At 57.4% G+C, this 42,964-nt stretch carries 42 protein-coding genes and 2 pseudogenes (1 of these 44 cut by a window edge); 8 read left to right on the top strand and 36 right to left on the bottom strand.

All coding sequences use genetic code 11. From position 1 onward, the window contains the following. Window positions 1-485, bottom strand: a pseudogene (locus tag RAE07_RS01820) (helix-turn-helix domain-containing protein); the annotation flags it as partial. Between the two features lie 19 nt (window positions 486-504). Further along, window positions 505-714: pseudogene (locus RAE07_RS01815) on the bottom strand (helix-turn-helix domain-containing protein); the annotation flags it as partial. 296 nt (window positions 715-1,010) lie between these two features. Here RAE07_RS01815 and RAE07_RS01810 point away from each other — a divergent pair. After that, window positions 1,011-1,358, top strand: coding sequence for a hypothetical protein (locus tag RAE07_RS01810; protein WP_317001205.1), 348 nt, complete (start codon window positions 1,011-1,013; stop codon window positions 1,356-1,358). Between the two features lie 48 nt (window positions 1,359-1,406). Continuing rightward, a complete protein-coding gene (locus tag RAE07_RS01805; RefSeq protein WP_317001204.1) occupies window positions 1,407-1,805 on the top strand; it encodes a hypothetical protein in 399 nt (132 codons plus the stop codon). A 188-nt stretch (window positions 1,806-1,993) separates the two neighbouring features. On the opposite strand, the gene map is transcribed toward RAE07_RS01805, so the two are convergent. The 5 genes from map to dxr form a co-directional block, all read right to left on the bottom strand. Beyond that, on the bottom strand, window positions 1,994-2,863 hold the full coding sequence (map, locus tag RAE07_RS01800) for a type I methionyl aminopeptidase (RefSeq protein WP_238799681.1): 870 nt from the start codon (window positions 2,861-2,863) through the stop codon (window positions 1,994-1,996). Between the two features lie 79 nt (window positions 2,864-2,942). Then, window positions 2,943-4,796: a penicillin-binding transpeptidase domain-containing protein gene (locus RAE07_RS01795; RefSeq protein ID WP_317001203.1), complete on the bottom strand. Its 1,854-nt coding sequence runs from the start codon at window positions 4,794-4,796 to the stop codon at window positions 2,943-2,945. 81 nt (window positions 4,797-4,877) lie between these two features. After that, entirely contained in the window at window positions 4,878-6,041 is a 1,164-nt protein-coding gene (ispG, locus tag RAE07_RS01790; protein ID WP_023021310.1) for a flavodoxin-dependent (E)-4-hydroxy-3-methylbut-2-enyl-diphosphate synthase, read from the bottom strand. A gap of 106 nt (window positions 6,042-6,147) precedes the next feature. Further along, window positions 6,148-7,356, bottom strand: a complete 1,209-nt coding sequence (locus RAE07_RS01785; protein ID WP_200288928.1) for a M50 family metallopeptidase — start codon at window positions 7,354-7,356, stop codon at window positions 6,148-6,150. Window positions 7,357-7,371: 15 nt separating this feature from the next. Further along, on the bottom strand, window positions 7,372-8,532 hold the full coding sequence (gene dxr, locus RAE07_RS01780) for a 1-deoxy-D-xylulose-5-phosphate reductoisomerase (RefSeq protein WP_200288927.1): 1,161 nt from the start codon (window positions 8,530-8,532) through the stop codon (window positions 7,372-7,374). A 177-nt stretch (window positions 8,533-8,709) separates the two neighbouring features. Here dxr and RAE07_RS01775 point away from each other — a divergent pair, with 177 nt between their 5' ends. After that, on the top strand, window positions 8,710-9,171 hold the full coding sequence (locus tag RAE07_RS01775; protein WP_023021307.1) for a DUF2631 domain-containing protein: 462 nt from the start codon (window positions 8,710-8,712) through the stop codon (window positions 9,169-9,171). A 180-nt stretch (window positions 9,172-9,351) separates the two neighbouring features. Here the strand turns inward: RAE07_RS01775 and RAE07_RS01770 are convergent, their stop codons facing one another. The 3 genes from RAE07_RS01770 to rlmN are packed head-to-tail and all read right to left on the bottom strand — an operon-like array spanning window position 9,352 to window position 12,911. Next, window positions 9,352-10,944 carry a hypothetical protein gene (locus RAE07_RS01770; RefSeq protein ID WP_200288926.1) on the bottom strand — a complete coding sequence of 531 codons (1,593 nt, stop codon included), beginning with the start codon at window positions 10,942-10,944 and terminating at the stop codon, window positions 9,352-9,354. 5 nt (window positions 10,945-10,949) lie between these two features. Next, window positions 10,950-11,780, bottom strand: a complete 831-nt coding sequence (locus tag RAE07_RS01765) for an ABC transporter ATP-binding protein (RefSeq protein ID WP_023021305.1) — start codon at window positions 11,778-11,780, stop codon at window positions 10,950-10,952. A gap of 18 nt (window positions 11,781-11,798) precedes the next feature. Further along, complete coding sequence (rlmN, locus tag RAE07_RS01760) at window positions 11,799-12,911, bottom strand: dual-specificity RNA methyltransferase RlmN (protein ID WP_023021304.1); 1,113 nt, start codon at window positions 12,909-12,911, stop codon at window positions 11,799-11,801. Between the two features lie 94 nt (window positions 12,912-13,005). Between rlmN and RAE07_RS01755 the strand changes: the two genes are divergently transcribed. Then, a complete protein-coding gene (locus RAE07_RS01755; RefSeq protein WP_200288924.1) occupies window positions 13,006-13,413 on the top strand; it encodes a LapA family protein in 408 nt (135 codons plus the stop codon). Between the two features lie 87 nt (window positions 13,414-13,500). Here RAE07_RS01755 and RAE07_RS01750 read toward each other — a convergent pair whose 3' ends face one another. From RAE07_RS01750 to rpsB, 5 genes are all read right to left on the bottom strand, one after another. Further along, window positions 13,501-14,379, bottom strand: coding sequence for a phosphatidate cytidylyltransferase (locus RAE07_RS01750; RefSeq protein WP_200288923.1), 879 nt, complete (start codon window positions 14,377-14,379; stop codon window positions 13,501-13,503). A 151-nt stretch (window positions 14,380-14,530) separates the two neighbouring features. After that, window positions 14,531-15,088, bottom strand: a complete 558-nt coding sequence (gene frr / locus RAE07_RS01745) for a ribosome recycling factor (RefSeq protein WP_023021301.1) — start codon at window positions 15,086-15,088, stop codon at window positions 14,531-14,533. 71 nt (window positions 15,089-15,159) lie between these two features. Next, window positions 15,160-15,846 (bottom strand): UMP kinase, encoded by a 687-nt coding sequence (gene pyrH, locus RAE07_RS01740; protein ID WP_023027755.1) that lies wholly within the window; start codon window positions 15,844-15,846, stop codon window positions 15,160-15,162. 268 nt (window positions 15,847-16,114) lie between these two features. After that, a complete protein-coding gene (gene tsf, locus RAE07_RS01735; RefSeq protein WP_023021300.1) occupies window positions 16,115-16,927 on the bottom strand; it encodes a translation elongation factor Ts in 813 nt (270 codons plus the stop codon). A 300-nt stretch (window positions 16,928-17,227) separates the two neighbouring features. Further along, on the bottom strand, window positions 17,228-18,061 hold the full coding sequence (rpsB, locus tag RAE07_RS01730) for a 30S ribosomal protein S2 (RefSeq protein WP_005325233.1): 834 nt from the start codon (window positions 18,059-18,061) through the stop codon (window positions 17,228-17,230). Between the two features lie 393 nt (window positions 18,062-18,454). On the opposite strand from rpsB, the gene RAE07_RS01725 reads away from it, so the two are divergent. Continuing rightward, window positions 18,455-18,961: a M23 family metallopeptidase gene (locus tag RAE07_RS01725; RefSeq protein WP_259824673.1), complete on the top strand. Its 507-nt coding sequence runs from the start codon at window positions 18,455-18,457 to the stop codon at window positions 18,959-18,961. Here RAE07_RS01725 and RAE07_RS01720 read toward each other — a convergent pair. The 13 genes from RAE07_RS01720 to rimM all read right to left on the bottom strand — a co-directional run bounded on the left by RAE07_RS01720 (window position 18,958) and on the right by rimM (window position 31,586). Beyond that, window positions 18,958-19,875: a tyrosine recombinase XerC gene (locus RAE07_RS01720; protein WP_248098796.1), complete on the bottom strand. Its 918-nt coding sequence runs from the start codon at window positions 19,873-19,875 to the stop codon at window positions 18,958-18,960. The two genes, RAE07_RS01725 and RAE07_RS01720, sit on opposite strands and share 4 nt — an antisense overlap. Before the next feature lie 35 nt (window positions 19,876-19,910). Further along, window positions 19,911-21,092, bottom strand: coding sequence for a DNA-processing protein DprA (gene dprA, locus RAE07_RS01715; protein ID WP_317001198.1), 1,182 nt, complete (start codon window positions 21,090-21,092; stop codon window positions 19,911-19,913). After that, the gene (locus RAE07_RS01710; RefSeq protein WP_317001196.1) at window positions 21,089-22,651 is read right to left on the bottom strand and encodes a YifB family Mg chelatase-like AAA ATPase; all 1,563 of its coding nucleotides are present in this window, start codon (window positions 22,649-22,651) and stop codon (window positions 21,089-21,091) included. The genes dprA and RAE07_RS01710 overlap by 4 nt, the downstream gene beginning before the upstream one ends. Then, the gene (locus tag RAE07_RS01705) at window positions 22,638-23,036 is read right to left on the bottom strand and encodes a YraN family protein (protein ID WP_200288920.1); all 399 of its coding nucleotides are present in this window, start codon (window positions 23,034-23,036) and stop codon (window positions 22,638-22,640) included. The genes RAE07_RS01710 and RAE07_RS01705 overlap by 14 nt, the downstream gene beginning before the upstream one ends. A 172-nt stretch (window positions 23,037-23,208) precedes the next feature. Further along, window positions 23,209-23,514, bottom strand: coding sequence for a DUF2469 domain-containing protein (locus RAE07_RS01700; protein WP_005325239.1), 306 nt, complete (start codon window positions 23,512-23,514; stop codon window positions 23,209-23,211). Window positions 23,515-23,576: 62 nt separating this feature from the next. Continuing rightward, window positions 23,577-24,218, bottom strand: a complete 642-nt coding sequence (locus tag RAE07_RS01695) for a ribonuclease HII (protein ID WP_317001194.1) — start codon at window positions 24,216-24,218, stop codon at window positions 23,577-23,579. Next, window positions 24,205-24,942 (bottom strand): signal peptidase I, encoded by a 738-nt coding sequence (gene lepB / locus RAE07_RS01690; RefSeq protein ID WP_200288918.1) that lies wholly within the window; start codon window positions 24,940-24,942, stop codon window positions 24,205-24,207. The genes RAE07_RS01695 and lepB (RAE07_RS01690) overlap by 14 nt, the downstream gene beginning before the upstream one ends. Next, window positions 24,920-25,723 (bottom strand): signal peptidase I, encoded by an 804-nt coding sequence (gene lepB / locus RAE07_RS01685; RefSeq protein WP_023021292.1) that lies wholly within the window; start codon window positions 25,721-25,723, stop codon window positions 24,920-24,922. Before lepB (RAE07_RS01685) ends, lepB (RAE07_RS01690) begins: the two co-directional genes overlap by 23 nt. A gap of 185 nt (window positions 25,724-25,908) precedes the next feature. After that, window positions 25,909-26,253, bottom strand: coding sequence for a 50S ribosomal protein L19 (gene rplS / locus RAE07_RS01680; RefSeq protein ID WP_005325245.1), 345 nt, complete (start codon window positions 26,251-26,253; stop codon window positions 25,909-25,911). Window positions 26,254-26,616: 363 nt separating this feature from the next. After that, window positions 26,617-28,950 carry a Tex family protein gene (locus RAE07_RS01675; RefSeq protein ID WP_317001191.1) on the bottom strand — a complete coding sequence of 778 codons (2,334 nt, stop codon included), beginning with the start codon at window positions 28,948-28,950 and terminating at the stop codon, window positions 26,617-26,619. A 144-nt stretch (window positions 28,951-29,094) separates the two neighbouring features. After that, the gene (locus RAE07_RS01670; protein WP_023021289.1) at window positions 29,095-29,724 is read right to left on the bottom strand and encodes a hypothetical protein; all 630 of its coding nucleotides are present in this window, start codon (window positions 29,722-29,724) and stop codon (window positions 29,095-29,097) included. Between the two features lie 495 nt (window positions 29,725-30,219). Further along, a complete protein-coding gene (gene trmD / locus RAE07_RS01665; protein ID WP_239207563.1) occupies window positions 30,220-31,092 on the bottom strand; it encodes a tRNA (guanosine(37)-N1)-methyltransferase TrmD in 873 nt (290 codons plus the stop codon). Then, complete coding sequence (gene rimM / locus RAE07_RS01660; protein WP_034655408.1) at window positions 31,089-31,586, bottom strand: ribosome maturation factor RimM; 498 nt, start codon at window positions 31,584-31,586, stop codon at window positions 31,089-31,091. Before rimM ends, trmD begins: the two co-directional genes overlap by 4 nt. Window positions 31,587-31,690: 104 nt before the next feature. On the opposite strand from rimM, the gene RAE07_RS01655 reads away from it, so the two are divergent. Both RAE07_RS01655 and RAE07_RS01650 read left to right on the top strand, forming a co-directional pair. Then, the gene (locus RAE07_RS01655) at window positions 31,691-32,095 is read left to right on the top strand and encodes a cupin domain-containing protein (protein ID WP_317001188.1); all 405 of its coding nucleotides are present in this window, start codon (window positions 31,691-31,693) and stop codon (window positions 32,093-32,095) included. Between the two features lie 38 nt (window positions 32,096-32,133). Continuing rightward, entirely contained in the window at window positions 32,134-32,820 is a 687-nt protein-coding gene (locus RAE07_RS01650) for a TetR/AcrR family transcriptional regulator (protein ID WP_232212596.1), read from the top strand. A gap of 226 nt (window positions 32,821-33,046) precedes the next feature. Here RAE07_RS01650 and rpsP read toward each other — a convergent pair whose 3' ends face one another. Beyond that, window positions 33,047-33,562 (bottom strand): 30S ribosomal protein S16, encoded by a 516-nt coding sequence (rpsP, locus tag RAE07_RS01645; protein WP_005325261.1) that lies wholly within the window; start codon window positions 33,560-33,562, stop codon window positions 33,047-33,049. 353 nt (window positions 33,563-33,915) lie between these two features. On the opposite strand from rpsP, the gene RAE07_RS01640 reads away from it, so the two are divergent. Next, window positions 33,916-36,183, top strand: coding sequence for an acyltransferase family protein (locus tag RAE07_RS01640; RefSeq protein WP_317001187.1), 2,268 nt, complete (start codon window positions 33,916-33,918; stop codon window positions 36,181-36,183). 137 nt (window positions 36,184-36,320) lie between these two features. On the opposite strand, the gene ffh is transcribed toward RAE07_RS01640, so the two are convergent. The 7 genes from ffh to RAE07_RS01605 form a co-directional block, all read right to left on the bottom strand. After that, window positions 36,321-37,964, bottom strand: coding sequence for a signal recognition particle protein (gene ffh, locus RAE07_RS01635; RefSeq protein ID WP_317001185.1), 1,644 nt, complete (start codon window positions 37,962-37,964; stop codon window positions 36,321-36,323). Between the two features lie 51 nt (window positions 37,965-38,015). Further along, window positions 38,016-40,139 carry a [protein-PII] uridylyltransferase gene (locus tag RAE07_RS01630; protein WP_317001184.1) on the bottom strand — a complete coding sequence of 708 codons (2,124 nt, stop codon included), beginning with the start codon at window positions 40,137-40,139 and terminating at the stop codon, window positions 38,016-38,018. Between the two features lie 7 nt (window positions 40,140-40,146). Further along, the gene (locus RAE07_RS01625; RefSeq protein ID WP_086587453.1) at window positions 40,147-40,485 is read right to left on the bottom strand and encodes a P-II family nitrogen regulator; all 339 of its coding nucleotides are present in this window, start codon (window positions 40,483-40,485) and stop codon (window positions 40,147-40,149) included. A 222-nt stretch (window positions 40,486-40,707) separates the two neighbouring features. Further along, entirely contained in the window at window positions 40,708-41,076 is a 369-nt protein-coding gene (locus tag RAE07_RS01620) for a Na+/H+ antiporter subunit G (protein WP_049361135.1), read from the bottom strand. 1 nt (window position 41,077) lies between these two features. Continuing rightward, a complete protein-coding gene (locus RAE07_RS01615) occupies window positions 41,078-41,368 on the bottom strand; it encodes a hypothetical protein (RefSeq protein WP_023021278.1) in 291 nt (96 codons plus the stop codon). Beyond that, window positions 41,365-41,898, bottom strand: coding sequence for a monovalent cation/H+ antiporter subunit E (locus RAE07_RS01610; protein WP_023021277.1), 534 nt, complete (start codon window positions 41,896-41,898; stop codon window positions 41,365-41,367). Before RAE07_RS01610 ends, RAE07_RS01615 begins: the two co-directional genes overlap by 4 nt. Further along, window positions 41,899-42,964: the 3' portion of a monovalent cation/H+ antiporter subunit D family protein gene (locus RAE07_RS01605; protein WP_023021276.1), read on the bottom strand. 476 nt of this gene lie beyond the right edge of the window; only the last 1,066 of its 1,542 coding nucleotides appear in the window; its start codon lies off the right edge, out of view — the gene reads right to left on this strand; the stop codon is at window positions 41,899-41,901.

The raw sequence follows: 42,964 nt of genomic DNA, 5'->3' as shown, positions 1-42,964 counted from the left end.
CCCAGTAATGCGCCCAGGTGACCACCTGCGGGCAAGGCAATCGACTACTACACCCCGAAGCGTTGGGCTTTCATCGAGCTTGCGTAGTTTTGGCCGCACCATCCGACCAGCAGTAGAAACAGCAGCGTTGTGGGCGTTATACCGCAGCTGCTCTGTGCCGTCCTCATCGACGATCTTCCAACCATTACGGGTGATTTCACGAGCGACGACACTGTGGTGCCTATTTATTTTCTGCGCGATGGCTCGTGCCGAATCACCGACACGACATCCCGCTTCAATAGCAACACGGTCTTCAACAGTAAGCCTGCGACCACGCCCTACTAAGGCGTGTTTGTCGAATACGCCGCTAGGAAATCCATCAACGGCTTGAGTTTTCATCGGTGCTGGCATAACAGAATCTTTACCCAGCTTCTTGCCTGTATCTGGCAAAGACACCACCGCCTCATCAGGCGTTCGACGATGTCGCTGCCGGCGTAACTTCGCATACCGCTGCTTCCTTATCCACCCATACACGGTAGAAGGATGCACACCGATAGCATCAGCCACTGTCTGACAGCTCTCACCAGCAAGCACTCGCTCCACGGCCTGGGCACGTTTATCAGGTGACAAGTGGGCGCGTCTAGGCCGCACTTCGATTACACCAGCTTTCTTTAACCTGCTGTGAAGCAAGCCAGTCGATATTCCAACAGTCTGTGCTGCTTGACTGATCGACATACCTGCACGCACCAACCCAACAGCCTCACGGACAAACGGATCACGCAAACGACTCGCACGCCTGCCTGGAGGTTCGACACCTCTTACCCTCAACCAACCGTAAACCGATTCGGGGCCTACACCCACATCACGCGCGACCAGGCTAACTGCCTCGCCTGCCACCACGCGCTCAACAGCAGCATCCTTAACATCCTTCGGAGTCCAACGCGTCACAACTACCTCCCGGTCGAAGTGGCGCATTCACCCCTTGACAGCACGTGGAAGCCTTGCAAGTACGACCTTTAAGGAATTTTGATATGCGTATCCGCAATGCAGCTATCGCTGGCGCAACCGCTCTCGCCGTTGCTTTCGCCGGCACCACCGTTGCCGTAGCAGCAGAGGGCCCCTCCTCCGCTGAGGCTACCCAGACCACCACCGCTAACGAGGGCCAGAGCTTCCCTAACAAGGTTGACCAGGACCTCCAGCTTGAAGGCGAGAAGCCAGCTGACGGCACCAAGCTCTTCGGCTCTTCCAAGGACTTCTCCGAGCAGCCGGTATGGGCTAAGGTTCTGTACTCCCTGACCATCCTGGGTGGCATCGGTGCAGTTCTGGGCGGCGTCATCGGACCAGTCGTCAACTTCATCAACCACGGCCCTTCCTTCTAAGCAACAGCCCTACGGCTTCATCAAAACTTCCGAAAGGTAAATTTCACAATGCGTAACTTCCGCACTGCAGCCGTTGCTGCTGCTACCGCTGCTACCGTCGCTTTCGGCGGCGTCGCTGTCGCTTCCGCTGAGGACACCACCAACGATCGTGCTTCCTTGGGCGAGAACCTGTCCTCCGTCATCAAGGACACCAAGGATGACAACGGCGAGTACGAGACATTGTCCTCCAAGATCGGTGCTAACGCTGACAAGGATCAGCAGGTAACCGGCCACGATCTTCTGGGCGAGAAGAAGGGCGACAACAACCCTCGCTGGGGCGAGATCTGGCGCGACGGCACCGTTGCTCTGGGCATCACCTCCGCAATCGGCGCCCTGATCGGTGCTTACAACTACGCCGTTTACAACGGCTACATCCCTCACGTTCTGGACCCAATCTTCCGCCGCTAATTATTAGCCACAGATTGGCTCTAGATAGCTAGGGCTTGCACGGGCCCCGTTCTTGGAACGGGGCCCGTTTGCTATGTGCAGCTACGTACTGGGGGCTGATGTCTTGCACGGGACGTCGGCAAGCAATACAAAAGGCCGCCACCACTTCCCTTCCTTGGGCTGTGGAGGCGGCCTTGGCTTTTTAGTCTCTAGTCTTCGTCTGGGATGGTAAGGATTTCGTTGCCGTCCTCGGTAATGACGAGGGTGTGCTCAAACTGGGCGGTGAACTTGCCGTCCGTGTTTTGGACGGTCCAGTCATCATCCCAGATCTCGTAATCCAGCGAGCCAAGATTAATCATCGGCTCGACGGTGAGCGTCATACCCGGCTCGAGGATATCGCGGTAGACGGTCGAGTCATGGTGCAAGACAACTAGGCCGTTGTGGAAAGTCGGGCCGACGCCGTGGCCGGTAAAGTCGCGCACGACGTTATAACCAAATCGCTTGGCATAAGACTCGATAACTCGACCGATGACGTTAATCTCACGGCCAGGCTTTGCAGCCTTAATGCCGCGCATCGTGGCCTCTTTCGTGCGCTCTACCAGCAGGCGGTGCTCCTCGGAGACATCGCCGGCAAGGAAGGTAGCGTTATTATCGCCGTGCACCCCGTTCTTATACGCGGTGATATCGATATTGACGATGTCACCATCTTCAATCACGGTGGTGTCTGGGATGCCGTGGCAGACAATCTCATTAAGGGATACGCAGCTGGACTTAGGGAAGCCACGGTACCCCAGCGTAGAAGGGTAAGCGCCGTGGTCACACATGTATTCGTGTGCCACGCGGTCTACATAATCAGTAGTTACACCCGGCTTAACGGCCTTTCCAGCCTCCTTGAGGGCGTTGGCCGCAATCTTGCAGGCCTCGCGCATCTTCTCAATGACCTCTGGGGACTGGACATAGGGCTCGCCAATGCCCTCTTGTACCTCATCCTTCCACACGTACTCTGGGCGCTCAATGCTTTCCGGAACGGTGAGGATCGGAGTGGGCTTGCCTGGCTTTAGCTTTCCTCGATTGCTCATGGTTTCCCATGGTAGTCCTCTCCACCGCAAAGGCGAGAGCCGGGGTCGGGAGCGCGACTATAGGGGTAGCGTGGCCGCGCTACCCCTCGGCCGGCGGCGCTGCACCTTCGTGCGGACCGGAGCGGTAGGCATCGACCTTCTGCAAGAAATTGCTGGTGATATTGACCGAGGCATCGGAGCCGCCACCCAAAACCACGAGGGTGGCAAAGGCAATATCATCTTCTTCCCGGTAGCCGGTAAACCAGGCGTGCGAGCCTTCATTGATTTCCGCCTCACCGGTCTTGCCATAAATGGTGCCGCCAGCAGCCATGCTGCGCGCGGTACCGCTGGTGACCACTTGGCGCATCATGGCACGGACATTGTCCAGCACGGGCTTGGGAATCTGCTGCGGTTTATCGGATGCTTTGGTCTTGTGCCCCTCGATAAGCGTCGGTGTAGGCGTCTTGCCGTTGGCAACCGTGGCAGAAACAAGGGCCATGCCAAAAGGACTTGCCAAGTCGTAGCCCTGACCATATCCGGATTCAGTGCGTTCCAATGGCTCCTTTCCGTCTGGAATAGAGCCAGTGATGGTCGTCAACCCGGGGATGTCGTACTCAACGCCGAAGCCGAATTTCTTGCCCATGTCCTTCAACTCACCAGGCTTGAGCTTGGTGGAGATATCCGCAAAGGTGGTGTTACAGGACTGCGCGAAGGCTTGGCTAAGCGGAACACTGCCCAAAGAAAAGGAATTGTAGTTGGTCACTACGCGGCCATAGATATCCATAGTGCCCGGGCACGGAACGATGGTATCGGTATTTAGGCCCTGTTTGTCCACGCCAGCCGCGGCGGTGAGAATTTTGAAAACAGAACCGGGTGGGTACTGGCCTTGGAGGGCGACGTCGCCGTCCTCATCAGCCTTCTCGGTTTGCGCTACGGCCAAAATATCGCCATTGGAAGGTCGGATGGCTACGAGCATTGCCTGCGAATCGGCACGCTCGTTTACCGCTTCTTGCGCGGCGCGCTGCACATCGTAATCGAGACCAACCTTGATCGATGGCGCAGCATTGGGATCATGCTTTTCGACGTCCGAGAGTGCCGCACCATTTTCATTGACCACGGAAATGGACCAGCCAGTTTGACCATCGACCTCGTCTTGGACCGCAGAACGCACGCGCGACATGAGATCGGGCGCAAGACCGCGGTCGCGGGTAACCAAGGCTGGCTCCTCGTTGAGGCGCACACCGTCCATGCCTTCCACCTTGGGACGCACAGCCTTGGCTTGGTCTTCTGTGAACATAGTTACGGAGAAAGAACCATCCGCATCCTCCAATTTCTTGGCCAAATCCTTGGCATCAATCTCTGCAATTGAATCATCCTGGCGATGGGCAGCTGCCAACGCACCGCTAATCTTTGCTGCGGTAGGGCGCACATCCTCCAAGGAACTGGTATCTACCACCAGCCGGTAGTTCAGCCCTGGGCTCATCAATTCCACTCCATTGGAAGAGACCACGCTGGCACGCTTTGCCTCCAATGCGCGCAGTTCCAAGTGCTGGTTTGCGCCCAAGTCTGGGTGGATAAGGCTCGGCTTCCAGCGCACCGTCCACTCATCCTCGGTCTTAGTAAGCGTCATCTGCGCGTCATAGCTCAAGGTGCGATCCTTGGGCAGATCCCAGGTGACCTTGTAGTTCGCCGTAGCGAGGTTCTCGTCTTGGTCGACACCTTCTAGCTCAATGTCGAGCCCCTCGGCCTGCAGGCCGGAGTAGGTGGCGTCCAGGGCAGCGGTGGCGTCAGAGGGGGAATCGGTAAGCGCGGCCAAACCGTCGTTATTGCGAGATTCCATCCCTTCGAGGAATTCCTCCGCCACCGGTTCTGCAGATACCGGCTTCGGGGTACAAGCAACCACGCTGGTGGAAGCGAGCGTGATAGTTGCAACCAGCGCGACCAACTTCTTCATGTCTTGGCACTCTAGCAGCGCAAGAGCTTAAAAAGACTGCCCCACACCGAAGTGCGGGGCAGTCTACTTAATGTGGGTGGATTACTGGGTTACGCGAACCTCAGCCTTAGCGCCTTCCACGGCCTCCATGCCCTGCTCATCGGCAATGCGCATGGCTTCTTCAATGAGGGTTTCCACAATCTTGTCTTCCGGCACGGTGCGAACGACCTCACCCTTGACAAAGATCTGACCCTTACCATTGCCGGAAGCAACGCCGAGGTCAGCATCGCGTGCCTCGCCCGGACCGTTGACAACGCAACCCATAACGGCAACGCGCAGCGGGAACTCCATGCCCTCCAACCCAGCGGTAACTTCCTCTGCCAGCTTGTAGACGTCCACCTGAGCGCGGCCGCAGGAAGGGCAGGACACGATCTCCAACTTGCGCGGGCGCAAATTGAGCGACTGCAAGATCTGGTCGCCTACCTTGATCTCCTCTACTGGCGGCGCGGACAAGGACACGCGAATGGTATCGCCAATGCCCTCTGCCAGTAGCGCGCCGAAGGCAACCGAGGACTTGATGGTTCCCATGAACTTCGGGCCTGCCTCGGTCACACCCAAGTGCAACGGATAGTCAGTCTTTTCCGCCAGCTGGCGGTACGCCTCCACCATCAGGACAGGGTCGGAGTGCTTGACGGAAATAGCGATATCGCCGTAGCCGTGCTCCTCAAACAGGCCAGCTTCCCAAATGGCGGACTCGACGAGTGCCTCCGGGGTGGCTTTGCCGTACTTTTCCAGCAGGCGCTTATCCAAAGAACCACCATTAACGCCGATGCGGATAGGAATGCCGGCGTCGCCTGCAGCCTTGGCGACTTCTTTCACGCGGCCGTCGAACTCGCGGATATTGCCCGGGTTAACACGGATGGCGGCACAGCCGGCATCGATGGCTTGGAAGATGTACTTAGGCTGGAAGTGGATATCCGCAATCACCGGGATGGGCGACTTCTTAGCAATGGCCGGAAGTGCTTCCGCATCGATGGGCTTAGGACAAGCCACACGCACGATATCGCAGCCGGAAGCGGTCAGCTGCGCAATCTGCTGCAGTGTGCCATTGATGTCGTGCGTCTTCGTATTGGTCATCGACTGCACCGAAATTGGTGAGTCAGAGCCGACACCGACCGGGCCCACCTGCAACTGCCGAGTCTTACGGCGCGGGTGCAGTACTGGTGGCGGGCCGTCTGGGATTCCTAGACCGATGGGGGTCGACATGAATTCTCCTTGTTGAAGCACAGAAATTTATAAGGTGGGTGATTAACGCCCCCACTCTAGCACTGCTTGCTTTATGCCTGAAGTGCGCGCTGTGGGGACACGGCTGCTAACCAAATAGCCGGATAGGGTTAACTACATCGGCGACGATAACGATGACGCCGACGCCCATCAGCAGTGCGGCCATCACATAGGTCACCGGCATCAACTTGGTGTAATCGGCCGGGCCCAAGGCCGGCTTGCCCGCGAGCTTGCGGATGCCATCGCGCAGCTTTTCATAGATGATGACGGCGATATGCCCGCCGTCGAAAGGCGGCAGCGGAACTAGGTTAAATAGAGCGAGGAAGAAGTTCAGCGTTGCCAGCATCATAAAGAACATCGACCACAGGGAACGCTCCGCCAATTCGCCGCCCACACGGGAAGCGCCGACAACGGACATCGGGCCGTCAGCTTCGCGTTCGTGACCAAAGATGGAGGCCACCACGCCCGGCACCTTGCCAGGAAATTGCTTGAGGCCATCTACCGTTGCTTCCAACGAGTAGGTACTAAACCGCCACGTTGCTGGTAGCGCGTCAACAGGGCCGTGCTTTTCGACGACGTCGATAAGCTGATTGCTCAACCCGATAGAGCCGGCATCTATAAGTTCTCCGTCCTTATTGAGCCGCTTAACGGTATCCAGGTGGACTGGGATGTCTTTATCTTTTCCATCGCGCTCAACTGTCAGCGTGATGGTGTCACCAGGACGCTGCATTACCTCATCGCGCAGCTGGGTAAAAGAGTCTATCTTCTGGCCCTCGAAGGCGACGATGATATCGCCCTCCCGCACACCGGCCTTTCCGGCGGGGCCTGGACCCGTACACTTTTCCAGCTCTTGGTTCGGCTTCTGATTGGCCGAGCAGGTCACCTCGCCTACGCGGGGGCGCACATCGGCATCCGGGTTGGGCAGGCCAGCCGTCATCGCGACAAAATAGAGAATGACAAAGCCCAAAATCAGGTTGACGACAATACCGCCGGCCATCACAATAATGCGCTGCCACCATGGCTTTTTATACATGGCGTGGGGTTCTTCGTCCTCGGTGAGGAATTCATCCTGGGCAGTCATTCCGGCGATATCGCAAAAGCCGCCCACAGGGAAGGCCGCCAGCCCGTATTCAGTGTGCCCCTTCCGGAAGGAAAATACGCGCGGACCAAAACCGATAAAGTAGCGGCGCACGCGCATACCAAAGGCACGCGCGCTAAGCATATGGCCTGCTTCATGCAGCGCTACGGTAAGCCCGATGCCAAGGGCGAAAAACACAATGCCCAGCAAATTTGCCATGGTGTGAAAAGCTTTCTAATCAGCCAGCGAATCAATCAGCGCGTTCGCGCGCCTGCGCGCCTCGCCTTCTACTGCGAGGATTTCATCGAGGCTAGAGACTACACCAGCAAACTCAGAAGCGGAATCAAGGACCTTGCCCACTACGTCCACGATTTCTGGAAAATGGATACGCCTGGATAAAAATGCGGCCGCCGCTTCCTCATTGGCCGCGTTATAAATGACCCCCGTTCCCTCGGCCGCGGCGCGCCGGGCGAGATCGACGGCGGGAAAGGCGGCATCGTCAAGCGGCTCAAAGCGCCACTCATGCGCCTGCGCAAAATCTAAGGAAGGCTGCGCACCCGGCACGCGGTGCGGCCAATTCAGCGCCAGCGAAATCGGCAGCTTCATCGACGGCGGCGAAACTTGGGCGATGGTGCAGCCATCTTTGAAAGTAGCCATAGAGTGAATAATGGACTGTGGATGCACGGTGACATCGATACGCTCAGGGTCGATGTCAAAGAGCAGCGTCGCCTCAATGAGCTCCAGACCTTTATTCATGAGCGTTGCTGAATTGAGGGTATTCATCTGGCCCATAGACCAGGTCGGGTGCTGGGCCGCCTGCTCTGGGGTCACGTCCCACATCTCTTCGCGCGACCAACCACGGAAGGGACCGCCTGAGGCGGTAAGAACAAGCTTATCCAGCTCCCCTTCCTCGCCGGCGCGCAGACACTGCGCCATGGCGGAATGTTCCGAATCGACGGGAATGATTTGACCAGGGCGCGCGGCCTGGGTGACGAGCGTGCCACCGGCGACGAGGGATTCCTTATTGGCCAAGGCCAAGTACTCCCCCATCTCCAGCGTCGCTAGAGTGGCTTTAAGGCCGAGGGATCCCACTAGAGCATTGAGCACAGTATCGGCCGGAGTCGAACGCACTAGGTTCTCTGCAGCATCGGCGCCACTTAATACCGAACCGCCTAAGGCAGCGGAAACCTCGGCAGCAGCATCCTCTTTAGCCACTGCAACGTGGTCAAACGAAAGGTTGAGGCGACGAGCCTGTTCAATGATGAGCTGCGGGTTGGAGCCGCCCGCCGCGATTCCCACTACCTCGAATTTATCGGGATTATCCGCAATAACTTCCAGAGCCTGCGTGCCGATTGAACCGGTGGAACCAAGAATGAGTATTCGCTGTGTAGTCACCCTTCCACCCTAGCGCCCATCACCACGGGGCGGGCATGGCAGGTAACCAGTACTGCGGCGGGGGTGTTTAATCGCCATCTAAGGCGCGATGATTTAGAATGTGTAGCAGACAAATGGCATTGGTGTGCCCGCACGCCCATCGCGCAGACGGGCATACGCAGAAGCGAAGGAGAGCAAGTGTCTTCCCACAAGCCGGTACCGCAGGTATATGACGGTGTTTCTACTGAGGACGTCCCATCCGCAGGATTCGGTTGGTCCCGCATCAGCCGCTCGGGCGTGCAGATCGCCGGTTGGATTTCCGTTCTCTTCTTGATCGCCTACCACTTTGGTAATCACAAGGGCCACGTTGAGACTGTCTGGCTCGTCGTACTGACTGTCCTGCTGGTAATCGGCCTGCTCATTCATGCTTTCCAGCCTAAGCTGCACCAGGTGCGCACCGTGACCGCCCGCAACCAGCCGGTGGGCCACCAGGAGCCAGACTGGGTCTACGACCAAAAGACCAACACCGGTGTGTACGCCGAGCTGAGCGATTCCCAGCTGCGCGCGCTGAATATCGAGCCTTCCCGCGTTTCTCACCTGCGCGTTGAGCCAGGCACTAACAACGCCACCCCGGTTTCCTCCAGCAAGCACGCGCTCTAAGCTTTCAGCACACTTTAGCTACCGCCGCCCTTCCCCGCGAAGGTCGGCGGTTTCTTTTTGCCTCCGCTTGCCGACGCCTCTCCCCTTACTCAGCGCTCACTCTGCTGGGTGCTGCCCTGCCCACACCCACCCTTAGCAAGAGCGCGGTGTGGGCGATACTTGCTAAGAAGCGCCCGAGTTTTAAGACACCCAGTGGCCCACCTTGGCGTAGATCTCGGGCAGGGTGTTATCGACGCGCTTGCCACTGACCCGCAGTGCGAGGACATAACACGCAACAGGCACGGCTATGACGAGTACAAACCCCAGCGCGACCAGCACCATGTTCGAGCCGTAGCCGATAGCCATTGGGATGACGCCTGGGATGATGGGCGTCCAGCCAATAAACAAACTCAAAATAGCGCTTAAGAAGGCGCTAGCCGAGTAGCCGGATTTATCCGCCCACATATTCCCGCCAGGCCGCGCGGTGGCAAAGGGATTAAAGGTGGTGAGCAGCAATGACAATCCGGCGGAAGAAATGAAGATTCCCAGGGCAGCAACCACCAAACAGGCAGTGAGAGCTTTATCCGCACTTAGCGCAAAAAGCAGCATCGCCGTGAGCACAACAATTATGGCTGAAAGCACCACGTGCGCCCAGTGCCGCGCGTAGAGCAGCGTGCGCGGACGAACTGGGGCGGCCATCTTTACCCACAGGCTTGGACCGTCATAACCAAAATCATTGGTGGCGACGATTCCGCCTATCAGCCCGAGGAATAACAAACCTACTGAAGATAAATCGGAGTCAGTAGCAAAGCCCTGGATAATCAAGACGACTGCCAGAATTGGCTGCATGATAATGCTGCCAATAAGGCGGGAGTCACGGAAAATATAGCGCAGCGAGCGCGTAAATTCCATGGCAGCAGGGCTGCTATAGGAAAAGGAACCAAGGGAAAAGCGGCTTATCCCCTTGGACTTCTCACGGTGATTGCGTGCCGACGGGGAAACCGTACGGTGCTCGAATTGCCGCCGCAGCAATTGATGCCACGCCCACACAGCTACGCCCAGCGTTACTACGGCGATGAGAAATTGTGCGCAGGCTTCCACCATTTCGCCCTGAGCAAGCGCAAGCGCCCAACCCACCGGTGCTCCAACAGGCGTCCACGCTAATCCTTCACCTACCGTTCCCAAAGGGAAGTCAGAGCCCGCGAGGGAAGAAAGTTTAGTCGAGCCGAAGATAAGCACGAACACCGCCACCGAGCCCAAGGCCTTAAGCTTCGTGGAACTAAGCTCCGCGACAGTTGACCCGACATGAACCGCAAGATCCACCAGCACCAGCGTCAGTACAAGGGCGAAAAGCATTCCTAGACAGAAAGGCAAGATGAACAATGCCTTCCCGTTTGCCGCCAGGATCACGCTTCCGGCCACCGCATAAGCAATGGACAGCAAGACTGAGACCGGGGCACGCAGATTAAGCACCGAGGCGATAGCGAGTGCCGGTGTGATGTCTTTCAGCCGCAGCGGAAACGCGGAAAGCTCGCGGGCAGATAGCTGGTTCTCTCCGCTGGGCATGATGAGGGTGATAACGATGAAAGCCAGCGTGCCAAGACCAGGGGCCACGGTTAAGGCTTGCACGTTCCCAGTTCCGGTGGAAATATCTGCCGCAGCAAGAGCGGCGAGCGATGCTAGCCCGATGAGTCCATAGAGCAAAAGGCAGATCGGGATCATAACCGCTGCAGCATTCGCTTTAAGGCTTCGCACCCATAGTGTGCGGTGCAGCTTGAGAAGCGTCGAAGTCATTGCGTCTACAACTCCCCTTCCCCGCGCTGCGTTGTGCTGCCTTCGCTGCGCAACCACTCGAAAGAGTCCGCATCAAATTCACTTCCGCCGGCGAAGTGAATGAAGGCATCCGTCAGGCTGCCGCCTTGGCGCACATCTTCCACGTGGCCGGCGGAGAGCACCTGGCCACCGGCGATGATGGCTACGTGATCGCATAAGCCTTCCACTAATTGCATAACATGTGAAGACAGGATTACTGTGCCTCCGCGGGCGACATAGGCGCGCAGGATCTCTTGAATAAGCTGCCCCGAAACGGGATCCACTGCCTCTAGGGGCTCATCTAGTATCACGACCTCTGGGTTATGCAGGAGCGCGCCCGCCAGAAGTATCTTTTTAGTCATGCCGGCGGAGTAGTCCGCGATGGGTTTATCGGCGGCGTCGGCAAGCTGCAAGGCATCCAAAAGCTGTGCGCTGCGGTGCTCGACTTCGGCTTGATTCATGCGGCGCAATGCGCCGAGATAGAACAAGTACTCTGGGCCCGATAAACGGTCGAAGACCGGAGCGCCGTCGACAAGCAGGCCCATGGCCGCCTTGGCTGGCAGTGGCTCCTGCCAGGTATTGTGCCCGGCGATAAAGGCCTCGCCGCTATTTGGGCGCAGGAGGCCACACGCCATGGTCAACATGGTGGTTTTGCCCGCGCCATTGGGGCCAACGATGCCATAAATAGAGCCCCGCGGGATGTCGAGGCTCAAATTCGACACCACGGGGCGTCCAGCGAAAATTTTGTTCAGACCGCGCACGGCAAAGGCCTGCGTGGTCGGATCATCTGCAAGTGGCGGATAATTCGGAACAATCATGTCCGCCAATCTTATCAGTTAGGCTGACTTATCTTCCCGCTCATCCGCTGCAAGCTGACCACAAGCCGCCGCAATCTCATCGCCCTTTGTATCGCGCACCGTGCAGGGAACGCCTTGGGCTTGCACGCGACGCACGAACTCGTCCTGGCGGTCTTGCGGGGCCGCATCCCACTCTGAGCCCGGCGTGGGGTTCAGCGGAATAACATTAACGTGGACCTTGGAGCCCAACTTCTGGTGCAGCTTGCGCCCCAGCATATCGGCGCGGAAATCCTGGTCATTCTTATCGCGAATCAGGGCGTACTCAATGGACACGCGGCGGGCGGACTTATCCGCATAGTAGCGCGCGGCATCCAGCACCTCATCAACAGACCACCGGTTGTTGACCGGCACTAGACCGTCACGCAGCTCATCGTCCGGAGTGTGCAAGGAAACGGCCAGAGTGCAGGCCAAGTCTTCGTCCGCAAGCTTGCGAATTGCCGGAGCCAAGCCCACGGTGGAGACGGTCACGTTGCGCTGGGAAAGGCCAAAACCCGTACCATCCTGGCCAGTAATCTGACGTACGGCCTGGACCACGCGCTTATAGTTGGCCAGCGGCTCACCCATGCCCATAAAGACAACGTTGGACAAACGCCCACCTTCTGCAGCCATGGCGGACGCAGCGTGGCGGAATTGCTCGACAATCTCGCCCGTGGACAAGTTACGATCAAGGCCGCCCTGGCCAGTAGCGCAGAACGGGCAGGCCATGCCGCACCCTGCCTGGGAAGAAATACACAAAGTAGCGCGACCTGGGTAGCGCATCAGCACTGATTCCAGTAGCGTGCCGTCGTGCAACCGCCACAGGGACTTAGTGGTCTCGCCGTCGTCCGTGGAGGTGGTCCGGATGGGTTTCATCAGCTCAGGGAAGAAGGCTTCCTTGACTGCTTCGCGCTTGCCGGCGGGGATATCGGTCATATCCTCGACGTTGTCGGTGTAGTGCTCGTAATAGTGCTTAGCCAGCTGCTTCGCACGGAATTTAGGTAGGCCAATTTCTGCGAGCTTGTCAATGCGCTCGTCTTCGGTCAGGTCCGCAAAATGCTTAGGAGGCAATCCGCGGCGCGGGGCGGAAAAGTTAAGTTTCACTGGTTGAGCCATAATATTGCCCATCTTTCCACGGTCTGCGTGGGATTTTCCAATTGGAGGCCGTGCCAAGTGGCATAATCGACAGGATTAAAGAAATAATGGATACATGACAAATCCAAATTATCCTGCAGATGATTTTTCTTCTTCCGACGCAGACCTCTCCTCGGCGGAGCTGAACGCTTCTGAACCGGAGACTAGTTCTGACCTAGAACCAGCCGTTTCTGACTCTACTTCTCACTCCACCCAGCCCTCTGGCAAGGCGAAGGGATCTTTCGCGGCCAGCACGTGGATGGCGCTTATCGTAGGATTCCTGCTGCTGATTGTCCTCATTGTGTTCATCATGCAAAACCAGCACGAGGTTCCCATGAACTTCCTGGGCTGGTCTGGCGAGTTCCCCGCCGGAATTGCTTTCCTCATTTTTGCTATCGGCGGCGCACTCATCATGGCGCTAGTCGGTGGCTGGCGCATGTTTGAGTTGCGTCGCCAGCTACGCAAGCAAGCGCAGCAGGTATAAATCTATATAAAAGCCGCCTCTCCCCTGTTCTGCCGTCTTTTTCGGGCAGTTTATACGGGAGAGGCGGCTTTTGTTTGTCTGATGTTCCTATGGTGTAAACGTAGACAGGAAGCTAATCGCTACCCAGGTGACCATGGCAGAAGGTAGCATGCCATCCAAACGGTCCATGAGGCCGCCGTGGCCGGGCAATAATGCCGACATGTCTTTAATACCCAGCTCGCGCTTAAATTGGGATTCCACCAAGTCTCCCAAGGTGGCACAGATAACTAGACCGAGCCCCATCAGGCCACCCACCCAGGCATCGTGATGGAGCAGAAATTTCACCGTGAGCGCACCGGTCACCACGCCGAAGATGATGGACCCACAAAACCCCTCCCACGATTTTTTAGGGCTCACCGCAGGTGCCATGGGGTGCGAACCAAACATCACGCCCGCAACATATCCGCCGGTATCGGAAGCCACAACGCACAGCATAAAGACGACGATGGAGGCAGCCCCACTGGAAAATGGAGTCGACACTAGCGACAACATAGCTGCGAAGGTGGCAAAAAGGGGAATCCACGTCAGCACAAAAATACCGACGGACATATCACGCAGGTAGTTGATAGGCGGACGATGACGGCCATTATGGAAAAGGCGGCCAAACATAAGTGCCAGCACCGCAGTGACATAGACCGCTACCAGGCCTGGCGCACCCAGGGGCCATGAGATCCACACCATGGCTTGGCCCAGAATAATAAGCAGCGTACGCGGAACATAGTAGGAATGCTCCCGCAGGCGGCTGAGGACCTCCCACATCGCAACGCCTACTGCAAGCGCTACGACCGCATACCAAGCCAGCGGACCAGCCCACACGGCAAGCACCACAAGAACGCCGAGCCCCACGCCAACACCGATAGCGGCCGGCAAGTCGCGGCCTGCACCATTCTTTGGCTGTGGCAATCGGCGGTTTATGGCGTCACTCACCGTGACCGGCTCCTTTCGCTGTCTTGTGTGATTCCCCGGCTAACATGCTCAGTTCCGCCGGCTCTGCCCCGTTTGTGGGAGCGGCGGGCCTTGGAACAGAAAAAGCGCCGCCGGCCGAGGAGACAGGCACGGCGGCAACAAAGCGGAGGTCCTAGACCTCCATCAGCTCGTTTTCCTTATTCTCTACCAAGCTGTCTACCTGCTCGATGTAGCCGGAGGTAATCTTTTCCATTTCCTTTTCTGCTGCGATGACTTCGTCCTCGCCGGCATCGCCGTCCTTTTGCAGCTTCTTCAACTGCTCCATGGCCTTGCGGCGAATATTACGGATAGCGATCTTGCCATCCTCACCCTTGCTCTTAGCCAGCTTCACCATTTCTTTACGGCGTTCCTCCGTCAACTGCGGGACAGTCACGCGCAGAACCTGACCATCGTTGGTGGGATTGACGCCCAAATCCGAGTTGCGGATGGAATTTTCAATCTCATGGATCATGGACTGCTCATAAGGCTTGATGAGCAGCATGCGCGGCTCTGGTACGGATATGGTAGCCATTTGGGTAATCGGGGTGGGAACACCGTAGTATTCGGCTACCAAGCCGTTGAACATGGCGGGGTTCGCGCGGCCGGTACGAATGGTCACCAGCTGCTCGCGGGTGTGCTCGACGGAAGCGGTCATGTGCTCTTCTGCTTCGAGCTGAATCTCATCGATCATGAGGCTAAATCATCCTTAAACGAATAGAGGTGGCTGTATAAAAAGGTAGCAGGTTCGCAGCCGCTACAGTATTAGGACTGCACCAGCGTGCCGATAACTTCACCGCCAGCTGCGCGGGCAATATTGCCCTCCTCCAGCAGGTTAAAGACCAAAATCGGCATATCATTGTCCATGCACAGGCTAAAGGCCGTTGCATCTGCCACCTTTAGGCCCTTTTCAATGACCTCACGCGGGGTAATTTCGGAGTACAACTCTGCATCCGGATTGGTGCGCGGGTCATCCGAGTAGACGCCGTCGACTGCCTTAGCCAGGAACAGAACCTCGGCGCCAATTTCCAAGGCGCGCTGCGCGGCGGTGGTATCCGTGGAGAAGTACGGCATACCCATGCCAGCGCCGAAGATAACTACGCGACCCTTTTCCAAATGGCGGTCCGCACGCAGCGGCAGGTACGGCTCAGCAATCTGCGCCATGTTGATGGAGGTCTGTACGCGGCAATCAACACCTTGCTGCTTGAGGAAATCCTGCAGTGCGAGGGAATTCATTACCGTGCCGAGCATGCCCATGTAATCCGAGCGTGCCCGGTCCATACCGCGCTGGGATAGCTCCGCGCCGCGGAAGAAGTTTCCGCCGCCAATCACCACTGCAATCTCGATTCCTTGGCGGGAGACCTCGGCGATTTGGCGGGCAACGTTTTCAACCACATCCGGATCGATACCGACCTTACCGCCGCCGAACATCTCACCGCCCAGCTTCAGCATTACTCGCTTATATCCGGTTCGCTTAATATCTGCAGCAGTCACGCCTACTTCGTCTCCTTAACGCGGGGCAGTTTCAATCTCCGCCCCATCTTACCCATATATCTTTCGCATCCTCACACCACCTGCCGATGCAGCCCGGTGGGTTTAAGCTAGGCACCAAAAAGGCACCTAGAGAAAAGAGAACCTCGCGCCGGTCACCCCATTAGCGCACAACAAAGCCCACAAAGGACGGTCCTTTGTGGGCTAGGTTTTAAAAGCGAGAGCGTGCTTAAGCGCCAACCTCGTAGCGAACGAAGCCAGTGATGGTGGTGCCAGCCTCTTCCGCAACCTGCTTTACGGTCTTCTTGTTATCAGACAAGGAAGCCTGCTCCAGCAGAACGATGGACTTGAAGAAGCCGTTCAGGCGGCCTTCCACGATCTTCGGCAGGGCTGCCTCCGGCTTGCCCTCCTCACGAGTAGTGGCCTCAGCGATCTCGCGCTCCTTTTCGACGATCTCTGCAGGAACGTCTTCGCGGGTGAGGTACTCAGCGTTCATTGCAGCAATCTGCAGGGCGGCAGCGTGAGCGCCTTCCTCGTTGCCCTCGTAGGAAACCAGAACGCCCACTGCCGGCGGCAGATCAGCGGAACGCTGGTGCAGGTAAACAGCAATGTTGTCACCCTCTACGGTAACTGCACGGCGTGCCTGCAGCTTCTCACCGGTCTTAGCGGACTCCTCGTCCACTACCTCGGAAACCTTCTTGCCGTCGATCTCAATGTTGTTGAGTTCGTCTGCGGAGTTTGCCTTGGCCTCAGCGGCAGCGTCAGCAATCTTGGCTGCGAAGGTCTTGAAAGCCTCGTTCTTAGCAACGAAGTCGGTCTCACAGTTGATCTCGACCATAGTGTTGCCAGAAACAGCAATCAGGCCTTCGGTTGCCTCGCGGTCAGCGCGCTTGGAGACGTTCTTAGCGCCCTTGATGCGCAGGTACTCAACGGCCTTATCGTAGTCGCCGTTGGACTCTTCCAGAGCCTTCTTGCAATCGAGCATGCCGGAGCCGGTAGCTTCGCGCAGTGCCTTGACGTCTGCAGCAGTGTAGTTCGCCATAGTTGGGGCGATCCTCCTTGAAAATCAAACAGTGTTCGTTCAAACAGCGTAGTCGACGCGGTGAAATCGCGCCGCTTTAGGGTGGCAGAAACCACCCCTTTTCTCACCTATGCATGAAGGTGGAGCTGGCTTCAGCAGCACCCAGCATAGATAAAACCAACCCCCGCCGCCGTTTGAGCACGGTGGCGGGGGTTGGTAAACAGCCTTGGGCAGGTATTACTCCCTTGCTGCCCCACACCAAAAGTGCGTGGGGTATTCAGTTAAACGCAGGTAAGGAAGGTTCCTACCAAGAAAGTACGATTACTTCTCGGCCTTGTCTGCGGATGCTTCCTCAGACTTTTCTGCGGAAGCCGGATCGGAAGCTGCGGCAGCCGCCTCAGCGTCACGCTTTTCCTTTTCAGCAGAGTCGCCGGCAGCTTCCTTGGCTGCAGCCAGCTGACGCTCCTCACGAGCCTTCTTGCCTTCCTCTACAGCGGAGGCAACGATGCCGGAGAGCAGCTTGGTGGAACGGATGGCGTCGTCGTTGCCCGGAATCGGGAAGTCAACGTCGTCCGGGTCGCAGTTGGTGTCCAAGATGGCAACAACTGGGATGTTCAGCTTGTGAGCTTCCTTGACCGCGATGTGCTCCTTGTTGGTATCAACAATCCACAGAGCGGACGGGGTCTTAGCCATATCGGAGATGCCGCCCAGAACGCGCTCGAGCTTGGCGCGCTCACGGTTGAGCATGAGAACTTCCTTCTTGGTGCGGCCCTTGTAGCCGTCCTCACGCTCGTCCATTGCCTGAAGCTCCTTCATGCGCTTCAGACGCTTGGACACGGTCTGGAAGTTGGTGAGCATGCCGCCCAACCAGCGGTGGTTTACGTAAGGCATACCGACGCGGGTTGCTTCCTCAGCAACTGCTTCCTGAGCCTGCTTCTTGGTACCAACGAACAGGATGGTGCCGCCGTGTGCAACGGTTTCCTTGACGAACTCATAAGCCTCGTCAATGTAGGTCAGCGTCTGCTGCAGGTCGATGATGTAGATGCCGTTACGGTCAGTGAAGATGAAACGACGCATCTTCGGATTCCAGCGACGGGTCTGGTGGCCAAAGTGCACACCAGCGTCGAGGAGCTCGCGCATGGTTACAACTGCCATGATTCGCTCGCTTTCTTTTATCTTGTCTTTCGGTTTTCCAATTGTGCGGTGTTTTATTCCGCACCCTAGCAACGAAGGCCCCGCTGACACCTTGTTTCCAAGGACCACGTCAGCCACCAGGCTGTCTCTTCCTTCCAGCAGGAAGCGACAACTTCGCCGCGCGTAGTCAATGCCTCCACACGGTGGACACACTGCTGCCTCAAAGAATAATCCCTCTACGCTGGTTTTTCCAAACCGAATACAACATATTCACACTAGGGTCGAAGCTGCTAAGCATCATGCGCCACATTCACCCCAATTGGACCATCCGCTACTCGTAATCCACAGCCCCACAGGCAAGGGCTTTCTGACAGCTCACCTCTGGTTAATGCTTTTCCCATGAGCCATTTTTCTGTGTCTTTTTCAAAGCTCGCTTTCCGACGCCCCACCTTCACCACCACTGCCTTCCTCGTCGTTTCTTCCCTCCTACTACTGTGCTGCCCACCGGCCACGTCCTACGTTGATCCTGCCTCGGGTAAGCCAAACCCGGCGCGGGTTTTGCGCGGGTTTGAAGCTCCCGAGCAAAAGTGGAGTCCCGGCCACCGCGGTGTAGACATGGCCCTTGCCGTGGGTTCTCCGGTGGTAGCCGCTGAAGATGGCGTTGTCGCGTTTGTCGGCACGGTGGCAGGAAAGCCGGTTGTTTCCATCACCCATGCGGACGGGGTAAGGACGACTTATCAGCCCGTACACGGCGCCGTAAAACAAGGCCAAGAGGTTCGCGAAGGACAAGTCATTGGCCGCTTGGGCAATCCCGTCGATGGCTATCCCGGCCTGCACTGGGGCGCCCTCATTGCAAAAGATACCTATATCGATCCTTTAACCTTGCTGGATATGCCAGTGATACGCCTCAAACCGCTTTAAGCTCGAGGATGCGCCTGGTTATATACGCGTTGCAATCTTTGCGCAGATACGTGGGTATAGATCTGCGTGGTATTAAGCGAGGAATGCCCCAATAGTTCTTGCACAACGCGCAAATCTGCCCCGCCTTCTAGGAGGTGGGTGGCAGCCGAGTGCCGCACTCCGTGCGGGGTAAGCCCTTGTGCACCGCTAACTTTGGCGGCCCTATCCACAATGCGCCGCACCTGGCGCTGGTCAATGCGACCTCCCCTGCTGCCTACGAATACGGCTTTAGTTCCTTCCTCAGCGAGTTGTCCACGGCCCTTTTCTATCCACTGCCGCAAGGCGTCGTCCGCCGCATGACCAAAAGGCACCACGCGCTGCTTATCTCCCTTACCGGTTACGTGCAAGGTGCCGCGATGAAAATCAATATCGCTCAGGTCTAGGCGCACCAGCTCGGCCACGCGCATCCCGGAGGCATACAGCAACTCCAAGATGGCACTATCGCGCAGGAAGTGAGCTTCGTCTGCAGAAACCGCATTGCCCATGAGCTCACCGGCCTGCTCGGGGGATAGAACCGTCGGTAGGTGGCGGCCTACCTTGGGCGTGACTAGCCGTGCGGCTACATCTCGCTCGAGGTGCCCTTCGCGCACTGCCCAAGTGGAAAATCCTTTGACCGCTGCGGTGCGCCGCGCCAAGGTGGAGCGCGACTTTCCTTCCGCTACGGCCTCTGCCAGCCATTGGCGCAGGTTGTTGAGGTTAAATTCCGCAAAGGTAGGAACGCTGCGAGCAAGGTCGCGCAGATCTGAGCGATACCCACGTACCGTTGCCTCCGCACGGCCTTTCACGTGCAGTTGGAAATCCGCGAAGTCTTCGATAACCTCAGCCATCTGCTCCTGAATATCCGGCGCCTTCGCGGAAACTCCATCTTCACTCATGTCACAGCAGTGTACTCGCCTTTCACTGGGGCTATCTATTCCGTTTCCCGGCGCGCCCAGGTATTGCCGTGGCGGACAACGACACACATCTTCTCTAACGCCAATAAAAGGTGAACTGTCAACGGCAGACGAAATCCCGCTTCGCGGGCAATGTCCTCTGCCGTAGCTTTTTCTTGGCCTGGCGGCGGTGTTGCATCAAAGACTCGCAACTCATTGCGGGAGAGACGTTGTGTCATTGTTGCCGCAAAATTGATTTCATATTGTGCACCTGGATCTACTTCCCCGGCGCGGCTGACTAAGGCGCGAATTTCATCGGCGCTGGTGACCAACTGTGCACGGCCTTCCTGAATGCGCTGGTGACAGCCCAACGAGCCGCTAGTGGTTATCGGCCCCGGTACAGCCATGGCCACGCGTCCTAGCGCTTCTGCCCAGTTGAGAGTATTAAGTGCGCCGGATCGAAAAGCCGCCTCCATAACTACGGTGCCTTGACTGAGTGCTGCAACTAAACGATTGCGCGTTAGGAACCGGTGTCGCTTCGGTGCGGTTTCCGGTGCGAATTCAGAAATAACGCACCCGTTATCCGCGATCTTGGCAAATAGATTGGCATTGCGAGCCGGATAGTCCCTATCGATGCCGCACGCCGCTATAGCTACCGTGTGCCCGTTGTTGTGCAAAGCAGTTTCATGCGCCACGGTATCAACGCCTAGGGCGCCGCCAGATATAGGAGTCCATTCGTGTTGAACCAATCCGGACACTACGTTTTGGGTTGCCTGCCAGCCATAGCGAGAAATGGCGCGAGTGCCAACAATCGCTACAGCCTGAGCAACCTCCTGCTTCACAGGGGCGCCACGCACCCAGAGGCTGTGCGGCGGCAGTGCTTGGTCATCAAAGGTAGCTGGGGCTTCCCCGCTGTTTTGATAAAAGCCGAATGCGGAATCAAACTCCTCCGTTGGCCATTCTGGGCTTTCTGCCGTGATGAGCCGAGCCCCAACGCGTTCGGCTGCTGCCATATCCTCCGCTTGACGCAGCCAATCATAACGGGAGGCCGTGCGCGCAAGCAGCGGTCCTATCCAATCGGCACGATGGTAAATTCCATGGGCGATTTCCTCAGCCGGATACTGCGTAAGCAGGGCCTGCAAAGCAGCGGAAGGGTCTTCTACCACGCGGTTGAGGTATACCCAGGTGGCATAAGGGGTGGAGAGATCTAATTCGCTCATGCCGCGAGCCTTCCCACGTTGATGGAGCCACGCAGGTCGAGTGCGCGTCCCACCTCATCCAAGTCCGGCTGCATCTTCCCTGCTAAATCAGCTAAGGTCCACGAAAGCCTGAGCACACGGTCCACCCCGCGCTGGGAAATTTCGCCTTCCGCCAGGTAGGCGGACAACATGACCATTGCAGCATCCGCAGCCGGCCGCTTTCGGCGCAAGTAGGACGAAGGAACCTCGCCATTGGTCCGCGCGGAAATGCCATCCGCCCACCACCGCGCAGCGGCACGCTCGCGGGCAGCGGCAACTCGCTCGGCAATGACTGCGGAGTCTTCTTCGCCCTCCGCGTTAATCGTCGCCGCCTGCCCACTTAAGGTGACCACCATATCTAGACGGTCCCGGAGCGGACCGGAGAGGTTGGACAGATAGTTCATGCGCTCGTGGGGGTTACACCTGCACTGCGAAGGATCTTCTGCCGAGCACCTACACGGGTTTGCTGCCATGACCAGTTGGAAGCGAGCAGGATAGATAACTTCTCGGCGCGAGCGCGCAAGCCGTACTTGCCCTTCTTCCAACGGGGCACGCAGGCCATCGAGTACCGGTGCGGCAACCTCGCTGACCTCGTCGAGGAAGAGCACACCATTGTGAGCCAGGCTTACCGCTCCTGGGCGCGGATGCCCGGATCCGCCACCCAGCAGCGCGGCCCGAGTAACCGAGGCATGCGGGGCGATAAACGGAGCATGCTCAATGACCTCACCTGGCGTTCCGGTAAGCGAATGAATCGCGGTGGTCTCTACCTGCTGATCCGGGGTAAGTGTAGGCAGGATGGTGGGGAGACGGGAGGCAATCATGGACTTTCCCGCCCCGGGAGGGCCAATCATCATAAGGTGGTGCCCACCGGCCGCAGCAACCTCGGCGGCCCATTTTGCATTCGCTTGGCCCGCGATATCGCAAAAATCCGGGCGTGCTGCAGCTGCGGGCGCGGGGTCGGGCGATCCAGGAAAACTCGCCGCCTGCGGTAACCCACGGTTTCCACACGCCCAGCTAAAAGCCTCTTTCAAAGATGCTGCGACGAGTACGTCCAAATCCGGCACCAAGGTTGCCTCGGCTGCGTTACCCGGCGGCACGATAAGAGTTGATATTCCCTGCTCCCTTGCGGCTAGGAGGGCCGGAATAATACCTGCGACGGGCCGAACGGATCCGTCGAGGCCGAGCTCTCCCAAAACCAAGGTGCGCTGCAGCCGCCTCGCGGGCGAAGGCGAGTTGCCAAAGCGCGGAAAGTCGACTTCTGCCTGTGCAGCCAAGATCGCGAGCGCTATGGGTAAGTCAAAGTGGGAACCGGATTTGGGAAGCGACGCTGGAGACATCGAGACGACCACTTTGGTCTTGGGCCAAGGAAGGTGGGAGTTAAAGGCTGCAGTCTTGATCCTATCCCGCGATTCAGAGATCGCGGTATCCGTCTGACCCACAACATGTATCCCTGGCAAGCCGTGGCCAACGTTCGCTTCTACATCGACTAACTGTGCTAGAACTCCGTTGAGGGACATCGTCAAGCAATTACCTAGAGCCATCTTCAACCCCTTTGAAGTGTTCTAGCGCAAATCCCTGCCCGCGCTCCAACAACGTTATAACGTCGAATCGCACCGAAGACAGTGGCTTTCCATCGAGCCACTGCGCTGCAGCCTTGCGAAGGCGCGCTAGCTTCTGCGGGGTTACGGCTTCTGCCACCCCGAAGCTGGCAGTGGCACGCGTTTTAACCTCAACAAAGACGATGGTTCCGTCCGCCTCGCGCGCGATGAGGTCAATTTCTCCTACCCTATAAGAGACATTAGCGGCAATAATTTCGGCCCCGCGTTCACGGAGGTAGCGCGCGGCGAAGGCCTCTCCCCTTTTCCCTAAGACTTGCTTATGGCGAGGCTTCTTCGTGGCTAGGTGGTGTTCTGAACTAAATTGCATTGCAGTTTATCCTTGTGCGTCGTGAAATTCATCGGCCTGCACAGAACACCGCAGCTAGCATGGGGTGCACAAGGTGTACAAAACGGAAAGTGCCCCGGCTGTGGATAACTAGGGTTCGAGGCACTGTTATCCACAGGCAGGGCACAACGCTTGTAGTGCCGAGTTGACAAAATTACTCCGGCATCATGAATTCCGGCTTATCCAGCTCTTCGATATTGACGTCCTTGTAGGTAATGACGCGAACATAGCGCACAAAGCGGGCGGAGCGGTACATATCCCATACCCAAGCATCGGACATGCGCACCTCGTAGTACACATCAGGTCCAGAGGTATGCGGAATGAGCTCTACCGCATTAGCCAGGTAAAAGCGCCGCTCAGTTTCAACGACATAGGAAAACTGACTGACAACGTCTCGGTACTCGCGGTAGAGGGACAGCTCTACCTCAGCCTCGTAGTTATCGAGTTCCTCTGCACTCACGGTGGACCTCCAGGTTGTGGGTTAGCTCGCTTAAGCTTAGCGCGCAGGAGGCTAGATTCTAGCTAGGCACGCGCGGCGAACTCCGCATGAGCGCGGCGGACATTGTCATAGCTCATCCGGTGTTCCGGGCACGCTCCCAGCGCCGAAATTGCAGCCTCGTGTGCCTTAGTCCCATAGCCTTTGTGCTTGGCCAATTCATAGCCGGGATAGCGCGCATCAAGGTCGCGCATCAGGTGGTCGCGACTCACTTTTGCCAAGACACTTGCCGCGGCGATACACCGCGCGGCTGCATCGCCGCCGATGATGGGCAGCTGGGGTTGGGTAAGGCCGGGGATAAAGAGGGCGTCGCTAAGCACATAGCCCGGGCGGACATCCAGGCGTGCTACCGCCCTGCGCATCCCGGAAATATTAGCGTGCTGGATGCCGCGCTTATCGATGTACCCCGCGCTAATGTGCACCACAGACCAGTCCACAGCCTTGTCCTTAATGAGTGGAAAGAGCCGCTCGCGCTGCCGGGGAGTCAGTTTTTTGGAATCGCTAAGCTCCGCCAGCTCCTTGATCGGGCGATTAGGCATAATGCAGGCCGCGATGGTGATTGGCCCGCAACACGCGCCGCGCCCGGCCTCATCCACTCCAGCCACCGGCCCGAGCCCAGCCTTGCTCAACGCCAGCTCATAGGTGCGTCGTTGCTTAAGCCGCCGCATGCGAAATCTCTGGGTGTTCCACCCCACCCCACCGCGACAGAGGCAAGATGACAGCCTCAACTCGGCCGCGAATATTGTCCACTGGCACGGTGCCTTGTAGGTTATCGCCCAAGTGCGCACGCGAATCGAGGGAGTTGGTGCGATTATCTCCCATTACCCAGAGATGCCCCTCCGGGACGGTGACGGGGCCGAAGTACTCGCCGCCACACTCCTGGGAGCCAACACCGGGGTCTACGGGAATCTCCGGTGGATCAAGCACGAATGATTGATCAATCGGCTGACCATCCACCATCACCGAAGGATCACCAGCCTCACAGCTCACCGTTTGTCCGCCGGTAGCAATTACCCGCTTGACGAGGATATTTTCCCCGTTGGGCAAAAGCCCAACTGCCGCCAAAGCATTCTGCGCACCTCGCACAATAATATTGCGCGAGCGTGTGACCTGAAACTCGTTATTCCACGACTCCGGCCCTTCGAAGACAACCACCTCCCCAGGTTGTGGGTCTGTGAAGTAATAGCTGACCTTCTGCACTGCGATGCGATCGTTTTCGCAGCCGGGACAACCATGCAGGGTAGGTTCCATCGACGCAGAAGGAATGACATACATCCGTCCCACCAATGCTTGTAAGAGCACCAGCAGGACAAAACCTGCCACCACGGGGAAGAAAAAATCCCGGGTGCGCAGGCGTTGGGAAGAAGGTTTATTCCTGGATGTCCGGGTCATCGATGCCACCGATGCGGGTAAACGGCCAGAAGACGAACTTCACCTTGCCGCGGACATTTTCCACCGGTACTGTGCCGTGGAATTTATCGGTCATGTGATAGCGAGAATCTGCCGAGGCCGTGCGATTATCACCCATGACCCAGATATTGCCCTCCGGTACTTCCACGGGACCAAAGTACGGGCCTCCACAAGCTTCCGAGCCTGTCGACTTATCTACCGGGTACGTTGGCGGGTCTTGCACGTAGTCTTGCTCGATGGGCTTGCCATCAACCATGACTGCAGGATCGCCCTCCTGGCAAGACACTGTCTGCCCACCGGTAGCAATCACGCGCTTAACCAGGGTATTTTCATCGGGCGGCGCCAAGGATACAAAGCTCAATGCATCCTGCACCCCGTGGATTACCGGGTTGGACGAGCGCGGCGAGACATAGCTGGAATTCCAGTCCTCGGTGCCTTTGAAGACGACAACATCGCCTGGTTCTGGCTCTCCATCGCCGTAATAGGAGATCTTTTCCGTAAAGATACGGTCATTCGTACAGCCCTCGCAGCCATGCAGTGTCGGCTCCATCGAGCCGGAAGGGATCACATACTGCCGTCCGATAAAGTTCTGGAAAAGGCCCACGATAACAAGGACCGTTGCCACGACCAGAAGGGTTTCCAGCAGCCACGGCATGTCTTTTTTCTTGGTTGCCCCTTCGCCTTGCGGGGAAGCGTTCCCCTCTACGGGGTTGGCCCCCTCACCTTCAGGCGACTGTTCCTGCGAGATGCTGTCTTTATTCACGCGCTAAATCCTAGCAACCCCACGTCCCGGTTCCCGCCTTATCCCCCTCGCGGCTGGAGAATTCACAGGCAACTATCCGGTTAAAGCCTGCCGGCTGACACCAGGAAATAGCTGGCAATAGGCACAAAAATCCCCCTTGCACCCACAAGGGTGCAAGGGGGATGGTGGCGCGCAGCGCACTAATACTAGCGACGCTCCTTGATGCGAGCCTTCTTACCGCGCAGATCGCGCAGGTAGTACAGCTTCGCACGGCGAACGCGGCCGCGGCGGGAGACCTTGATGGACTCCAGGTTCGGGGAGTGAACCGGGAAGGTACGCTCAACGCCGATACCGAAGGAGACCTTACGGACGGTGAAGGTCTCACGGATGCCGGAACCCTGACGACGGATGCAGATGCCCTTGAACAGCTGTGCACGCTCGTTGTTACCCTCGATAACCTTTACGTTAACGTCGAGGGTATCGCCTGGGCGAAAGGACGGGATATCGTCGCGCAGCTGTGCTGCATCGACCTTGTCAATAATGTTGGACATGCCAATATTCCTTTTCAGTTTGGGACAGAGGACCCTAGCGGCGCTAAGCCTAACCGGTTCGTGCCCGTTACATAGAACGGCCACCTATTTTTCCATATGTACCTGCAGGAACCAAATTTCCTTCCCGGCACTTCTTTCTCTCCCCCGCCCAAGCTACGCCGCCGCAGCTTAGGAGGGAAACTGCTAAGCGGCCGCCCCCACCACCGCTAGGTGAAGTTTGCGCAGGTGATTGGATGGGTTCCACCTCGCCCGCATCATGGTTCCGACAACATCGTGGCAAAATCCTCCCTCCGGACTGCAAAAGCTCCCACCGTACGCAACGATGGGAGCTAAAGCAGCAGGCAAAACACTAGACCACGGCGGTTAGAAGCCTGCCTTCTTCAGGGCATCGGCCATGGCGCCACCACCGCCGGAGCCACCTCGACCGCCAGTGCGGCCGCGCGAGCCACCCCGGGAACCGCGCCCGGATTTGTGTCCGGAGCGCTTCCCTTCTCCCCTAGCGGCAGAGTTTGCGGCATGTTGCGCATCGCCACGGCGCTTGGGAGCCTGCTGCCCCGGTTCATCATCGAGGCGCAAAGACAAGCCGATGCGCTGCCGCTCGACGTCGACCTCCATGACTTTTACCTTGACCACTTGGCCAGAGCGCACGACCTCGTGCGGATCAGAGACGAACTTGTGGCTCATGGCAGAAACATGGACGAGGCCGTCCTGATGTACTCCAACGTCCACAAAAGCGCCAAAGGCCGCCACGTTGGTAACTGTGCCCTCAAGGATCATTCCCGGGGTGAGATCGGAGACCTTATGTACCCCCTCTTTGAAGGTTGCGGTCTTAAATTCCGGACGCGGGTCGCGGCCGGGTTTATCCAGCTCAGCGATGATATCGGTCACCGTAGGGATACCAAAGGTCTCATCTGCAAAATCTGTTGGCACAAGCTTGGAAAGTACGCGCGTATTGCCAATAAGCTCGGAAATGCCCAGACCGGTCTTTTCCGCAATGCGGGAGACCACCGGATAAGCCTCAGGGTGCACGGCGGAGGCATCCAACGGATCGGTGCCGCCATTGATGCGAAGAAAGCCGGCTGACTGCTCAAACGCCTTAGGTCCGAGACGCGGCACCTTCTTCAGTTCCTTGCGGGAAGCAAAGGACCCGTTTTCATTGCGATAGGCCACAATATTGGCAGCGATGGTGGAATTAACTCCAGCCACCCGCTCCAGCAGCGGGACGGAAGCAGTGTTGAGATCTACGCCCACGCCGTTCACGGCACTTTCCACCACACCATCAAGGGTGCGAGCGAGCGCGGTCTGGTTAACATCGTGCTGATACTGCCCCACCCCAATAGCCTTCGGATCGATCTTTACCAGCTCCGCCAGAGGATCCTGCAAACGACGAGCGATGGAGACTGCACCACGCAGCGAGACATCCATATCGGGGAATTCCGCCGCCGCCAGCTGCGAGGCAGAATACACCGAAGCGCCGGACTCTGAGACTACGACGGGCGTGGGACGCTGGCGTCCGGCCTGCTTGATGAGGTCCGCAATCTCCTGGGCGAGCTTCTCGGTCTCACGGGAGGCAGTACCATTTCCGATGGCCAAAAGGTCCACCGAATGCTTGGCGCACAAGGTAGACAAGGTCTGTAACGCCTGGCTCCACTGATTCTGCGGCTGGTGCGGGTAGACAATAGTGGTATCGAGCACTTTGCCGGTTTTGTCTACAACCGCACACTTGACGCCATTGCGGTATCCCGGATCCAGGCCAATGGTGGCACGCTGACCTGCCGGCGCAGCAAGTAGCACATCCCGCAAATTGGTGGCAAAAATCTTGAGCGCACCTTCCTCTGCCACTTCTTTCAGGCGCATACGTACATCCAGGCTGGAGGAAATATAAAGCTTGGTGCGCCAGCCCCAATGGACGGCGTCAGCAAGCCACTTGGAGGAGCGATCCAGTTCAAAGCGGGAGGCAATAACGTCCTCATAGTCCGCGTCATCGCCAGCATCAAGCTGCAATTGCAATACGCCTTCATTCTCGCCCCGCAGGAGCGCCAAAATGCGGTGCGAGGGCAATGTGTGGAAAGACTCGTTGAAGGAGAAATAATCCTTAAACTTCGCCCCTTCTGCTTCCTTGCCTTCAATGACGTGCGCGCCCATAACACCCTTAGTAAACATGCGCTCTCGCACCTCACCCACCAGGTCAGCGTCCAGTGCGAAGCGATCCACCAGGATGGCGCGGGCGCCGTCGAGGGCTTTCTTTGTATCTTCAAAGCCCTCGCAAAGGAAGGCCTGCGCTAGATCTTCTGGGGTGGCGTGAGGATCCGCGATGAGCTTATCGGTCAGCTCTTCTAGGCCGGCCTCGCGGGCAATATCCGCCTTAGTTTTACGGCGCTTCTTATACGGCAGGTACAGGTCCTCCAGGCGCGTCTTGGTTTCGCAGGCAAGGATTTGTTTCTTCAGGGCGCCGCTAAGCTTGCCCTGCTCCTCAATCGCCGCAAGGATGGTCTCCTTACGCTCCTGCAATTCCTTCAGGTAATTCGCACGCTCCTCAATAGTGCGCAGCTGGGAGTCATCCAGCCCGCTGGTGGCCTCCTTGCGGTAGCGGGCAATAAAAGGCACGGTATTGCCCTCCGCAAGGAGCTGCAACGCGGTGGAAATCTGTGTTTCCTTCACGTTGAGCTCGGCGGCGATGGTTGCCGCAATATTCACGTGGTCTCCTCACTCTTTTCTCGAGGTTTGGGATTAGACCCACCCAATTTACCGCACGGCCCTTACACCGCCTTCGCATGCCGACGCCCCCTCAACGCAAAAACCTCCTTTCCAGCAAGGAAAGGAGGAAGGTGCGGCGCGGGCCTAGTGGATAACCACGCGGGCGTTATCGCCGCCGGTGCAAGTAACCCGGGCGGAGCTGCCGGAGCAGTACATGGTGTAGGTACGACCGGTGCTCGGCGAATAGACACTCAAGGTGACGTTGGTGCCGCCACCCGCAACCCAGTTATTCATAAAAGCGGTGTAGACGTTGCGAGCAAAAGGACTGGAAGTCGGGCCAGTCGCATAATAGTTAGGGTAATCACCCCAGGAATGTCCATTGCTGGAGCCAGCGGAACCAGCCTGTGCCGGTGCTGGTGCCGGGGCTTCCTTGGTCTCGGTCACCGTGACCGGGCTGGAGTCCTCATCCTCTGCAGAATCCTTGGAGGAACCGGACTTCTTGCCGGACCCCGACCCAGTTCCGGATCCGCTATTCGCATCCGCCTGCTGGAATTGGCTATCCCCTGCAGCGCTATCCGTAGAATCGCTCTGGTTATTGGTCACGAACATAATGACCATGGCAGCCACCGCGATTACCGCCACAATGGCTGCGATAATCGCAGCGATCGTGGCACCGCTGACGCCGCCATTGTTCTGCTGGGGATAATACTGTTGGTTGTACTGGGGCGGCTGCTGGTTAAATCCACCGTAATTATTGCCATTGGGAGCCGTCATGGTTTAGGGACCACCTTGGGAATAGAAAATTGGAGGGAATGTCCCCCTAACTATAACCCCAGACGGCCTAAGCGCTGCAGATTTAGCGTGAAAATGCGGCAATTAATTTCCTCGTCGGCGCCTATTACGCAGCTTCCGCTCGCCATACCGCTGGGGTACCAAGCCCCATCTCTGTAAAACCGATTTCCGCGCTCCCCAACCACAGCGCTTCCGGGGGCAAACATTCCGCCACAGTGGGGGCCACGGTGGCTAAGGGGTGTGCGGTCTCACCGTTAACTATAAGCCGCCACACCGGAATTCCCTGCGGTCGCTGACCAAACCTGAAACGGTATTCCTGCGCTAACGGGCTGCTCTCCGGGCATGATTCCGCTACCTGAATGACGAAAATGCTAGCTGGATGAAAGCCCTGAGCACGTAGCCTGTCAGGCAGTCCTGCGAGGCAATCCTCATTCTCTCGAGTTCCTAGAAGCACGGAAAGATCAGCACTAACCTCCATTAGCCTTCACCCTTAGCCTTAGCTTCCTGCTCCAACTGCGCAATGAAAGCCCTATCATCCTTGTCTAGCTCTGCTACTTCCAGCAGCTCGGGACGGCGCTGCCAGGTGCGCAATAATGCTTGTTCGCGCCGCCACTTATCCACCAAGGCGTGGTTTCCCGAGGTCAAAACGTCCGGTACGGCCAGACCCCGCCACTCTCGCGGCTTGGTATAGCTCGGGCCCTCCAAGAGACCATCAGAAAAGGAATCCTCTTCATGGGAGCGCTTATTGCCCAGCACGCCTGGAATGAGTCGCACGACGGCCTCTGCAATTACCAACGTCGCTACTTCCCCACCGATCAACACATAATCACCGATGGATACCTCGCGGACGCGGTAGCGACGCGCGGCATCATCCACCACGCGCTGATCGATTCCCTCATAACGCCCGCAAGCAAAGACGATATGCTCCTCAGTCGACCACGCACGCGCATCCGCTTGACTAAACGGCTGTCCCGTTGGGGTAGGCACAATGAGCAGTGGGAGGTCACTATCCTCCTCGGGCTGGGCGTCAACCGCATAGGCGTGCGCCTCTACTCCTTCAAGCTCATCGTGGCGGGGACGGTTCAAGTGCGGAAGGGCCGATTCTAGGTTCGGTGCACTTTCCTGAGCAGCAACACTATCGAGTGCCGGCCCCCATACTTCCGGCTTCATAACCATGCCAGGGCCACCGCCGACCGGCGAATCATCGACAGACTTATGCGCATCAGTCGCCCACTGCCGCAGATCATGTACGCCTACTTCAAGGCGACCTTGTTCAATGGCTTTTCCTAAAAGTGCATGCCGCAACGGCTCCAAGTACTCCGGAAAGATGGTGACAACATCAAGCCTCATAGGTCCAGCAATCCTTCCGGCGGGTCAATGGTGCACGTCCCTGCTGCAAGGTCCACGTCAGGAACAATGGCATGCACGAAAGGAATGAGTGCTTCCTTGCCAGTGTCGAGATTTACCTCTAGCAAATCTTGGCTTCCACCGTGGATGACCGACGTAACCTCACCAATGTTCTTGCCCGCCAGAAGTACGCGTAGTCCTTCCAGCTCATGGTCATAAAAACCGCCATCATCGTTATCGAGCGGCGCGGCGAAAAACTTCGTGCCGCGCAGGCTATCCGCCACATTGCGGTCTTTTACTTCTTCGAAGGTAACGAGCAGCCTTCCCTTGTGAGTGCGGACTGCCTTGATAGTTAGCGTGTGCTCTTTTTTGCCCTGCGTGCCATGGAGCGCTTCCCCCACCGCAAAGCGCACCTCCGGTTCGTCAGTAGTGGCCTCGATTACTACTTCACCCTTCACGCCGTGCGATTTAATCACGCGACCAATCATCAATTCCATAGCGGAAATTCTACAGCACGAGCCTTTTCCCTTGTCAGTGATGGGTTTTCAGCTACTTCGAAAAAGTTCCAGTTTCTGGGGCTCATTGTCGTTAAGGTAGGCACATGAGCGATTTACCTACCAATTCCCCGGATACTTTTGGCACGGCTTCCCATCTGGGCACTGCTTCCGCTATGACTACACTTAATTTGCTCGATATCGCACCGGATACGGATCCGCAGCGGCCCCGCCCAGGCGTACAGCGCGTCTTGAGCACCGATGGCGCTAATCTCATTCTCTTTAGCTTTGCACCAGGACAGTCCCTACCGGACCACAAGGCCGCTCATCCCATTATCGTGCAGACGCTCCGCGGGCAGCTCAACTTCACTTATGGTGAAGAAACCGTCACCCTTACGCCGGACACGATCGTGCATCTTCCTGCATATGAGGTGCATAAAGTCGAGGCTGCAGCTGCGGATTCCGGTACCTCTACCCCCGCAATTTTGTTGCTCACTATGCTGACAAAATAGTTTATAGGAACATAAGTTTCGGTGATAAAATGACTCTCATGGAATCGCATAATAAGCCTTACCATCATGGAAACCTCCACGATGAGCTGCTCCGCATCGCAGTCCAGCTAGGCAAGCGAAGCGGCCCCAATGCCATCACGGTCCGTGCCGTTACCCGCGAAGCCGGAGTATCCCCTACCTCCGCCTACCGCCACTTCAAGGATCAAGAAGAACTACACGATAAGGTAGCAGAGCTTGCCACCGACGAACTGGTCCGGCGCCTGCATGAGACTACTGAGGCTGCCGGGCACTTGGATTTTCCAGAGCACTTGGTGCAAATCGGTTACACTTACCTCGAGTTTGCCTTGGATGAGACCAATTTCTTCCGTTGCATGTTGGAATGGAAGGCGCTGCGCTTCATGCTCGGTGTGGATCCACACACCGAAGATGATCCGAAGATGGATCACCTTCAGCAGATTCGCGATTTCTTCGCCCTTCTCGCCCGCCACGCGCAAGCTTTGGACAATACTACTGACCCCACATATTTCATGCAGAACGCCCTTTTGGCATGGTCTACCATCCATGGCTTTACCGTTCTTGCCGTCAACGGCCCCATGTCACAGCTACCACGCGAGCAAATCCTAGAACTTTTTGCTCCGGTTGTTGCCGGCGGCCTGCGTGGCATGGACTTTAAAGATCCGTCTAATGTCTACAGTCGCTATGCCGACTACAAGCCACAGAGCTAAGGGAAACATTCACCCTCCCCCACCCGTTGTAGCTTGCAGGGTTTCAACGTACCTTTTCTAAAAATGACCGCGCACGCACCTCCACCAAGGACATGCGTGCGCGGTCATCTCTTTGGGCCGGTTGATTTCATCCACACAACACAAAGGCCCCGCCTACACAACTTGCACAGTGGTGTAGGCAGGGCCCGAAGTTAGAAGCGCTGCGCGTTTAGCAAAGGAAGGCAGATTACTCTGCAGACTCCTCGGAAGCTTCCTCAGCCTTCTCCTCGGCCTCGGCATCAGCTTCGCCGGCAGCAGCAGCGGCAGCCTCTGCAGCAGCAGCTTCCTCAGCGGCCTTCTTCTCAGCCTCTTCCTTGGCCTTCTTCTTCTTTTCGGTGATGGCCTCGATGGTCGGACCGTTGTTAGCCTCAGCCAGTGCCTCGTTGAAGATCTCCAGCTTGGACTTCTTCTCCTCAGCAACCTTCAGGGTGCCTTCTGCACCAGGCAGACCCTTGTGCTTCTGCCAGTCACCGGTGACCTTCAACAGAGCAAGAACCGGCTCGGTTGGCTGCGCGCCGACGGACAGCCAGTGCTGCGCACGCTCAGAATCGATCTGGATGAGGGAAGGCTCTTCCTTCGGGTGGTAAATACCAATGTTCTCGATTACCTTGCCGTTACGACGGGTGCGGGCATCAGCAATAACAACGCGGTACTCAGCAGCGCGGACCTTGCCCAAACGCTGCAGCTTAATCTTGACAGCCATGACGGCTCCTTTTCTAGTCACTGGGCAGTACAGACGCGCACCAGGTAGTGCGCCGGTTCAACCCTTGGATTTAATCTGCGCGTGACATACCGGCCGACCGTAGACGGGAACGGTGCTACGCAGAATATTACGTTCTGTGGATTACCTAGCCCGGAGTATCCGAGTAGATAACCTGAAGTATTTTAGCGCGAGTATCTGCAATTTTAAAAATCACGACGCCACTCACGCAGGTTCGTTATGCCATCGATGCTAAAGCAGAGTAGCCTTAAGGGCCGAATATAGACATTTGGTTCCATATGTATGGCGCGCTTTCTGCCTCACTGTAAAGGCGTTGACGCACGAAAAGACAGTTTATGACTAAAGAATCACCGCGAAATTTCCGGTACCGCTATGACCTTGATGGTCTTCGCGGTATTGCCATCGGCCTAGTAGTTATCTACCACGTCTTCGTTGGACGCGTCTCCGGCGGCGTGGACGTATTCTTGCTGCTATCCGGCTACTTCTTCTTGGGCTCCCAGCTGCGCTACGCCAGCAAGCCCAACGCTTCTTTAAACCCTTGGTGGCCCATCTGGCGCACCCTGCGACGTTTGGTACCCAGCTTAGTTTTGGTCATTGGCGTGACCTACATTCTGGTGCGCATTTTCACCCCACAGCTCATGCGCACCGAGCTCACCCAGCAGATCACAGCCACCATGCTGTACTACCAGAACTGGGAGCTAGCGGAACAAAACGCCGACTACACGGCGGCCGCAGCGGATACCTCCCCGCTGCAGCACATGTGGTCCATGGCCGTACAGGGCCAGTTCTACATCATGGGCATTGCCTTTGCGACCATCTTGGCAGCCATCATGAAGTTCCGGCCGAAGCACCAACCACTGGGCAAGCGCAGCTTCCCCACAGTCAACCAGATTGCGGGCCCGATCCTCATTGTGGCCACCATTGCCTCCTTCGCCTATGCTTCACGCCACGGCCTCTACGGCACCCCGGAGAACTACTACTCCACCTGGTCACGCGCTTGGGAGTTGACCTTGGGTGCTGTCCTAGCCATCTACGGTTCCGCCTGGAAGATTCCGCCCCGCCTTTATGACCTCTTTACGGGTTTGGGCCTTGTGATGCTCATCTTTACCGGTGCCATCATCGCCGATACCACCGCGTATCCTGGCCCGCTTTCGCTCTTGCCGCTGGGCGGCGCCGTGCTCATCATCTTGGGTGGCGGTGGCAAGATTTCCAAGGCCATGGCCTCCAAACAGGCCCGCTGGCTGGGCGATGTAGCCTATCCGCTCTACCTATGGCACTGGCCTCTGCTTATCCTGTCCACCTCTTATTTGGGTCAAGAAACCCCATCGTGGTGGCTGGGCGTTATCATTATCGCCATTTCACTGGTGCTGGCGGACCTCACGCACCGCTTTTTGGAGCGGCCACTGCGCCAGCATCGCAAGCGCCCCACCGCCGAGGATCTGCCGGTACGCAAGGGCCTATCGACATTGCGGAAGCCGGCAGGCGCTGCTCGCGGCGTCGGTGGTGTCGTGGTTGCTGCGGCCGTTGTCGGCCTTCTGGCCATTCAGCCGCTGTGGATGCGCACGCTTGATGATGCCGACGCAGAACTTCTGAATCCTTCCCTCTACCCCGGTGCGACGACGTTCATCAATCACCTCACCCCACCGGATAATGTAGAGATTAAGCCTGACCCAATTCTGGCCGGCGGCATCCAGCCACCAGTGGCTGCTAATTGGTGCTTTGTTCCGGATAGCCAGCCCGCTGATTTCTTCTTCGAAACCCGCAAAGACGGCAAAACTCCGTGCATTTTCGGTGACACAAACGCAGAAAAGGAAGTCTATTTGGTTGGCGGCTCCCACGCGGAACAGTATTCTTCCGCGCTTGACCGCCTGGGCAAAGAAATGGGCTTTAAATTGGTTCCGTTGCTACGCCAAGGTTGCCCCATCGAGCTGGGTGACGATGTCACCGTGACCCCTGAGTGCGCCGAATGGGGCAAACTAGTGATGGATCGCATCGAAGAAGCAAACCCAGCCTTGGTGATTTCAAATACCACGCGCCCGCAAAATGAGTACGGCACGGGCCCCGATGCTGTTCCCGCTGGATACCAGGCATTTTGGGATGAATTAGCCGAGCGCGATATCCCCTTCTTGGGCTTCCGCGATAACCCGTGGGGCTTCGATGAGGAAGGCCGTCCGCGCGAGTTCGATGAGTGCTATGTAGCCACCGAAGATGCCTATGGTTGCGGCATGCGCTTTGAGCAGGTCTACCAGCCCTATGACCCCGGTGCAGTAGTGCTCTCGAAGTACCAGAATATGCTCTCGGTAGATACCGCCCCGTGGTTCTGCGATGACAATGGTGACTGCCCAGTCATCATCGGCAATACGATGGTCTACCGCGACATGCACCACATCACCAATGCCTTCGCGGAATCGGCTATGCCCATGATTCGCGAGGCCCTGAAGCCATTCCTCAACGGGGAAAAGGTCCAACAGCAAGCCCCTGATATCCCCCCGGAGCAGGCCGCAGCAGCTGTGGAGCCGGCACCCACCGCACCTACCGACGCCGGCAAGCCACATGCCAACCCAGTCCCCTACCCCAACACTGTGCGCGACGACGCCGTCTAGGCCATAGCGCGCGAACACGCGCCAACGCCTACGAGCACGGGCGCTGGGGATAAGGCACCCAACTGCCTGCATAGAACGAAGGAGGCTCCCACAATAACGTGGGAGCCTCCTTTGCTATGTCTTAAGACTGAGGCAGACTATTTTTTGCCCTTGCCAAAGTCCAAGTTGTTAAGATCAATATTTTCCATTCCCTTCGGCATCTTTGGCATGCCCGGCATTCCCGGCATGCCACCGCCGCCGCCCATTTGCTGCTGGAGTTTTTGCAGTTCTTCCATGGACGGCATGCCGCCACCACCTGGCAGTCCGCCCATGCCCGGCATTCCGCCCGGCATCTTCGGGCCGCGGTTTCCACCGCCGCCCTTGCCCTTCTTGCGCTTGCCGTTTTTACCCTTGCGGCCCTTCGGCTTCTTCTTGGTAGCAGAGCGGCCACCCATACCACCCATGCCGAATTGGCCAGCCATCTTAGACATCATCTTCTTAGCTTGGTTGAAGCGCTCGATGAGCTGGTTGACCTCAGAAACGCTCACGCCAGAGCCATTAGCAATACGCTTGCGGCGCGAAGCATTGAGGATCTTCGGATTCTCACGCTCCTGCGGAGTCATACCACGGATGATGGCCTGGATGCGGTCCAGCTGCTTTTCATCCACCATGGCAGCCATCTCATTCATCTGCTTGCCGCCGGGCATCATCTTCAGCAGGTTGCCGATGGGCCCCATCTTGCGGATCATCAGCATCTGCTCAAGGAAGTCATTCAGCGTCAGCTCGCCAGAACCAAGCTTGGAGGCGGCCTCCTCGGCCTTCTGATGATCCAAGGTGGCCTCGGCCTGCTCGATGAGGGAAAGCAAGTCACCCATGCCCAAAATGCGGCTGGACATGCGCTCGGGGTGGAAGACATCGAAATCATCGAGCTTCTCACCGGTAGAGGCATACATAATGGGCTTGCCGGTGACCTCACGAATAGACAGGGCCGCGCCACCGCGGGCGTCACCGTCCAACTTGGTGAGAACCACACCGGTAAAGTCCACGCCATCGCGGAAAGCCTCGGCAGTCTGCACGGCATCTTGGCCGATCATGGAGTCGATGACAAAGAGGACTTCGTCTGGGTTCACGGCATCGCGGATATTGCGCGCCTGCGTCATCAGTGTCTCATCAATGCCCAAGCGGCCGGCGGTATCGATGATGACCACATCGTGCTGTTTCTGTTTGGCCTCAGCAATACCGCGCTTGGCGACGTCCACCGGATCACCGTGGGAGGTACCCATTTCATGCTCATTGGAGTCCAGGGAGGTACCCGGATCTGGCGCGAAGGTCGGCACCTCGGCGCGCTCGCCGACGATCTGTAGCTGCTGCACCGCACCCGGGCGCTGCAAGTCACAAGCCACCAGCATCGGGGTATGCCCTTGCTTGGCCAGGTGCTTGGCCAGCTTGCCGGCCAACGTGGTCTTACCGGCACCCTGCAAACCGGCGAGCATGATCACTGTCGGCGGGTTCTTCGCTAGGTTCAGGCGGCGAGTTTCACCGCCGAGGATCTCAATGAGCTCTTCATTGACGATCTTGACTACCTGTTGGGCTGGGTTGAGCGCCTCAGAGACTTCCGCGCCACGGGCACGTTCCTTGATGCGCTTGATAAAGCCACGGACGACGGTCAAAGACACGTCAGCTTCCAGCAGCGCGAGGCGGATCTCGCGGGCGGTGGCATTAATGTCAGCCTCGGTCAGTTTGCCCTTACCGCGCAGGCCCGCCAGGGCTGACTGTAGGCGGTCTGATAGTGAGTCAAACACTACGGATGCGCTCCCTTAATTTAGATCGATCTAAAGTTCAACTATTTAATCTTAGTCCCTTGCCAGGGCCCTGGTCACATTCCCCACCACCGTAGCGCGGGAAGCCTGCCCGGTAAGGAAGACATTGACGATCATTGTCGCGCCCATAATCTCATGGCGCAGCCACACAAAGTCTGGCAATGCCTCTATCAAGTGCCCCAAAGCGCCAATGCGCTCGACGGTACGGATCACCAAGATGCCGCCCACATCAAAAGCCGCGGTGGTTACTTCTCCCTCGATATCTGGCAGCTCCGTATAGGTACGGGAGTTATAAGACTGGATAAACCTTATCTCCTGGGCCGCTTCCTTTAGGGTCTGTTGTACGGTGCGGATGAAAAACTCCGCCTTATAAGTACCGTCATCCTCTTTGAGGATATTGGCCCGCACGATTGTCCACCCCAAAGCGGACAGCAAGGCAAAAATGCGCTTGAGCTCCCCTTTGGAGGAGCCACACCAGGACACAGTAACTTCTTGGTCTTCCCAATCCACCGTAAGCGCAACGCCCTCAGTAGATAGCGGCACGTGCACCGCGGGGCGCTGAAGGACGCCTGGTTTGAGTGCTTCCAGAGCGCGCGAGACGATAAGCTTCTGCGCTTGCTCTACCCGCGGTGTCCAGACGCTAGGCCCTGTCGATTGCGCATCAGCCTTAGCCAATACCGCCAGCAGCGAAATAATCAGCTGATCGTAATGCGCTGCGGCCAACAATGCGTCACGAGCGGCATCGGAGAACGGGTCCATTGTCGCAGATAGCCGCGCTAAGGTGGTATGCTCTGCCACCAGAATTTGGGCGCGCGACCTATCGGCCACGCTCAACCGCATGCGGGCTGCCTGGCGAGCTATCATTTCCGCGCCTACCTGAGCGTGGGGGCGCTCGTAGCCCTTACCGATGTCATGGTAAAGCGCGGCCAGCAATAATAGATCAGGGCGAGCTACCGATGTACGTACCTCCGCACACCGAGTAACCGTAGCGATGAGATGATGATCCACCGCACTGACGTGGCTGCGCTCGCGCGGCAACAAACCGCGCACATGCCCCCATTCCGGCACTAGACGTTCCCACAGGCCATAACGGTCCAAATCCTGAATGACCCGCGGCGTAAATTGCGGGGACGACAAGATAGCGAAGAAATCATCCACCGCAGCTCGCGGCCAGCGTGGCGGCAGCTGCGGCAATTTTTGGAGCTGGTGCCAGGTGGTCTCGGCGATGGTATATCCCGTGCGCGCCGCGGCAGCTGCCACGCGCGTAAGCAACCACGGATCCTCCACATTAGGTTTGCGCGAAAGGTAGATAACGCCGCCCTCTGCCACCACGTCTACATCGAGTGGACGGCGCTGCCCGCGGCCCGCCGCCAGAGCATTTCGCCCCAGCACCCCTCGGGCAGTGGCCAGGCCGCGTTCTACGGCCTTATTTACAGTGGCTGCAGCGCCTACCAAAGCGGCGGTTAAGGCATAACGGTTTTCAAAGCCCAAATCTGCAGCCACGTCCGCGGCGAACTCGGGGTCCAAGATATCGCGGTGGCGTCGGGCTTTGACATGCAGGAGTGTGCGGACGTCGAGAAGCAGCTGCTTTTCGACGTCTAGATCAGGAAAGTCGCACAGGTTACCCAAAGCCATCGCGCGCAGAAGCTGAATATCGCGCAGTCCCCCACGGCCATTTTTCAAGTCAGGATTCGTCATTGCTGCTACCGCGCCCGAGCGCTTCCAGCGAATAATCGCGGTATCCACAAAGTCATCAAAGCCGCGCTGCAGCTGGCGCCGCCACGCTGCGAGCAGCTGTGCCCGCGCCTCATCCACTAATATCTTGCGCCCTGCGACAAAGGCCAAGTCCAACTGTGCAAAGCCAGCAGAAGCATCTTCTGCAGCAATCGCCGCACACTCCTGCGGGGTGCGCAGGGCATAATCTAGGCGATACTTGGCATCCCATACGGGCAACCACAGCTTCTCCACCAGCGCTGGGTCTGGATCGTGGCCTTCCGGATAGATAAGGATGACGTCAATATCCGATTGCGGGGTCATCTCATTGCGGGCGAAGGACCCGGTGGCAGCGAGCGCAGTCCCCACTGGGAGCTCGAGGCTGCGCAATACACGAAGCGCCGAGGCATGGGCCTCGGCGCGAATCTGTGCGGCGGTAAGCATACTGGTTTTACAATGCCGCCTCGCCGCGCTCCCCGGTGCGTACACGAATGGCATCTTCTACTGGGGTTACCCACAGCTTGCCATCGCCGATTTTGCCAGTGTAGGCAGCATCCACAATGGCATTGATGATGTCTTCAGCGTGGTCATCCGCCGCTACTACTTCCAGCTTGACCTTAGGCACAAAATCGGTGGCGTATTCTGCTCCGCGATATACCTCGCTATGCCCTCGCTGCTGCCCAAAGCCCTGGCTTTCAGTAACAGTGAGACCGCGTACTTCCTGCTGCTCTAGCGCCTGACGGATTTCCGGCAGGGTAAAGGGCTTAACGATGGCCGTGATGAGTTTCATTGTTACTCCTTGTTTTCTCTTCGGGGCGGGCTAGAAGCACCGAATAGTGTGCATCCATTCTAGCCCGAGCACGGCAGTTGCTGTGCACTATATTCGCGTCATGAATCTAGGGCCCGGTGAATGCCACAATCCAGTAAAACCAAAAGGCGGCGAGCTCGTCTGCATTTCCGCCATTGAGCGCTATTGCAGAAAAGACTCGCCGCCAGAAGGCGCTGAGGGTGACTAGATATCGTCTTCCTTGGCTTGCACGGTTTGGACTTTTTTGTGGTTATGCTTGGCGTGTTTGACGTCAGTAACTGTTACTCCGTAGATGGAACGTCCCAGGTAGAAGGAACCTACTGAACCGATAATCCACACACCGAAGCAGGCGATCAGGGCTTGAATGAGCAGCCACAGGGAAAAGCCATCGCGGCCAAAATCTACAACTAGTTTGGCCACGATAATCAGCGGTACCGCAAGACCCACGGTCGGCCCCAGCAGGTTAGCGCGCGTCAATGCGTCGGGCGCCCGCCACAGGGATATAACCGTCGCGACCACCAAAATGGTGGCGATAATAAGTAGCACCGAGGCGATAATCTCAGAAATAGCCATTTTATCGCCTGCCCTTCGAAATAATGCGGGCCATAGATAGCGTGGGCAGCACGCCCGCGGCAATGGCACCGAGGAGTGCAATGTAGTAGGCCATCGGGGCGTTATTGGTCATCGACCATGCCAAGTACATGCAGATCATGCCGTAGAACACGATGTCAGACGTAATTGCGCGAGTGAGCTCATCGCGTGTGCGCAGTGCAAGCAGCACGCCGCACCATGTGGCGATGCCAATGATGAATACGCATACAAATACGACCCAGCCGAACGGGGACAGTGTGGCAAAATCAATCATCGCTCGGTCTCCTTCCTGCGTTTTATGTTCCGGGCATGACGCTTTGGCTTTTCGACGTCCGCTTCGCTTTCTGAAAGCGGAGTGTCCTCCGCCCGCGCCAAGTCAGGCGAGCGCATAAAGCGACCGACAGATTCGAGGGGATACTCGTAGAATGCCTCATCCAATTCCGTCGTCTCTCCTTGGCCTGGGACGCCGTAGTCGATGTCTTTCACCCGTGGGGCAAGGCGTTGCTCCATATCAGCCAAGTCAGCCACGATTGCCGCCGGGTCAGATCCCTGAACTGCCTGCACCAGCACGATGCGCGGCAGCCCCTTGCGGGGTGGCTCGCGCAAACCCAACGAAAGCGTTCCTGGCGTTGCGGTGATGGAAGAAGTAAACCAGAAGATCTCCCATGCGCCAGTCACACGCAGTGGATAACGAATGATAACCGGGTGGTATTCGTTATCTGGCTTAAAGGCCGCCATCGCCAGGCTAATGCCGGCCACAAAGATTTCCTTAATGAGCCACAATGCATACACCACTGCGTTCATTTAACGGCCCTCCTGAATTTCATCGATATTGGGAACTGCAATCGGCTCGTCTCCCAAGACGGTTTCAGTATAAGCGGTGGTATCAAGCAGCTGCTCCGAGGCGCTATCCACAACGTCCAGAACGATTCCAGAGAAAATGAACATGCACAGCGAACCAAGGATGAGTGCGGCAGAGGGGGCCATGAGCTTTTTGCGGATGATCAGTTCATCCGGAACCTTATCTTCCGGCAAGCCCTTGCCCCAGAAAACCTTGCGCCATACCCGCAGCATGGCCAAGAAGGCGGCAAAGGAGGCAATGATAATAGCCGCGATAGCGATCCACGCCCACGCGCCTCCTACCCGGGCAATCTCGAAGACGATCATCAGCTTGCCCCACATTCCGGAGAACGGCGGGAAACCTACGACGGAGAACGCACCGGCAGCGAAAATCCACGCGATAATGGGGTCCCGACGAGCGAGACCGGACAGCTTGGTTAGCAGGCCCGTGCCGTAGGTTTCCTCAATGGCGCCAGAAGCCAAGATCAGCGAACCAACAGTCAACATGTGGTGAATCGTGTACATAATGCCGGCTGCTAGTGCGCGGCGTGGGTCATCAGAGGTAAAAGCAAGCATTACCAAGATGAAAGGCATGCCGTTGAGCATCTGATAGCCGAGCACGCGGCGAATGGAGTTCTCCGCTAGGCCGCCAAAAGCACCGATCATCATGGAGATGATCATGATCACGATGATCAACACATTCCAGCGCTGATCCAGACCGAATAGCTGCACGTAGAGGCGATAGAGCATGTACACGGCGACCTTGGTGTGCAGGCCGGAAAACAGGCCCATCACCGCAGCTGAGGTCCCCGGGTAAGTGCGAGGCAACCACGACTGCACAGGGAATACGCCGGCCTTGGCGGTGATTGCAATGAGAATCAAACCCGCGGCGACGGTGACGGGCCCGTTACCCGCTGCCGCACCCTTCAATGCGCCAAGGTTAACCGCGCCGGTAACCGAATACATATAACCCACGCCAACGACCAGCAAGGTGGAGGCGAAAAGGTTCACCAAGACGAAGGCACGTCCG

The sequence above is a fragment of the Corynebacterium nasorum genome, from assembly GCF_032821635.1.
GTDB lineage: Bacteria > Actinomycetota > Actinomycetes > Mycobacteriales > Mycobacteriaceae > Corynebacterium > Corynebacterium kefirresidentii.
This window is presented reverse-complemented; position numbering and strand designations above follow the sequence as displayed.

Excerpts from the sequence above, each read along its gene's own strand:
- RAE07_RS01705 (WP_200288920.1), bottom strand. The coding sequence starts at position 23,036 with ATGCAATTTAGTTCAGAACACCACCTAGCCACGAAGAAGCCTCGCCAT.
- tsf (WP_023021300.1), bottom strand. The coding sequence starts at position 16,927 with ATGGCGAACTACACTGCTGCAGACGTCAAGGCACTGCGCGAAGCTACC.
- RAE07_RS01795 (WP_317001203.1), bottom strand. The coding sequence starts at position 4,796 with ATGAAGAAGTTGGTCGCGCTGGTTGCAACTATCACGCTCGCTTCCACC.
- RAE07_RS01710 (WP_317001196.1), bottom strand. The coding sequence starts at position 22,651 with ATGGCTCTAGGTAATTGCTTGACGATGTCCCTCAACGGAGTTCTAGCA.
- trmD (WP_239207563.1), bottom strand. The coding sequence starts at position 31,092 with ATGAGGCTTGATGTTGTCACCATCTTTCCGGAGTACTTGGAGCCGTTG.
- RAE07_RS01625 (WP_086587453.1), bottom strand. The coding sequence starts at position 40,485 with ATGAAACTCATCACGGCCATCGTTAAGCCCTTTACCCTGCCGGAAATC.
- RAE07_RS01620 (WP_049361135.1), bottom strand. The coding sequence starts at position 41,076 with ATGGCTATTTCTGAGATTATCGCCTCGGTGCTACTTATTATCGCCACC.
- RAE07_RS01785 (WP_200288928.1), bottom strand. The coding sequence starts at position 7,356 with ATGGCAAATTTGCTGGGCATTGTGTTTTTCGCCCTTGGCATCGGGCTT.
- RAE07_RS01630 (WP_317001184.1), bottom strand. The coding sequence starts at position 40,139 with ATGCTTACCGCCGCACAGATTCGCGCCGAGGCCCATGCCTCGGCGCTT.
- RAE07_RS01720 (WP_248098796.1), bottom strand. The coding sequence starts at position 19,875 with ATGAGTGAAGATGGAGTTTCCGCGAAGGCGCCGGATATTCAGGAGCAG.
- dprA (WP_317001198.1), bottom strand. The coding sequence starts at position 21,092 with ATGAGCGAATTAGATCTCTCCACCCCTTATGCCACCTGGGTATACCTC.
- RAE07_RS01810 (WP_317001205.1), top strand. The coding sequence starts at position 1,011 with ATGCGTATCCGCAATGCAGCTATCGCTGGCGCAACCGCTCTCGCCGTT.
- rpsP (WP_005325261.1), bottom strand. The coding sequence starts at position 33,562 with ATGGCTGTCAAGATTAAGCTGCAGCGTTTGGGCAAGGTCCGCGCTGCT.
- RAE07_RS01770 (WP_200288926.1), bottom strand. The coding sequence starts at position 10,944 with ATGACTTCGACGCTTCTCAAGCTGCACCGCACACTATGGGTGCGAAGC.
- rlmN (WP_023021304.1), bottom strand. The coding sequence starts at position 12,911 with ATGGCTCAACCAGTGAAACTTAACTTTTCCGCCCCGCGCCGCGGATTG.
- RAE07_RS01805 (WP_317001204.1), top strand. The coding sequence starts at position 1,407 with ATGCGTAACTTCCGCACTGCAGCCGTTGCTGCTGCTACCGCTGCTACC.
- lepB (WP_200288918.1), bottom strand. The coding sequence starts at position 24,942 with ATGACCCGGACATCCAGGAATAAACCTTCTTCCCAACGCCTGCGCACC.
- RAE07_RS01610 (WP_023021277.1), bottom strand. The coding sequence starts at position 41,898 with ATGAACGCAGTGGTGTATGCATTGTGGCTCATTAAGGAAATCTTTGTG.
- rimM (WP_034655408.1), bottom strand. The coding sequence starts at position 31,586 with ATGGAATTGATGATTGGTCGCGTGATTAAATCGCACGGCGTGAAGGGT.
- ispG (WP_023021310.1), bottom strand. The coding sequence starts at position 6,041 with ATGTCGACCCCCATCGGTCTAGGAATCCCAGACGGCCCGCCACCAGTA.
- RAE07_RS01640 (WP_317001187.1), top strand. The coding sequence starts at position 33,916 with ATGACTAAAGAATCACCGCGAAATTTCCGGTACCGCTATGACCTTGAT.
- RAE07_RS01650 (WP_232212596.1), top strand. The coding sequence starts at position 32,134 with ATGGAATCGCATAATAAGCCTTACCATCATGGAAACCTCCACGATGAG.
- pyrH (WP_023027755.1), bottom strand. The coding sequence starts at position 15,846 with ATGCTGAAGCTGGGCGGTGAGATGTTCGGCGGCGGTAAGGTCGGTATC.
- rpsB (WP_005325233.1), bottom strand. The coding sequence starts at position 18,061 with ATGGCAGTTGTAACCATGCGCGAGCTCCTCGACGCTGGTGTGCACTTT.
- RAE07_RS01765 (WP_023021305.1), bottom strand. The coding sequence starts at position 11,780 with ATGATTGTTCCGAATTATCCGCCACTTGCAGATGATCCGACCACGCAG.
- map (WP_238799681.1), bottom strand. The coding sequence starts at position 2,863 with ATGAGCAATCGAGGAAAGCTAAAGCCAGGCAAGCCCACTCCGATCCTC.
- rplS (WP_005325245.1), bottom strand. The coding sequence starts at position 26,253 with ATGTCCAACATTATTGACAAGGTCGATGCAGCACAGCTGCGCGACGAT.
- RAE07_RS01670 (WP_023021289.1), bottom strand. The coding sequence starts at position 29,724 with ATGACGGCTCCCAATGGCAATAATTACGGTGGATTTAACCAGCAGCCG.
- RAE07_RS01695 (WP_317001194.1), bottom strand. The coding sequence starts at position 24,218 with ATGCGGCGGCTTAAGCAACGACGCACCTATGAGCTGGCGTTGAGCAAG.
- RAE07_RS01615 (WP_023021278.1), bottom strand. The coding sequence starts at position 41,368 with ATGATTGATTTTGCCACACTGTCCCCGTTCGGCTGGGTCGTATTTGTA.
- RAE07_RS01655 (WP_317001188.1), top strand. The coding sequence starts at position 31,691 with ATGAGCGATTTACCTACCAATTCCCCGGATACTTTTGGCACGGCTTCC.
- frr (WP_023021301.1), bottom strand. The coding sequence starts at position 15,088 with ATGATCGATGAGATTCAGCTCGAAGCAGAAGAGCACATGACCGCTTCC.
- RAE07_RS01755 (WP_200288924.1), top strand. The coding sequence starts at position 13,006 with ATGACAAATCCAAATTATCCTGCAGATGATTTTTCTTCTTCCGACGCA.